This window comes from Ancylomarina sp. YFZ004, from assembly GCF_054254355.1.
Genome location: NZ_JBTCHQ010000001.1, coordinates 1 through 57,671, shown reverse-complemented (window position 1 = coordinate 57,671; position 57,671 = coordinate 1). Strand labels below are relative to the sequence as shown.

The following is a 57,671-nucleotide window of genomic DNA, read 5'->3' as shown; positions in this document are numbered from 1 at the left end:
GACTGTCGGGAGAAATAAATGATTCCATAAAGTGTGTTTAAAAATTGGGCTGCAATTTAGCTAATTTGTGTCTTAAAAAAAGCAGGAGTTAATTGATTTAGTAAAATAGACTTCTAATTGAAACACTTAGAAATGATTAACTGTATTTTCATTTAGCATTAATGGGCTTAGATATCCGTTTTTTACCAAAAAGGTGATGTAATAATCCTCTGATCAAGTCGAAAAAAGGCATAGGTTTAATTCCTAAAGCTATATTAGCTTGGCTAATTCTGTAAACCAAATTCATATGTTTGATGACTTCCTTATAAGCATTAAACAGGGAGAAGTCTGGATCGTAAATATGGGCAGGTTCAGAATTGGTGCCATTAATTTCCAAAATCTTAATATTTTCACCTTCATATAAATCTTGAATACTATTGACTTTAATGTCGAAACGACCATAAAAGAACCCATCCAAAGGCCTAGCAATTTCTCTAAAGACTCTTACTAGATCTTCATTTATTAAATGTGTGCCATCTAGAAATTTTGTCCCACGACTATGGTTACCTATGGGTTCCACTTTAAATGTGATGCCCTCTGGAACGATGATGTTCCATTTATTAGGGTATCTTTTCTTAAAATATTTTAAACGAGATCTTGCTCTGAATTTCTTAGATAATAATTTCCCAAAGCTATCTCGTCCATTCCCAGTAATGCTAAGAAATTCCTTCATAACGACAGAACTGATGCCATCTTGTGTGCTGTTTGGGAAACGATGATAGAAGATTCCCAATTCGATTGAATGGGCAACAAATTCTTGAATAATAAGATCTTCATTGATAATTTTCAGATAGTTTTCCAGGTCCTTTTCATTATCAATCTTTTCAACACCACGGCCTCGCTCTCCGACATTAGGTTTTGCAATGATAGGAAACGGAATCTCATTTTCATTCATGAGTTTAGTAATATCTACTTTAGATTTTTCTTTTGCAACGAAAAAATCTTTGGTATGATATTCTGAAGACAGTAAATTGAGTAATTTAGTTTTATCTGTTCCGTAGGCACCACCATATGCCATCTGGGGATTAGCAGCTGTGAAATAGGCAAATGATCTGCTTTTTATGGCTAAAACAAAACCATATAAAAACATGGGTGCATAGAATAACCAGGATGGCCAAAATTCAAAATTGATCCATTTGATTATAAATTGAGGGTAATAATATTTCTTTCGGGTCATAGTTTAGGTTTAGGTTTTTAAATATATAAGAAATATTAATCTATAAGTATAGTCTCAATAAAAAAGATCTGAAAATCTTAAATATAGAACCAAGTGAAATTCATCATTAAAGAATTATATAATACGGCTAGTTTTTAATATCTTGTTTTTGAAAAAATCTAACTCTATGCAAATCATAAATGCTTCTAAAGAAATATGCAAACAGTTATTTCAGCTGTGCGATAAATTAGACAATAAGGAATACGCCCATTGCTCTTCTCTTTTAATGGGAAGTTCAATTGGAAAGCATATGCGCCATATCATTGAATTCTATGATTTATTAAGAGAAGGCTCAGAGATTGGAGAAGTTAATTATGACACTCGTGTTCGTAATGTTCAGATTGAGACTGAATTTGAAGCTGCAAAGGATAGACTGGCTTCTATTTTGTCTTGGTTAGATGAATTAACAGTGAATAAAAATATGAGTGTTTACTTCCAATTTAATATGGAGAATGATACTTTGAAGCAAGTTAGGTCTAATTTAATGCGTGAGTTAGCCTATAATTTGGAGCATGCAATTCATCATATGGCCCTGATGCGTATTGCTCTCGATCAACAATTTTCTCATATAAATATTGATCCCAATTTTGGTTTAGCCTATTCTACAATTCGTTATAATAAAAACCAATGTGCACGTTAAGCTATATTCCTATTTCAGATAAGGATTTCATTTTAACAACCAATAGAGATGAAAACCCTAGACGTATTGCTTTAAGTCCAAAGAAATACCTCCACAAGGGGCTTGAACTTCTTTATCCTAAAGATTCAAAAGCCAATGGGAGTTGGATAATTAGTAATTGTATTGATACGACGCTCTGCTTACTTAATGGTGCTTTTGAAAGACATCAGCGCCGAACAGATTATAGACAAAGTAGAGGATTGATGCTTCTAGATTTTTTTCAATATCCAAGTATCAGAAGATTTATCGACAATTATCAGTTTGAAGGTATTGAAGCATTTACACTCGTTATTCTAGAAAGCAAGTGTGGACTGCAATTAACAGAGCTTGTTTGGGATGAGCAAAAATTACATGTGAGAGAACTACTAAGCAATGAAACTAATTTTTGGTCATCAACAACTTTATATACCAACGATATGAAATTGGAACGTGAACAATGGTTTAGGAATTGGTTGGATAATGAAACTCATTTAGATGAAAATACTATTCTTAAGTTCCATAAAACGGGTGGAGTTGGTAATATGGAGTATGGTTTATTTATGAATAGAAGAGGCCTTGTAAGAACGGTTAGTATCACTCAGATAGTTGGAAGTGAGAAAGGACATTTGATGAAATATCTCAATTTGTTAGAAGAGGAGGATTGCAATACAATATAAATGATCGAAAATATTTCGAGGATAAAATAAAAAATGGCTATCAAATTAAATTGATAGCCATTTTTTTATGCTTGGTTTCTGACTAAATCAGAGTATCTATTATTTACCAGGACATTGAGCAATGATATTAGCCTCGATGTCTTGCTTGCTATAAGCCTTGTCGTAATTTGCAGAGAATTTAAGTGCTAAGTTTTCGGCAGTTATCTTATAAGCATTTTTGTCTTCCCATGTATTGATAGGAATTAACATTTCTGTAGGAACGTTAGGGCAAGTTGTAGGAATATTCACGTGGAATAATTCATCTTTAACATACTCAACATTGTCAAGGTCACCATTAAGAGCAGCATCAACCATTGCTCTGGTATACTTCAACTTGATACGAGATCCCGTTCCGTATGAGCCACCGCTCCATCCTGTATTAATAAGGAATACATTGGTGTTATGCTCATCCATTTTTTCACCTAACATATCTGCATAGATATTTGGATTACATGGCATAAATGGCTGTCCAAAGAAACGAGAGAAAGTAGCCTGTGGTTCAGTTACTCCGGTTTCTGTACCAGCTAACTTTGATGTATATCCCATTAAGAACCAAAGCATCGCTTGTTCTTTCGATAATTTTGATACTGGAGGCAATACGCCATAAGCATCAGCAGTTAGGAAAAGAATTGTATTTGGATGACCAGCTGTTGACTCTGGTTTAATATTGCTTAAGAACTCAAGAGGGTATGAGGCACGAGAGTTTGGCGTGTATCTGGTATCGAAGAAATCGATATTCCCATCAGGATACATCATTGCATTCTCAATAATAGCACCATGTTTTTTATAATCGGCATTGTGCATGACTGCATCCCAAATCTCTGGCTCATTTTTTCGCTCCATGTCGATCATCTTCGCATAACAACCATTTTCAAAATTGAAAATACCCTTATCGCTCCAACCATGCTCATCGTCACCTAGAAGTGCACGATTAGGATCAGCAGAAAGTGTTGTTTTACCAGTACCTGAAAGGCCTAATAATAATGCTGAATCTTTTCCTTTCCCTTCGTTTGCAGAGCAATGTAATGGTAATACACCATTAAAAGGAAGTAGGTAGTTCATCACAGTAAACATCAATTTCTTCATGCTACCCTGATATTGAGAGCCATATACAATACCAATTCTTCTATCAACATCAACAACGACACAAAGTCCAGATGTTTCACCATTAGGCAAGTCGCGTACTAAGCCTTTATAACGATCTTTGTCAAGCTCGTCGTTTGGAAGTGCAATAAGTTGGAATTCTTGACCAGCAAAAACCGAATTCTGAATATCTTCTGGTACAGGTCGGAACATATTGTCAATGAAAACCTGATTTAGAGCTTTGTCAGAAGTTGTTTTAACTGGAAGAGCATATTTTGAATCAGCCCCAATTACTCTGGTTGTTGTAAATACAGTCTTTTTGCTTTGAATAGTCTTTAATGCATCTTCATAGATGAGTGCAAACGTTTGCGGACTAAGACCGATATTATTAGGTGAAGTCCAGTCAATATTTGATTCACTTTCTGGGTTTCTAACAATATATGTGTCTTTAGGGCTACGACCTGTTGAGTTAGATGGTGTCCAAGTTGCAAGAGCTCCATTGGGTGTTACTATGGCATCTTTGTTATCAACTGCCTTTGTAATTAAATCTTCTCTAGAAAGATTTTCTCTAACATCTTGATGCGCTTCTAAAACTTTTTGTAGTTCTTCAATCATGCTTATTTGAATTGTACTCATCATATTATTTTTAGGTTTGGAACCCCAAAACTATGATGAGATATTTAACTATCCTAATATGTACATCTATTTTTTCTGTTTATTTATTATCTATTCTCATTGATGTTTTGTAGGTTTACCGTGGGAAAGAAGTTGTATATCTACCTGATATATTAGCATTTCCACTTTTTTCTATTTTACAATCTCTCCTTAGGTCTTTATTATCAATTGTTTCAGACTGTCTTGTCTTTTTATATCACTCTATTAGAGAAAAAAAGTGTTAATCATATTTCATGCAAACGATTCCGTAAAAATGAAGATTTAAATGAATTCTGTGATGTTTTTCTTTTAATACAAGAAAAAAAACAACTAAAAAGGGCGTTTAATTATCTCATATCGGAATTCATAATTTACTTAAAAGGAGGGAGTTTTCCAAACAATAAAATCTACCTTAATATGAGAGTGAATATTCTGGCCTTTTTATTTTTGAAGAATATATCGGTTTAAAAATTAGTTTAAGAATTGAGTTGAATAATTTTTGCAAAAAAAATGCCCACGTCTTAGGGGGACATGGGCAAATACTCTAAAGGACTAATTAACCTACTAACCAAGCTTTCGCTTGTAATCATTTTGTTTGCAAATCCTATATTTCTATAATAGAATCTCCGAACTAAAGATATAAATATAATTGATTTATAAATCTAATTTTAATCATATTTTTCTTGTTTATAACGATTTTATTAAGGACATAAGAAATCTACTACTCATTTTTAATCGTGAAAAAGCGTTGCTTTATCGAGTGGGAAATATGTTTAACCTGCTGATGGTTAGTTGTAAATATGTGGATGTCTGTATTTGTTAATTTAATTATTGTTTACTCTATAGACGGTTTAAAAAGCGTTCAAATAAATTTTGATTAAACCAATTTTGATTTAAACTTTGATCCGCAATTTTCTCAAAACGAGTTGAGTATTCTTTCATTAGACCATTATCAGATGTGTAATTTATAGCTTCCTCGTATGATTTTAATATGCTTTTACAAAAAGCTTCTTTGATAATCTCTTTTTCTGCCGAATAGGTTTGTGCAATTTCAATATTATAAAGCATGATGTCGGAAATTAGAGATGGATCAACACCGAGTCGTTTAAAATGACGTATATAGCTTTGTGCAACAGAGCGTCTACATTTAGCTTTTCTCTTAGTATGAGGGAAGTATTCTTTTGAAATTTTAAACTTACATTCTTCAATCAGTTTATTCTCTTTAGGATTAAAAGCAAAATCATAGTATTCTTTTACCTCTTTAAACCGAGTGTAGAGTTCTAATATTTGATCTTGTAATTGTTCTTTGTTAAGATCATGTGTGTATCGTTTTAAATCGCGCTTGCTCATGGAATATAGTTTAAGTCAATTGCTAATTAGTTTATTTACACTTAACAATTGTTTATTGGTCGCTCAAAAATAAGTAATATTGTATTAGTAATATTAAGATGTAGAATCGATGGAGCAAGAAAGTATCTCACGATTGGAGATTTTAGAAAATATAATGGAATTTTATAAAGTTCAACCAGGAATGAATAAAGACGGAAATTTGGAGAAAATAGAAGAGTATTTATTATTAATGCATGCTTTATATACTGATTCTTCACAAGAACTAGATGAATTGGATATTAATGATGTAGATTTTATTGAAAATCTTTTTGATTGTTTTAATGGTTATCTGAATGCAGTTGGGGAGGAGATGGATAAGATATTTGATGAAAACACAATGGACTTGACTCTAATTCCAATTTATGGCTTTTCAATTATTTTACCTATTCATGCTATAGAAATGATCAAGAGCTGGAATAAATCAGAACAGGATATATGGCAAATTGGAGATGAATTGTCAAAACTGGAAGGATTGGTTGAGGAAGATTTATTCTTTGAGAATTTCTTAGATTTAATTGAGAAGTTAATGTTGCGTATAAATGCAAAGCTGGTGATTGCAGTTGAGAACCTAATTTAATTAGATGCATGATTGAAATGTTATAATTCTAACAAAAAACAAATAAACTGTGTTATATTTGCTCGATTTTCGAATTGAGTTGATCTTTTAACAATATGTGGTGATTGTTTGAATTAAATGGATAATTCTTTTCAATATGTAAATATGTTTCATCCTGATACATTCGGGGCTTAAAAATAATAGTATGCATTTTAGTTTTATTGAGATTCTTTCTGCTTTTATGGTTTTGTTTGCTGTAATTGATATTATTGGAACTATTCCAATTCTTGTTGACCTGAAGAAAAAAGGTGGTGAGATAAAAGCCTTAAAAGCTAGTTTAGTGGCACTTGCTGTGTTAATTGGCTTTACTTTTTTGGGAGAGAAGCTTTTAGGATTATTCGGTGTTGATATTTCAAGCTTTGCAATAGCAGGTTCTTTTATTCTATTTATAATGGGAGTGGAGATGGCGCTTGGTCTTGAAATTATAAAGTATGATGGTCCTTCTGGTGTTTCAATTGTTCCAATTGCATTTCCATTAGTTGCAGGAGCAGGTTCTTTTACTTCAGTAGTAGCACTTCGTGCTGAATATGCACTTGAAAATATAATTGTGGCCTTAGTTTTGAATTTATTTATCGTTTATATGGTACTAAGATCGACCTCAATTGTTGAACGTTTTTTAGGTGAAGGTGGGATACATATATTACGAAAAGTGTTCGGAATCATTCTGTTGGCAATATCGGTAAAACTCTTCATGACCAACGTTGCTATCTCTATAAAATCCTTAATTCCGATGATTAAGGATGTCTTATAGAAAATAAGCTTGAAATAATTTCGAATTTTGGCTTATAAATAGGGATTTATGCTAACTTTGCCCCTTCAAATAATTTGAAGAAAAAGCTGTGTGCTACTTTATTATTAGGCTTTCTTGATGCTACATGTCAGTCAGAAAATAAAATTTGCGATTTCACTGTAAAAAACTTACAAATAGATTTGAATAATTCGAAAATTATTGCGTATTTTGCGCACTGTTTGAAAAGCATTTAAGGAAAAAAAATAATCTGGACTATGTCAAGAGTTTGTCAAATTACTGGAAAGAGCGTAATGGTGGGAAATAACGTTTCTCACTCAAAAAGAAGAACTAAAAGAAAATTTTATCCGAATCTATTCGATAAAAAGTTCTATCTTCCTTTGGAAGATCGCTGGATTGAATTAAGAATTTCTGCTGCCGGAGTACGTCTAATTAACAAATTAGGTGTTGAAGGTGCTTTGAAAAAAGCTCAAGAAAAAGGATTTATTAAAAAATATTAAAAGGCATATAAGATGGCTAAAAAAGGTAATAGAGTACAAGTGATTCTTGAGTGTACTGAGCATAAAGATAGTGGAATGCCTGGAACTTCAAGATACATTTCTACTAAGAACAAAAAGAATACTCCTGATCGTATGGAGTTGAAGAAGTATAATAGAATTTTGAAAAAAGTTACTCTTCACAGAGAAATTAAATAATATTAAGTTATGGCTAAGAAAGTAGTAGCATCCCTACAAAAAGGTGAAGGTCGTGGTTACGCAAAAGTAATCAAGATGGTTAAGTCGCCTAAGACAGGAGCATATTCTTTTAAAGAAGAGATCGTTCCTAACGCTAATGTTAAAGATTTCTTTGCTAAATAGTAAAGAGTTTCTATATCGATTTAAAGCTCCTCAATCTTGAGGAGCTTTTTTTATGCCTTTTTCTTTGTTATTATAGGCTTAATAAGGAGTTCAGTTAAGTTTAGTTTTGATTATAAGCCTAAATGATGACTGCTATCAAATAAAAAATTAATTATAAATCCAAAGCAGTATATTTTTTTGTAATTTAGCCGACCTAAACTGTATTATATACTATGGGATTATTTGGCATTTTTTCAAAATCGAAAAAAGAAAATCTAGATAAAGGACTTGCAAAGACTAAGGATAGCGTATTTAAAAAGTTATCCAGAGCTGTAGTCGGAAAATCGAAAGTTGATGAAGAGGTATTGGATGAATTAGAAGAAATTCTAATTTCGTCTGATGTGGGAGTTGATACAACTGTTCGAATCATTGATAGAATTGAAAAACGCGTTGAAGAAGATAAATTTCTAGGTACATCAGAGTTGAATCGTATTCTTAAAGAAGAGATTTCTTCTCTTTTGCAAGAGAACAGTCAAGGTGACTATGAGGCTTGGCAATTACCAAAATCAGATCACCCTTATGTGATTATGGTTGTTGGTGTTAATGGTGTTGGTAAAACAACGACTATTGGTAAGTTGGCTCATCAATTTAAACAATCAGGACGCAAAGTGATGTTAGGTGCTGCTGATACTTTTCGTGCAGCAGCTGTAGAACAGTTACATATTTGGGCAGATAGAGTTCAGGTTCCTATTGTAGATCAAGGCATGGGAGCTGATCCAGCTTCGGTTGCATTTGAAACACTTACAAAAGCTAAGAGAGATGGTATTGATGTGGTAATTATCGATACAGCAGGACGATTGCACAATAAGATCAACTTGATGAATGAGTTGAGTAAGATAAAACGTGTCATGGATCGTGTGATTCCTGAAGCTCCACATGAGATTCTTTTGGTTTTAGATGGATCTACAGGACAGAATGCTTTTGAGCAAGCTAAGCAATTCACTTTGGCTACCGATGTAAATGCTTTAGCCATTACCAAACTGGATGGTACTGCCAAAGGTGGTGTTGTTATTGGTGTTTCCGATCAATTTAAAATTCCTGTAAAGTATATTGGAATTGGTGAGGCCATGACGGATTTGCAGGTTTTCAACCGGGACGAATTTGTTGATTCTCTATTTAGTTAAGCAGATGGATTCAGATTAGTAATTACTTATAATTACTGGCGTATTTTAAACCAAAATTATAAAGGATTTCGTATAATTAATTGAAAAGAATTATATGTGTTTTAAATAACTTTGATTTAAGATTTCATATAAAAACTTAAAACGAAAGGCAGTTGGTAAAAATCTACCAACTGCCTTTTTTTTTAGTTTGTTATTTAGCTTACCCCGAAAGCCTATTCATATATTTTAATCAGTTTTTCTTTGAATTCTTTCATTAACTTGCTCGTTTCATTATAATTAGCAGTTGATTCAAGTTTTCCCTTTGAGACAGGAACAATCTTTTTCTTTTGCAGTAGTTTTTTATCCGATTTCCAAATAATTTGTTCATTACCCACTACTTCTTTTCGTTTTTGCACATCGCTAATGTTTCCCGATTTGCTGATAGAGCTAATGGTTTCACCCGTTTTAGTATTGCGCAAATTTATGCTTATGACATAATCGCAACTTGAGCTTAGTTCGTAAGTGTTTATCTCAGAGGTTAAAATGCTATAGTCATTGGTTTTCATCTTTTTCTTTTCAGAAATTATGAGTCCATAAGCTACACGCTCAAAAGTTGAAGGTCCTTTTACGGATACATTTGTAATCTTTTTCTTGTCGCTAGTTTCGTACTGTACTAAAGCTTCACGGGTTTCGGTATTTACCTTTTTCTCTGCCTGCACTTTATAGTTCGAGAACTTTGCATCGATATATGCAGCTGCCTTATATCCATCCTTCAGCAAATCGGCTTTGCTAGAGTCAAATTCTCGTTTGTATAATGAATTCTTTCCATCAATAAATATCTGATTTTCAACATCCCAATCGCGAACAGCTCCCAAGTCGGGCATATATATATGTATTTCTGTTTCTTGTCCAAGCTTTTTAAATAACTTATATCTTTTGTTGTTTTCAGCCTCAGGACAATAGCCTCTAGTTTCGTTCAGTATAAGCGATGCTCTGTATTTATCTAAACGCTTACCACTATTAATCAAACTGTTTGCTTTATTCATAGCCTCCTTAGCAATATATTGCTTGTAGTCGTTATAATCTTTTATAAACTCCCCGCACTTGTCAAACTGATCGCAAGCCTTTTTTACGATTTTTATATCGTTTGACTTAAATAAGTCTTTCCCTTTATTGTAATGATCTTCAGCTGCATTTTTCTTACTTGCTTCGAACTCTTTGCTATATTCTTTTATCTCGAATTTTAGTTCTACTTGTTTCTTGTTGTATAGGGTAGGCATTTTAGCAAGTGAAGCATACATATCAACCAAATCGGAATAAATATCAACCAATTTATCGTTTACAAATTCACCTCCAGTACTTTTTGCGGTAGATTCGATTTTTGATTCCGATTTCAGTGACTTTTTATAATATTTACTAACAAAATTCACAATAGTTTTGTTCGTCGGCTCCAAGACTGCAGCTTGTGCTCCATAATTTACAGCCTCGTAATAATTTTTTTCACTTTTGGCATTTTTAGCTTTACGATACAGTGCTTTAAATTCTTTTGAACTTTTTGTTTTAGCACTTAAATTGATATTGCTTGCACCTAAACTAATTAGTAAGCACAAGATGATTCTTAGAAACATAATTTTAGTTTTAATTTTTATATTATTGCTGTCTACAGAGTTATGCTTTTTGTAGGTTTTACAAATAACTCGTTTCAAGTAAATTTTAATAGTTCTAATCTGATTTAGGTGACTAAACACCTGAAGCGGTTAACTTGGTATAATCAACAACTTTCAGGGACTCTCTACAATCATTTTTCTTTTTCATACTTACGAATTTGAATTTATTACTATTGGGTTTAATAATTTCTTCTCTCAGAATCCAATTTGGGCTGATAGGCGATTAATTATGTGTTGACATTTGTTGAAATAATATAATACAGGGATGATTTTTCGCGTTTACAAAATGGATGACTTCGTGTTTATTTTACTGGGTTTTCATTTATGGTGATAATATGTCTTGATTGATCAAAATTGATTGATTGAAATCAATGATTAATTCATTTATATTATGTTAATGTGTGGTTTTTGTTTTTTTCTTTGAGTTTTAAGCCCAAATATTTCATTAGCTAAATAATGATTTTTAAGCTTTAAAAGCTATTCTTTACGATAGACAAAGGAATAGACAAAATGATGTATGATCTCTAAGTGTCACGTTATGAAAGGAGTGTGATATGATGTTGTATTTTGGTTTTGTAGTTGCGTGCTATTGTAATATATAATGATTATGTTTGCAGTTTTGGGAATATTAGCTGATTATTGACAAATAGAAAGTGCTTATTATGACTAGGATTATTTTTTTATGTATATATATGCTTTTAGCTTCCACAGTTTCAAAAGCCAATCTCCAAACGGACTCTTTAACTCTGGTATCCAAAAATCAAAAGGGCGAGAAATTATTAAGTACAATGCTTAAGCTCACCGAAGAATTCTCATACGAATCGGATGGTGATACGACAATTTATTATGCAAAAAAAACGTTTGTTTTAGCCAAGAAATATAAGGATACATATGCCTTGGTTTCTTCTCAACTTTTTATTTCAGCTGGATACTTTTCCAAAAAGGAATATGAACAGTCACGTGAGGTAGTTTTATCGGCTTTGAATATGGCAAGTATTAAAAATTATCCGAAAAGGCATGTGATGTTATTGTATATGATTGCGCGTTGCTATCAAAAAGAACTGAAGTACGAACAGGCAATTGACTGGTATAAAAAAATGTATGAAGTTTCTTCGAAATTGGCCATTGAAGCATCGAGCGACAATCAGGCTAGAGCCTATTGCAAGGGAGGTTTGCAACAACTGTCCTATACCTATTATTATGCAGGCAAATCTGATGAAGGCATTTCTTATTTTAAATCAATAGAAAAGAAGGCCAAGACTTTACCTAAGGATGTGGAACGAAGTGTTTATTCTAATACTTCATTTCTCATGTTGCAAGGGCAAGATTATCAGGCGGCTGAGAAATATCTACTGGGCGCCTTGGCTATTAGTGAAAAAGAGGGGAGTCTTGATGATAAGTACCAGGACAATGCCTATTTGGGCTCCAATTATGAAAACAGTAAAAGAAGTCTCCTTGCAATAAAATATTTTCGTAAGGCATTGGAAATTGCCCAAGAGCAAAAGTCAGATCTGAAAATAGCCTGGATTATGATGAGCCTATCCAAATCTTATGAATCAATTGGTAACTTAAAGGATTGTTTCGGAATGAGGTTTGGGAGTATGAAACTTTATAAGAAAATAAATGATTCTATTGGAATGGCATATGTGCATAACCAGATTGGAAGCTTGTTTTCCAGGTGGCATAATTTTAAGGATGCTGAATTACATCTTAAAACTGCAGAAGGAATATATACACGCCAACATAGAGTAGATAATATGGGAGCAGCTCATATTAACTTAGCCAGCTTGTATGCCAAACAGAAAAAATATGATTTACTTCAATATCATGTCGATGAAGTTGAAAAAATTATCAATAAGACGCACAGTAATCACCAAACATCCCAATTTTATTATTGGAAAGGAATACTTGCCTTGGAGAAAGACAATGATGTTAAAGCAGCAATCGACTGGTTTAACAAGATTGGTGCCATGCTTCATAAATATCAGTACAATGGTGTGCTTGTCTTGGGTAACTTCAGTCTTGCAAAAGCTTATATGCGTTTGGGTGATGAAAATAAGGCATTGGCTTGTAGTGTGAAGGCTTATGCCTTTATGGAGTCGTTAAAGGATGTTTATCAGAAAAAACTGATAGCTGAGCAATTGTCAGGTATATATGACAATAAGCAACAGTCAGACAGTGCTTTTAAGTACCTAAAAGTATCGAAGTATATTAATGATAAGATTTTTAAACAAGAAAATACAATTGCTCTTTATCAAAATGAAAGAGATTTTAGGCTGTCGGAAGCCAAAGATGAAAAACAAGCTCTACTTAAAGAGAAAAAAAACTTATTTCAAGTGCTTCATAAGAATCGATTGGGTTTTATTATAGCTGCAACAATTGCTTTCTTGTTGGTTTTATCAATTTATCTTTATAGGAATATTCGTTTTAAGAGAGTGATTGAAGTGAAAGAGGAAGAAAAGAACCAAGTTGCAAATCGTTTTGTGGAAAGTGAGACAAAGTTAAGTGATGCTCAAAATGAAATAAGTGATCAGAATCTGATTATTAATAAATTGAATGAAGATCTTCGCAGTAAGATGGATGAAAATGGTGTGACTGTGTCGGATGATATTGGTGTTTTGCTTAATTCCAATTTGGCTACTGATGATGAGTGGGCGAGTTTTCTGAAAACCTTTAATAAGGTGCTGCCAGGCTTCTTTTATAATATGAGGATTAAATACCCAAAGCTAACACAGAATGAAGAACGAATATTTGCCCTTTTAAAACTGAACTTAAGCACTCAAGATATGTCTCAAATATTGGCAGTTTCCAAGGCAAGTGTAAATACAGCTCGCTACCGCTTGCGAAAAAAACTAGGATTAAGTCAAGATGAAAAGCTTGAAGATATCGTAAATATGTTTTAATTCGCTGAGAGCAAATAATTGCTGATCAAATATTTGTTTAGATATCTAAAATTTATCTTATTTTTGTGCGCTAAAATAGAGCTGAGTAAGAATTGCTTACTTAGTATTTATTCAAATCTGATAATAATTAATCATGAGCCAAAATAAAATCAATATAATTAGTCTTGGTTGTTCTAAAAACTTGGTAGATACTGAACTTCTGATGAAGCAGTTGGATGCGAACCAATTTGAGGTGAGCTGTGACGAAGACAATAGCGATGCCCGAACTGTTATTATTAATACTTGCGGATTTATCGGTGATGCTAAGGAAGAATCTATTGATATGATTTTGCAGTTTGCAGATGCTAAGAAAGAAGGCCTTATCGATACACTTTTTGTGATGGGTTGTCTGTCGGAGCGTTACCGCGACGAATTGGCTATCGAAATGCCTGAAGTTGATAAGTTTTTCGGCAAATTTGAATGGAAATCGATCGTAAAAGAGCTTCATAAAGAGTACAAACCCGATTTCTCGAACATGAGAATGATTACAACACCTAAGCACTTCGCTTATTTGAAAATTTCAGAAGGTTGTAATCGTGGCTGTTCATATTGTGCTATTCCTATTATTACAGGAAAACATATTTCTCGACCCGTCGAAGAAATTGTTGAAGAAGCTACTAATTTGGCTGCTTTAGGAGTTAAAGAATTTTTAGTGATTGCTCAAGATTTATCATACTATGGTCACGATTTGTATGGCAAATCGATGTTGGCAGAACTTATAGAGAAGCTTTCAGAGGTTAAAGGTTTGGAGTGGATTAAGTTGCACTATGCTTACCCAACTCAATTCCCTTATGATATTCTTAAGGTGATGCGCGAAAACCCGAAGGTTTGTCGCTATTTGGATATTGCCCTTCAGCATTCGAGCGATAATGTGCTTGGTTTGATGCGTCGTGGTATCAATCGTGAGAAAACTGTTGAGCTGATTAATAGAATTAGAGAAGAGGTTCCAGGTATTACTTTGCGTACCACCATGTTGGTTGGACATCCAGGTGAGACAGAGGCTGATATGGAAGACTTAAAAGCCTTTGTTAAAGAAATGAAATTTGAGCGTTTAGGTGTTTTTCCGTATTCAAACGAGGAGGATACTTATGCAGCTATTAATTATATCGACGATATTCCTCAGGAAGTTAAAGAGGCTCGTAAGGACGAGATTATGGAGCTTCAGCAAGAAATATCTCGTGAATCTAATCAGTCTCGAATAGGGGAGAAAATGAAAGTCATCATCGATCGTAAAGATGAAGACTTTTATTACGGACGTACAGAATTTGATTCTTATGAAGTTGATCCTGAAGTTTTAATTTCTAGCCAAAATTTCAATCTCAATATTGGACAGATGTGTGATGTTGAAGTAACTGATGTAGAAGATTACGATTTGTTCGCCATTGTAGTGGACTAAAAAGCAAATACTGCTAGTATTACACTTGCTGATAGCGATTGTAAGACAGATATACAACTCCAATTGGGTTTCTTGTAAGAAACTCGATTGGAGTTTTTTTATTTTCACCATTCAGAAGCTTAAGGTTTTTTGAAACTGATTAAAGGGAATATAAAAGTTGATAAGGGGAATGCGTTAATTGACAAAAGGAATACGTAAAACTACTGTTGGAGGATGTGAAATATTTAGGGGAATGCAGAAATTCATCGGGGGAATGTGAAAGTTGACTAAGGGAATGCGTAAAACTATATGGGGAGTGCATAAAACGTCTAATAGAATGTATGAAATGAACTTTTCAATCGAATTTTAAAACCATATTTTCATGCAATAACCCTAAATATAGGCATTCGATACGAGTTGGTATTTTAATTGAGAATGGGATTTTCCTCAATTTACCTATTTGATATGATTCTAATTGTAGCTACTCTTATTCAAACAAAAAAAATAAACGCTCAATCTTATACCGGATTGAGCGTTTTCTAAAATTTGCTTATTCTCTAGTTTGACCATCGCTAGATACCAACCATTTGTATGAGCATAACTCCTGTAATCCCATAGGTCCACGTGCATGTAATTTTTGAGTACTAATGCCAATCTCAGCACCTAAACCAAATTGTGCTCCATCTGTAAAAGCAGTTGACGTATTTGAATACACCACAGCTGCATCAACGGCCGTAAAAAACCTCTTGATGCTATCCTTATTCTCACTAACGATTGCTTCGCTGTGTTTTGAACTGTATTGATGAATATGATCCAGAGCAGCTTGAAAACTGTCAACCGTTTTGATAGACAGCTTGTGACTTAGAAATTCTGTTCCAAATGAATCCTCATTAGCTAAATGAAGCAGATTGGCTGAGTATTCACCTTTAATTTCATTGTAGGCTCTTTCATCAGCATAAATTTGAACTTCTTTACTTTCTAATGTCCTTATTAGTTCAGGTAAATCGGACAATCTATCCTGGTGTACAATCAAGCAATCGAGAGCATTACAAACACTAACGCGTCGTGTTTTTGCATTAAATACGATTTGTTTCCCTTTTTCAATGTCACCGTCTTTGTCGAAATAGGTATGTACAATGCCTGCTCCGGTTTCTATTACAGGAACTGTAGAATTATTTCTTACCGAATTAATCAGGTTTTGTGAACCTCTTGGAATCAATACATCAACATAATCTTCTGCATGCATCAAGTCTATAGCTGCCTGTCGGTCAGAAGGCAAAAGCTGAATGATATCGGAATTAAGCCCCGATTGTTCGAGAGAATCTCTTATGATTTGAACAAGACATTGGTTTGATTTTTCAGCATCTGATCCTCCTTTTAAAATGCAGGTATTGCCAGATTTAAGGCATAGTGCAAATACATCGATCGTAACATTTGGTCTCGCTTCATAAATAACACCAACTGTTCCCAGTGGCACACTTACTTTTTCTAAGTCAAGACCATTGTCCAGCGTTTTTCTATCGAGAACCTTAACTAAAGGAGAAGCTTGGTCAACTATGTTTTCGATATCAGAAGCCATACTCTCAATTCGATTATCATCCAAAAGAAGGCGATCGTAATTGGGATGACTTGGATCCATTTTATCTAAATCTTTTTGGTTTTCAGAAATGATAAGATCACTCGATAACCTTAAATTATTAGCCAATGAAAGAAGCGCTTTGTTAATTTGTATGTTTTCAAGAAAAGCCATTTCTCTGGTTACTTTCTTTATTTTTTCTAATTGTCTTCTAATATTCATCTTGATATTCTTTAATAATTTATTTGAAAATTATTTCGCATCAATATTTAAATGGAAAGTTATACTCTAATATAGGAATAGGTAATCGTAATGCACCAATGGTTTTACTCCAATTTTACCCATATAGCTTTCTCCCTTTAACTTGCCATATTGCGCTTTGCCTAAGCCAATTGTTTTACCTCTTGAGTTGATGATTTTAACGATATCACCTTTTTCAAAAACGCCCTGCATAGCTACAATTCCAATTGGTAGCAGGCTACTTGCCTTCTGTGAGAGCAGTGCTTCTTCAGCACCTTGATTAATCATGATTCTTGCTTTCTCGAAACCATCAGAACCGGCTAGCCATTGTTTTACGTTAGATGATTTTCGACTAGGTATGAATTGAGTATGTTCGATTTTTTCAGGGCAATTGATCAGATTAGTAATAATGTTATTTTCCGTTCCATTGGCAATATGAACCGGAATGCCAGACTTGGCAATTCTTCCAGCAATATTACATTTGGTAAGCATGCCACCTCTTCCAAAATTTGATTTTTTTGTCGTAATGAACTTTTTCAACTGGTTAATATCTCCATTGATTGTTTGAATAAGAGTGGATGAAGCTCTATTAGGATCGCCATTATAAATACCATTGATATTGCTTAAAATATACAAGCCATCAACGTTCATCATCGATGCGATTAAACCTGATAATTCATCGTTATCGGTAAACATGAGTGCCGTTACCGAAACAGTATCATTTTCGTTTATAATTGGTAGTATGTTGTTCGATAATAAGGAGTTTAAGCAATTTTTTATATTTAAATAATGCTCTCGTGTACTGAAATCCTGTTTCGCTACTAATACTTGAGCACATTGGATATCATACTTTGAAAGAAATTTGGAGTAGATATTTAACAGCTCTACTTGCCCAATCGATGCCCAAACTTGACGAGCAGAGACTGTATCCGTTTTATCGCTCAATTTTATTTTGCTACGGCCAATTGCCACGGCTCCCGAGGAGACTAAAAGACATTCGTAGCCCTGTTTTCGTAATTCAGAAATCTGATAAACGATATTTTCAATTCTTTTTTTATCAAGTTCGCCATTGTTCTTAGTTAGAACATTAGATCCTATTTTAATGCAAATTCTTTTCATATGTTTTTAGGGTATAAGCACCAATATGGTACGTCGATAACTTATGGCGACCGCATACATTTATGGTGGTAGAAATGCAGGATGCCAAAAAGGATACAACAATTATTATCGGCGACAGTAAATTGTGATTTACTGTCGTGTGATAAATACGTGTTGCACAATAAATGGGCTAGTTCTGAACAAGCTCTAATATTAGTTAATGTGTGGGAAATATTATCTTACCCAAGGGGATTATGAAGGGCAAAAAGAGGCATTAATAAGCAAGATGTATTAAATTTTAATACATCTTTATTCGTCTTATCGATAAGAGTTTTGAATCTTTTCATAACAATATCTGTTGGTATAAGGCTAAGCGCTTAAATAATCGACATTAAATATAGTAATTTTTCTGAGACCGAGTTTTCTGCTTGAAATTTAATCAAATAAAACCTCGTGGCTTGCCACGGGGTTTTATTATTGTCTCCCCTGAATTAAAGTGGAGATGTCAGTCGGATGACTGATAGAGGGTTGAAATAAGGAAAATTTGTTTTTCAACTTTTAAGTTGAAAAAAGGTTGACGAAATGCTCCTTGGCTTGCCAAGGGGATAGTCAGCTTTAAGAATTTTTTTTTTAAATTAAAAAGTGTAATCTATCACTTTTCTATCCATCATCATTTCCTTTAAGACTGATAAGGCTTTAAGATGTTCAGGATGGTTTGCATAATCCGATAGATTTTCGAGCTTTTCGATCACTACATTAACAATGAAATCAAAGGATGCTTCAGACTTAAGCTCGTCAAATCCGATTTGCAGGAATTTGATTTCGGGAACTTTTTTATCAAGTCCATCAAAGGCTTTTCTTAGTCTTTCGTAATATTTTTCCTTTTCTTCTTCAGACTCAAAAGCCTTAAACTTAAACATGGCTATATGCTTGATCATTGCGGTGTTTTTTATAAATGAGTAATTCTACCGCCTAATATAGGCGTTTTTAAGGAATTATTCTCTCATTCTATGACTATAGATAAGCTGATACTGACATGTTATATGACTATATCTTGAATAATTTAAATAGTTCCAAATTATTATTAAATAGGTAAGCAAAACAGAATAGGTGAATAAAAGTTAAATAAGTGAGATTGAAATTGTCCACTCTAATTTTGGGTCACTAAGAATCAGATAATTCTTATATTTGTTATTCTTTGAGAATTGGATCTAATAACTTATTCTCAATATACATCCTAAAAGAAATAGAATCATGACTAAAAATATAAATCCTTTATTGAGCAAGTTCAGCACGGCTCATCATACAGCACCATTCAGTCAAATAAAGATGGAGCATTACATGCCTGCTTTTCTTGAAGGAATAAAGCTAGCCAAAGAGGAGATTGAGCTTATTGCCCATAATAGTGAAGATGCGAGTTTTGAAAATACCATAGAAGCGATGGACTATATAGGAGAACTGCTTGATCAAGTGTCTTCTGTGTTTTTCAATTTGAATCATGCTGATACCAGTGATGAGATGCAAGCTTTAGCTAGAGAAGTGTCGCCATTATTAAGTGAATTCTCCAATGATATTGTAATGAATGAGCCTCTTTTTGCAAGAGTAAAATTGGTTCATGATAATAAACAAGCTTTGGACTTATCTGCTGAACAAGCTATGCTTTTGGATAAGCGTTATAAATCCTTTGTACGTTCCGGTGCTAATTTGGTAGGAGATAAAAAGGCTAGAATAAGAGAGATTTCTAAGGAGCTTTCTCAACTAACCCTTCAGTTTGGTGAAAACGTATTGGCTGCAACTAATAATTTTGAGTTAAATATTACAGATGAAAAGGAGCTAGCAGGTTTGCCTGATGGTGTAATGGAAGCGGCCGCTTCTATTGCAAAAGCTAAGGATAAGCAAGGTTGGGTATTTACCCTCCAATTCCCTTCTTATGTACCTTTTATGCAGTATGCCGATAATCGTGAACTGCGCGAAAAAATGTTTAAAGTGTATACGTCTCGTTGTTTTAATGACGAATTTGATAATCAGGTAATCATTAAAAAAATTGTAGCCTTACGTTTGGAGAAAGTGCAACTTTTTGATTATCCAAGCTATGCACAATTCGTATTAGAGGAGCGCATGGCAGAGAATCCTGATAAAGTTATCGGTTTCCTTAACGAATTGCTTGAAGCGTCGATGCCTAAAGCTAAAGAAGAGTTTGCTGAGCTTCAGGTTTATGCAAAAAGGATAGGTGCTGACTTTGAATTGCAACGCTGGGATTGGGCTTATTATGCTGAGAAATTGAAAACAGAAAAGTATCAGGTTAATGATGAACTAACACGTCCTTACTTCGAGTTGGAACGTGTTAAGCAAGGCATTTTCGATTTGGCTACTGAATTGTATGGCTTGAGTTTTAAGCTAAACACTGAGATTGATAAGTACCATGAGGAAGTTGATGTTTACGAAGTTTTTGATAAAAAAGGCGATTTTCTTTCAATTTTTTATGCAGATTTCCATCCTCGCGATAGCAAACAAGGTGGTGCCTGGATGACTTCTTACAGTGAGCAATTTCTGCAATCGGGTAAAGATCATCGCCCACATATTTCTATTGTATGTAATTTCACACGTCCAACTGAAACCAAGCCTTCATTATTAAGTTTTGGTGAGGTCACAACTTTCTTGCACGAGTTTGGCCATGCTTTGCATGGTATGCTATCACAATGTTCGTATCCAAGTTTATCAGGCACTAGCGTTTACCGCGATTTTGTTGAATTGCCATCTCAGTTCATGGAAAACTATGCATTCGAAAAGCAATGGCTGGATAAGGTTGCTAAACACTACGAAACAGGAGCAAAGATACCTGCTGATTTGGTTCAGAAGATTATTGACAGTGGTAATTTCCATTCAGGATATGCCTTTATTCGTCAAATCAGTTTTGGCTTGAACGATATGGCTTGGCATTCTATTGAAAAACCAATTGAAGGAACGGTAGCTGAATTTGAAACAGGAGCTATGCAGGCTACTGAGCTTTTCCCAAGACTGGAAACATCGTGTATGAGTCCTGCATTCTCTCATATTTTTGCAGGAGGATATGCAGCAGGTTACTATGGCTATAAATGGGCTGAGGTACTAGATGCCGATGCTTTTGATGCCTTTAAACAAAATGGAATATATGATAGTGAAACAGCTGATTCATTTAGAATGAATGTCCTTGAAAAAGGAGGAAGTGAACATCCAATGGTTCTTTACAAACGCTTTCGTGGTCAGGAGCCATCTATCGCACCATTATTGAAGCGTAGTGGATTGAATTAAGTTGCTATTATTAAAGATTTTCGACCTCAGTTCTTCAACTGGGGTCTTTTTTTTGCTTAATTCTTTCAATCTAGCATTTTTACTGTAAAAGATATAAATTTTATGGTTCATAGAAATACTGTAAACGCTCTATTCATGAGTATGTATTGAGCTATTTATACGATGAAAAGAAGATTTTGTATTTACAAGAGGAATAGGCTAATAAAATGCTGTTTTTCGACATGAATTTTTCTTTGTTAAAGTGCTTGTTATTGTGGCTAAGCCGATTATTTTTGTCGCCGATTTCAAACACTAATTGACTGTTTGGTATTTGTTTTACAGTAAATTTTATAAGCATAAAAAAGCGGTAGGATAAATTCAAGCAGTTTTAACACTAACACTAATTTTATAATGGCTTTTATCACAAAAGAAAAGTTTTTGTCTAATGAATGGCTTTCTACCTACGCTTACCTGATTCTAGGTAGTATTATTTTTGCTGTTTCAGACATTTTGTTTGTAGTACCTTACAAATTAGCACCAGGTGGCGTTTATGGTATTGCCACAGTTTTAAACACCATGTTTAGCTGGAAAATTAGTTATTGTACTTTCGCAATGGAGGTTCCATTGGTAATTCTTGGTACAATTATTCTTGGGCCTCGATTTGGGGTTAAGACAATTGTAAGTATTGCAATAATTCTAACGACTGTATGGATTATGGAAACTTATGTTTCTGTTGGTTTCCCAAAGGTAATTCTTGATCCGATGTTGAATAGTATTGTAGCCGGAGTATTCTATGGTATTTCAATAGGATTAGTCTTTAAGTCACGTGCTACTTCTGGAGGATCTGATATCATTGCCATGATTTTGGCTAAGTTTACTAAATTATCTCTTGGTAAGTTAGTTATGATTGTTGATGGTATTATTGTTCTATTTACCCTTGTTCAGCCTACTGAAACAGGTGCGATTGGATGGGAATTTGCAATTTATTCTTTAATCATTATCTATATTGAAGGTAAGATCATCGATATGGTGGTAAGTGGAGCTAGTTATCACAAAACGGTAATGATTGTTTCTGATCATTATGAGTCTATTGCTGCTAAAATTAAGAATGATTTGATGCGTGGTGCTACTATTCTTACTGGAACAGGGGCATATTCAGGACAAGATAGAAAAATGATTTATTCGGTAATGAGTCGTAGAGAACTTGAGATTCTTAAGTTACATATTAAAGAGGTCGATCCTAATGCATTCGTTAATGTTACAGAAGCTAACGAAATCATTGGTAAAGGATTTCAATCTTTGAATGAAGAAGAAGCAGGTCACTAGACTGTGTATAATATATCAGAAAATGGCGACCATATGGTCGCCATTTTTGTTATCAGCTTAAGTTGCCTAATCTCTATCTTCGGGTAAACCATAGGTGTCAATCACAAAATCAAGATCTTTATCACCGCGTCCACTCAAGTTCACAAGAATAGATTGTTTCGGATTAGCTTTAGCTAATTTAATAGCATAAGCAATTGCATGTGCTGACTCAAGTGCAGGAATAATCCCTTCCAATCGACTTAACTCAAAGAATGCATCTATACATTCCTTATCATCGATGTGATGATATTCAGCTCTTTGAAGATCTTTAAGCATGGAATGCTCAGGTCCCACACCAGGGTAATCTAATCCACTTGCAACGGAATAAACTGGTGCTGGTTCTCCAGCTTCATTCTGCAGCATATAACATTTGAAACCATGAATAACACCAGGCTTTCCAAGAGTTAGAGTTGCCGCATGTTGTCCTTCCTTGTCTACCCCACGTCCAGCTGGTTCAACCCCATGTAGTTTGATGTTTTTGTCATCTAAGAAAGCTGAGAATATACCCATAGCATTACTACCACCTCCCACACAAGCAATAATATTGTCAGGTAATTCGCCGGTCATTTCTTGATATTGATCGCGAGCTTCGATACCAACAACACGTTGGAATTCGCGTACCATCATGGGGAATGGGTGAGGACCAACGACAGAGCCAATACAATAAATGGTGTTGATAGGATCTTTTAAATAGGCTTGAAATGCAGAATCTACAGCCTCCTTTAAGGTTTTTAAACCATGAGTAACTGGAATAACTGTTGCACCTAGTATTTTCATACGTACAACGTTGGGATGTTCTTTAGCGATATCAACTTCGCCCATATGAATCTCGCATTCAAGACCGAAATAAGCAGCAGCTGTAGCTAAAGCAACACCATGCTGCCCCGCACCTGTTTCAGCAATTAGCTTCTTCTTTCCCATATACTTTGCAAGTAAAGCCTCGCCCATGCAGTGGTTAAGTTTATGGGCGCCTGTGTGATTTAAGTCTTCACGCTTTAGGTAAATACGTCCGCCGTACTTCTCTGATAAACGATTACAATAATACACAGGCGTTGGACGTCCTTGAAAGTGTTTGCGGATGCTTCTTAATTCAGAAATAAACTCATGAGATTTACTGATAGAGTAGTAAGCTTCATTGATGCGTTTCATTTCTTCTTCCAGTGCAGGGGGAATGAAGCTTCCGCCAAATTCACCGAAATAGCCTTCTTCGTTCGGGTAATTTTTAAAATAGTCTTTGAATGTCATGGTATTTTGATTTTATAGTTAGAATTCTACGATTTAGTGCAAAAAAAAAAGACCTGCGAGAAGCAGGTCTTTTAGTATATGAATTAAGTGCATATGGCTATCCCTTCTCGATATGATTTATTGAGAAGTTCCACCAAAATTTATTTTGTGTCATATTTGTTTGCATGCCGTAATGTTATTGCAATTTTCGTTCATAAACAAATTCTAGTTAAAAAAAATGAAATTAGAATTGATTCTTTGCTCTATGATTCGTAACTTATAGGGTTGTATTTTTAAACGTTGAAATTGTATTTAAATCATTGAAATTAAACGAGTCAGGCAAACTGACATTAGTTGAGATTTGGTATCGAAAACAAGTGCGGAAAATGATAAGAAAATATAAAAACAGTGATATAGAAGAAATTTTAGAGGTTTGGTATCAAGCTTCAAGAATGGCTCATCCTTTTTTAGATGCTGATTTTATGGGCATGGAGAAGAGGAATATTCGCGATATTTATATTCCCAACACATCGACTTGGGTATTTGAAAAAGAGGAGCTTGTTCTGGGTTTTATCTCGATGATGGGTAACGAGGTTGGGGCCATTTTTGTTCGTCCTGATTATCATGGAAAAGGTATTGGTAGGCAATTAATGGATTTTGTTTCTGATTTTCATGATGAGATGGAGGTCGAAGTTTTTGAACGAAACAGTGTAGGGAGAACTTTCTACGATAAATATGGTTTTGAATTACTTGAAGAACTGGTGCATAAGGAGACGAATAACAAAGTGTTACGCTTGAGGTTTAGAAAGAGATTTTGATTTAAATAAAGTTATACTAATTAGACTAAATAAAAATAGTGATTATAGATAATATTTACTATTTTTATTTATCAAATCCAGATAGATACTGTTTTTATCCAGGATTAATTGTTTAATGTGAATTTTTGAAATTATATTTTTTTTTATGAGAAATTTGAAATCGTATTTATACATAATACTTGTAGTTTTCATTGTGAGTTGTTCAAAAAGTGATGGTCCAATTGAGACTGGAATCGAGGGTGATGCGACTTATACAGTCACTTTTACGATGCATTGGAGTGCTGCTGATTTTGAAACTGATTATCCATCAAATGCACATTTTTCACCACTTATTGGATGGAGTCATAAGACAACAAGTGACTTTTTTGAACTTGAAACATCTGCATCAGCAGGAATTAAAGAGATGGCTGAAACAGGTGGTACAGGAACTTTAAAAACAGAACTAGAGGCTAAGATTGCTGCCGGTGAAGGTTTGGATTTTGTTCTAGGAAGTGGTTTGGGAAGTGGAACGGGTGATATTACAGTTGAAGTGACAGTTGATGCAGCAAATCCTGCAGTAACTTTGGTTTCAATGGTAGCTCCAAGTCCTGATTGGTATGTTGCAGCTCTAAATGTAAATCTGTATGATGGTAGTAATTTTGTTGATACTAAAACGGTCACTGCAGCTGTTTACGATGCTGGTACCGATAGTGGAATAACATTTGCTTCGGATAATTCTGTTACCACACCACAAGCTCCTATATCTTTATTTGTAGACAGTCCTTTAGGAGACGGAACAGATCTGTCAGCAGATTTTGCTACTGTAACCTTTACTAAGAAATAAGTTTGTTATTCACAATTTATATCATGAGATCTTGGATTTGACATCTAAGGTCTTTTTTTGTGAGAGTTTATTTGGTAAATTACAGAGGAATACAACTTCACCTTTGAAAATCTTTAATTAGATTTAATCTTGAAACATATGAATCAGCATGCAGACATAAAAAAAACAATTTCAGAGTTAATTTTAGAGGATGATTATGTATTTGATTTTATTAAAAATCATTCTATTGATGAACTTTGGTTTTGGGATATAACGCAGCTAAAGAAACATTTGCTTACGTCTACGATACTCTCTCTCTTAGGATATTCTATAGAAGATTCTTATCCCGATGATATATTGGAGAATAAAGACTTGGAATCTGTTTTATCCAGCTTTCATATTTTTTTTGATGGCGATGGGGAATATTGGGAACACCAGCTAAGTTATACGGATATTAATGGTGAGCCGATTTGCTTAAAGTTTTATGCTATCAAAATTAAGTCGGTTAAATCTCTTGGAGTTTTGGGAGCCTATAAAAATATCACTGATTTAAAGAAAATTGAAGAAAATCTAGCTAAGGAACAGGCAAAAGGACTTGAAAGTAAAATTAAATTTGAAGCCTTTACAATTCAATCTCCAATAGGAATTTACACGACCAATATAGAGGGTGATTGTATTTATGCCAATAAAAAGTGGCTTGATATGGCGGGTATGCAGTTGGAAGAAGCTTTGGGTATGGGCTGGATAACAGCGCTTCATCCTGATGATAGAGAACAAGTAAGTATAAACTGGTACAAATCTGTTCAACTTAACGGAGAGTGGTCGTATGAGTATCGCTTTGTGAACAAGGAAAATGAAATTATATGGGTTGAAGGGAATGCTAAAGGTCTATATAATCTCAATGGAGAATTGTATGGCTATTTAGGGACTAATATTGATATTACATCAAGGAAGCTTTCCGAGAAATTGAAACGTGAGAATGAGATCCTTTTGAAGCAACAAAATGACGATTACATTGCTTTAAATGAAGAATTGAGAGTCTCGAATGATCATTTGATTCAAGCTAGAGAAAGAGCGGAGGAGAGTGATAATTTAAAATCGGCCTTTTTAGCCAATATGTCTCATGAAATACGCACACCTCTGAATGCGATTATGGGTTTTTCTTCTCTTTTAGCTGACTCAAACTTAGAACAAAATTTGCGAGAGGAGTACATACAATTAATTGATTCTGGAGGAAAGAGATTACTTTCTTTAATTCGGGATATTGTAGATGTTTCCAAAATCGATGCTAAGCAATTGGTTTTAAATTTGGAGATATGTAATTTGAATGTCATTATCGATAATTTACAAAGCGAATTCGCTTTAACATCTTCCAATCCGGACGTGATTCTGACATCAAGTAAAGGTTTGCCAGATCTAGAAGGTTTTATTGAAACAGATCAAACCAGATTAATCCAAATTGTATCTAATTTATTGGAAAATGCTCAGAAATTCACAAAGAAAGGGAGCATCGAATTTGGGTATTCTGTTCAACAAGATATGCTTAAGTTTTATGTGAAGGATACAGGAATTGGTTTAAACTCTTCGGAGCAAGCTATTATTTTTGAGCGATTCAGACAGGTTTCTAATGAATATTCTAAATCTGGTGCAGGAACAGGTCTAGGTCTATCTATTGTAAAAGGATTGGTGAATTTGTTTGGGGGACAGATTTGGGTGTCTTCTCAGCCAGAAATCGGAAGTGCATTTTACTTCACGATTCCATTTGTTTCTAGATTGAATACTGAGATTGATAATATGAAACAACCTTTGAATATCTTAAAATCTAAAACTCAATATACCATTCTACTTGCCGAAGATGAGTTATCTAATTTCTTGTATATGGAGGAATTATTGAAGAGTTATAATCATAAAATAATCCATGCTAAAGATGGTAGGGAAGCAGTTGAAATGTTTAAACAGAATGATAAAATCAATTTAATATTGATGGATATAAAAATGCCTGTTTTAAATGGTTTGGATGCTGTAAAGGAAATTAGAAAAATGAATACCACCGTTCCAATAATTGCGCAAACGGCTTATGTTATGTCTGAAGATAAACAGAAAGCTATTGATGCCGGCTGCGATGATTATATTACAAAACCAATTTCACAAGAGGTATTATCGACTTATCTGAAAAAACATTTAAAAACAATTGTCGTGTAATCTTGAATTTTATGAACTTTAAATTTATATAGTATGAGCTATTACTTTAATAAAGTACTAAAAACGAAAAACTTTGACCAAGCAATTGAGCAGGCAACACTTGAATTGAAAAAAGAAGGCTTTGGTGTTTTAACACAAATTGATGTTAAGGCGACTCTGAAAATGAAAATTGATGCAGACTTTAAAAAGTATGTGATTTTAGGTGCCTGTAATCCACATTATGCTTATAAAGCCTTGCAAAGAGAAGATAAAATAGGTGTTTTCCTTCCTTGTAATGTTATTGTTGAGGAACACGATAATGGGGATATCGAGGTATCTGCAGTTGATCCCATCGCATCAATGGCTAAAGTTGAAAATGATACATTAGGTGAAATTGCAATTGAGATTCAAAATAAGTTGATAATTGTAATTAGCAATCTGAATTAATACCAACAGTAATTAGATATTAAAAAGTGTTTCAGATATAAAATCTATAAAAGACAAATCCCAGCCAATAGGCTGGGATTTGTTTTTGTTAGCTCATTAATGAGAAAATGGCTAAAGCGTATAAATAGAAACGTAAGAACCTGAAAAGTCCATACATTAAATATCTTTTGAAACTAAAACTAATGATTCCTGCAGCAATACTAACCATAGAAAATGGAATAGGCAGTAGTGCTCCCACAATGATAAGAAAACCACCCCATTTTCGGATATTGATAATGTGTTTTGCCATTTTGGATTCAAGGTAATGACTAACCTTAGGTATTGACAGTATGCTTCTGCCAATGAAATATGATACACTACCTCCTAAATAGGACAGTAAAGCCAAAAGGGATAGATTTAAAAATGGGGTAGGTAAGGTATTAACCCATGCAATGAATAACTCTGGAGGAATTAAGCCTAGTAGAGATTCTGAAGTGAAAAACAGAGAGAAAATACTTATGGCAGAATAGTTTTCTGTAATGTATGCAAAGAAGGAATTAAAGTCGATTACAAATCGATCAATTAAAATAAGCCCACCTATAATTAGAATAAATGGTATAATCGACTTCTTAATATTCTCCCATATAAAATTATAAAATCCTGTATAAGAATAATATTGATGTATAAGTTGAAGTTTGGATTTTCGATTTTTTGGTGCTGATTGTGATCTCATTATTTTCTCTTTTCTAATGGTATAAAGTGAAGAGCAGATCCTGAGAAAGGATTTGCTGTTGCTAGTTTGATCTTAAGCGCACATATGCTTATGAATTGATAACTGACCAATACATATTTATGTAGAGCAGTGATGAAAATGTCTAATTCTCGAAGCTTTGCTTAAGAAGAACGGGGAAATTCCGTTTTACGATTAAAATTGAGGTGGGGGTAAAACGATCGTGTCAGCTAGACTAATGCATAGAAGTGAAGTCTGAAAAGAGAATTGAAGCGGTAATTTTAAATGCTTAAAATACTTAAAAAATGAGCAGATAAACTGACCTTCAGATTCCTCAAATTCGTTTTCGAACTTAGATTCTTCAACATCAGAAATTGACGCACTAAGATGATCTTTTTGTTGTGTCCCTATTATCCTTTTTTGGATTGTAGGGCCTACAACAACTAGTAAAATAAGTAGTATGAAACGGATGCTAAAGTTTTTCATTTTCTTTTCTGATCATGTAAATGTATATAAAAAAAGGAGGGGTAATACGGCTTATTATCTTCTCAACAATTTCTACGATCATTAAACCGATCTTAATCATGCTTAATATCCTACTAATGAGGCTGTAAACGTTAGTTTTGATGATTGTTAAATTATTATAATTGAATGAAATGTAGGGTTTTCCCCCATTAGGTTTAGGACCTGCCCTGTTTCCTCGATTCAATAGACCTCATACATTTGTCCAATAAAAATTGAGACATGCAAACAATGGAAATTGATACATCTATAAAGGGAAAATCGAATATTCTGATTTTAGCTGACTATTCAGAAGGGAATGGGGCAGCCATTCATTTTGCCATGCGATACCTTTATCGTCCTGGCTCATTGATTCATATTATTCAAACTTGGCAAAAACCCAATTTTGGATCTTCTATGGTACGTGACTTATCACCTATACTTGAGGGTATTGCCAATAGTGAATTGGGTGGTTTAAAATCACACTTGCAAACTCGCTATTCAATGCCCGATGATCAGATTCGTTTAATCCCTTTTGAAGGTGATTTACCTGCTTACTTCAAAACGGAGTCGTACAAATCTCAAGAGTGGCAGATTGTAATGGGCTCAAGAAATTATGAGAGTCTTTTTCCTAGTATGAGTAGAATGAATGAACTCATAGATCAGGTCTCACAAGATCTATTTGTTTTAGTTGGATTTGAAGACAATAATTCGATATCGGATATTTTTATGCTTGCTGATACATCAGAGACTGCTACTTCCAACTTATCTGTATTGAAGAAAATAGCCATTAGTGAAAAACCAAATATCAATGTTTGTTTGTCTCGCTCATTTGAAACATCTGAAGAGAGAAAGAACAGAGTGTTACCATTAATAGAAAATTGCAAGGGTGCATATCTAACTGTTACCCAAATCGAAAAAGGAGAAGGACAAAACGAGATTCATAAATTCACAAGAAAAGGGTTTAGTCAACTGCTTATGTTTGAGAAGAACTCGCAACGCAAATTTCATAGTGGTATGAAAGCCTGTTTGAATTCTTGGTTATTGAAAAGTAAAGGTATTTGTGTTTAAAAATATAAGGTAGATTGATATGAAAGATATTAAATTGGAACGTGTTCTTGTACCCGTTAGTCTCAATGGAGATGGAGAAGATGCTTTAAAACAAGCTGTTTTTTTTAAGAAGAAAATGAATTCTAAAATTACTCTTATTCATGTGACACCTGCTGCATCAAATTTAAAGAGTTTGGTAGAAACAGCACTTAATAAAAGGTTGCAAGCAAGAGCGATGATTCGATTGATTCGATTTGCTAAACTTCAGTTTAAGGGAAGGATCCCGGAATATGTAGATCTCCGTGTTGAAATTGGTCAGCATGTTCCTACAATTATCGAAGTGGCAAATAATGAGAATTACAACTTGGTTATTATTCGTAAGAATGAAAGAATAGAAGGCTTAGTCGGGAAGCTTAAAAAGCATAGTGTCGATAAGTTTGTTCAAGATATTAATTGCCCGGTATTGTCGGTGAAAGATAGATGGACATATAGGGGTGTTAGAAATATATTGGTACCTGTTGATATTAGACAACAGTCGAGAGATCTATTGAACTGGTCAATTTATCTCGCAAAGCAATTAAATACTCGCATTACATTAATTTCAGTTTTGAATGTAAAGATTGATTTAGAAAAGAGTTTAGCTTATAAAAAAGCAAAATTACTTGAACGTTCAATAAGAGATGAAGGGATTGCTTGTGAGGTTAAAATATTTGAGAATACGGGTGAAGATAAGATTGAAACGATCTTGCAATATGTCAAGCATGAAAAAGCTGATTTAGTTTTAGCTCAGGGAGCACAAGATGTTTTCTTTGGTGATTCTCAATCAGAGAATTTTATTTCAAGATTATTGCATGATTCAATAAAACCCGTATTAAGGTTAGGCACCGATAAGGCTACTTACTTCAAAAACTTATTAGGTGTTCAGGTACCCATTAGCATAAAAACTGAGGAAATAGTTTTGAAAGAAGTTGTGATGAACCCATAAAGTGATGACAGTAATCATAAAAAGGTCAATTAAGCGTATACGACACTCGCTGATGCTTAGGGGCAAGTCGCTGTAGTAAGTGTTTGGGGAAGTTTCCTTGGTTTGTGGTAGGAAGCTTTCCCTTTTTGACTTGAAAAAGTATTTAAATATGTTTAGAGCTCGTTATTAATTGTAATTTTGTTTGGTCCTGTGTGATAAAACAGATTTAAGATCCTTTAATTATGCTTACAAAAAAGAGTTTTCGTATAAAGCAAAAAGTTATTTCAGTATTGCTCCTATTCAGTATTTTTGCTTTTGGTGGAATTATCTACACATTTCGAACCAGCTCAATAATTGATGCGAGACATATTAAGTTAGTTGAATACTCTGAACAGGTAGAGGTAGAGGTTTTTAATGGACGAATTGAAATGGACAACTTCCTTATGCAAAGGGATAGCATGTCTCTTGATGGAATCGCAAAGAGTTTTAATGAGGCAGACTTATATTTAATTCGATTAGAGGGAATTCTAACTGAAACTAAAAATGCAGTTCCTGAAAGCACTGAACTATTTCAGCAGAAGTTGTTTGAAACTAAAGCTTCTGTTGCGCATTTGGATCAGTTGATAAAATCTGGAAATTATCTTAAGAAACAGACTGTGGATAGTACAATGTTACAATCCTATCTGAACTTTAATCGAATATTTACTGAATACGAAAAAGCCCTTCAGGATTATATTAATGAAAGTAATTCAAGACTTAAAAAAGAGATTTTCTTTCTATTAGTAGCTATCTTTTTTATTCTGCTTGTGAGTTTGACTTTGACCGCTCGATTAATGGATTCACTTATAAAAGCAGAACGTCAAATTCTCAAAAATACGATGGATGTTGAACAGAGAGAAAGACGAAGAATTGCCATGGATTTACACGATGGTTTGGGTGCCATTTTATCGAGTGTGGGGATGTATAGTAAGATTCTAGAAAAAGAACTTGTGGAAAATAAGCCCGCTGCTGAAAAGTTGAAACATATCACAAATCTATCCAATCAGGCTTTGGCAGCTGTTGGTGAGGTTATCAATAATTTGAATCCTTCTATTTTGAATCGCTATAATATTGTAGAATCTCTTGAACGCTTGTGTACCAAGATCAATAGTATAGGTGAGATGAAACTTGAATTTGATAGCAGTAAATTTAGTGGGGAAATGACCAAGAGTACTGAAGTCATGCTATATCGAATTTCCGGTGAATTAATGAATAATAGTTTGAAGCATGCTAAGGCAGATAAAGCAAGTATTCATTTGTCTCGACAAAAGGGACGTATCATTCTCTCTTATCAGGATAATGGTGTTGGATTTGATATGAGTAAGTTAGCCATGCACGAAAATGACAAGATGGGACTTTCTAATATTGTAGAGAGAGTTGAATCCATAGGGGGACATTGTGAGCTGAAAACATCGCCAGGAGAGGGCTTTGTAATGAATATCGAGTTTAATTAAGCGAACGAATTAATAGCTGTAAGATGGAAAAGATAAAGATAGTTTTAGTTGACGACCATAAGATTTTTAGAGATGGTTTTCGTCTTTTGTTGCAGAGTTTTCCTTATGTTGAAATTATAGGTGAGGCTTCGAATGGACAAGAATTCCTTGATCAACTGCAAACTAAAGTTCCTGAAATTGTCTTTATGGATATTAATATGCCTCATGTTGATGGGGTTGAGGCTAGTAGACGAGCTGTTGAGCAATTTCCGAATATCAAAATTATTGCCCTCACAACCTTTCTCGATGAGGATTATCTGGAAAAAATGCTGATGGCAGGTGTTGAGGCTTATATGCTAAAGAATTCGGAGTTAGATGAGTTCGAAAAGGCCATTATGAAAGTGCATAATGGAGGGAATTATTTTTCCGACGAGATCGTTAGTTTATTATCAGATAAGTTAAATCGTTTTAGGAAGCGTAAAAAGGAGCAAGCCACATTGCCTGTATTTACTGTGAGAGAAAAGGAAATAATTGATCTTATTTGTAAAGGATACGGGAATAAGGAGATTGCTGAGAAAACTTTTTTAAGTCCTAAAACCGTTGAAAAGCATAAGAGTAACCTCTTTCAAAAAACCAACACCTTCAATACCGTAAACTTGGTGATTTATGCTTTTAAGAACCAAATTGTAAACTTCTAGATTTATCATTAAATTAAAGCTTAAAGAAAACTAAAAGGGATTAATCCGAATTGGATTTTTAGTTTGAAAATTCCTTTCGAAGTAGGGATTTCCCCCTTTCTAAAACTCGTAGAGCCTACTATTTTTGCAGCATACAGAATGGAATGAATCGACCTTCGTTCCAAAGACCTGACTTGGTTATTTTACTATGTCAGGTCTGTATATAAGACTGACATGTAATAAAAGAATTAATATGATACAATTTATAAAGAGAAAACGACTACTAGAACGCATAAAAGATCCCTTAGTAGAATTTGTAAGGTTAGAAGCATTTGGTGGGATTGTTCTTATGGGATTTACTTTATTGGCATTGGGTATTGCAAATTCGACAATGGGAGAGGAATTCCTAGCACATTGGGAGAAATACTTTGGCTTTAATTTCGGGGATTGGGAGCTGAGTAAAACTCTTATTCATTGGATTAATGATGGCTTAATGGCAATCTTCTTTTTTGTTGTTGGCCTAGAGATAAAAAGAGAAATGCTGACGGGAGGTTTGTCATCTTTTAAAAATGCGACCCTTCCTATCTTTGCTGCTATAGGTGGTATGTTGGTGCCAGCTTTAATCTATGTGTATTTTAACCAAACGGGTGCAGGAACACATGGTTGGGGAGTGCCTATGGCGACAGATATTGCCTTTGCTTTGGGAATACTTATCCTTTTAGGAAACAAGATACCTGTTTCGTTAAAACTTCTGTTAACTTCTATTGCCATTGTGGATGATATCGGTGCCGTTATTGTAATAGCTCTTTTTTATACCTCAGAAATCGATTGGATGTATCTGATTTATGGAGGTGGTATTTATGCTTTGCTTTGGTGTTTAAATCTTATGAAAGTAAGAAGTATACCTGTCTATTTACTTTTAGGACTGCTCCTTTGGTATGTCATGTTAAAATCTGGCGTACATGCTACACTGGCAGGTATTCTTTTAGCATTGACTATTCCTGCCCGTGCAAATCGTGAGGTTTTTGAATTCATTAAGTCTGGTACATCGCTATTGACTCAAATGGGAAAAATCCCTGCAGAATCAACAATTGCAGAGAAGGATAAACACACTCAGTCATCAGTCGAAACGATTGAGGAAAATTGTAAGGAAGTTATTTCTCCATTGCAGCGATTAGAGCATGCTTTGCATCCATGGGTAGCCTATCTTATTGTGCCTCTTTTTGCTTTTGCCAATGCAGGTATTATTATAGACCATCAATTACTGGGGCAGGTATTCGAGCCCATATCCTTAGGAATTATATTGGGTCTTTTTCTAGGAAAGCCCCTAGGTATATATCTTTTTGCACTAGCAGGCGTGCGTTTGGGTTTTGCTCAAAAGCCTATTGATGTCTGTTGGGCACAAATTATTGGAATTGGTTTCCTTGGAGGAATCGGTTTTACCATGTCTTTCTTTGTGTCTCAGTTGGCATTTAATGATCCTGCTGTTTTAAGTCTGGCGAAGATTGCTGTTCTGATTGCATCTGTATTTTCTGGCTTGATAGGTTTTTTAATTTTAAAAAACTTTAGTCAGGAACCTAAATAATCAATTTTAGATCAAGTTTAGTTTTTCAAGTTTAGTTTGTGGGCCGAGACGTAAGTTTCGGCCTATTTTATAAGACTAGATTATGATCATCTTGGATTAAACAATGACTGTATCAAGTGAGAATTTAAAAGTAGATCCAACTTTTTCAGTACTATCTACCCAAATCTGTCCGTCATTTTTCTGTACAAATTCCTGACATAAAATAAGACCTAAGCCTGTTCCTTTTTCATTATTAGTACCCAAAGTTGAATAGCCTTGATCTATTTTGAAAAGGTGGTCAATTTGTTCCTGAGTCATTCCTATACCATGATCTAAAACAGAGACTATCGTTTTGGAACCCCTTTTTTCTGTTGATAAAATGATCACACCTCCTTCATGGGTGAATTTAATCGCATTATTGATCAGGTTTAGAATAACTGTTTTAATTGAAAATCTATCAATTGATACAATTGGTTCTTCTGTTTCAGAATATTCAATAGAAATATTCTTGAGTTTTGCTGTTGCCTCATGCGGAAGAATACATTCATGAATTAGTTCTGAGATGTTTTCTTCATTCTTCTGGATAATAATACTCCCTTGTTGAATCCTTGACCAGGTTAATAAATTATCAAGCAGGCCATACGCATTTTCTGAAGCCGTATTTAAATCATTGATGAAATCTTTTCGATCTTCATCGCTAAGATTATCATACGATGAATGTAATATACTACTTAAGCCAATTAAAGCATTAAAGGGTGATCTAAGATCGTGAGCAATAATTGAAAAGAATTTGTCTTTTGTTTTATTGAGTATCTCCAGTTCTGACTTTTGATTCTGTATAATCAAATGAGATTTTTTCTTGATTCTAGCTCTATTTAGTAGGATTATAATTAATACAATGACGATGAATGAGAGTAGGATTAGATAATTGTTATTTTGATTTTGTTTTTCTATTTGTAGCTTATTAAGAGAAATATCTTTTCGGAGAGACTCATTCTCAATTAACTTTTGTTTGGTCTTAAATTTGGTCTCTAACTCTGATATCTGTTGTTGACGTGTTACATCGAAGATACTATCTTTTATGTTTAATTCTCTCTGTTTGTATTCAAGCGCTTCTCTGAATTGTTTTGTTTTTGTATAATAAGAGCTATAAGTTCGATATAAATCAGTTTTGTTATAGTTTATATTGAACTTATTTGTGAGTTCTAAGGCTTCATCCAAGTGGAATTTTGCCTGGCTGATTTTTTTTTGTGAGATATCTAGCCTTGCAAAGAGTATTAAATTAACAATCAGTTGATTTTGTGATTGGTTTTTTCTGTTTAGCCTGATGGCGTTTTGTAAATGTTTTGATGCAAGTTCGCTATTGTTTAAAAAGAAATGTGATTGTCCTAAGTTTGTATAAACTTGAGCAAGTTGAAGTTTGTTATTAATTTTAAGATAAGCAGGTAGTGCTTTTTCAAAATACTCAAGAGCTTTTTCATGTTTTGCCATTCGACTATAGCAAGATCCCATATTATTTAGTGCTGATGCATAGGCAATTGTAATACTTGAAGTGTCTGACTGAGCGATTACCTTTTCAAAATATTCAATGGCTTTATCAAGCTCTTCGTTGTATAAAAAAGTTGTCCCAATATTCAATGACAGATTAATGAGTTTATCGTAGAGTTTTAGACTATCAGCTAATTGGTAAGCTGATGTGAATTTATCAAGTGCATCTTTATATTGACCCTGATTTAGATAATTAGCAGCAATGGTATTAAGGCATTGCAATTGAATTTTCAGTTCTTTGCTAGTTAAAGCCGCCTCATATGCACCGTTTAATACATTTATTGAACTGTCAGACTGTCCAGTAGCATAGAGAATATAACCTTTGAAAAATTGAGATGAAATTTTTTCTTTCTTTAGATGTTTCGATTCTGATATATCCAATGCATTCTTATTATAAGCAATGGCATCATCAAGTTTTCCTGTGTGTATGGAAGCATATGATAAAAGATTGAGAGCATTGACTTTAATGCTGTCAATTTGATGTTTCTCGGCTAGAGAATCTGCTTTTTTTGAATAGGAAATGAGCTGATAGGTATCTTTATAAAAAACTTCTTTGGCTAATAAGTAGTAGATATAAGCTTTATCTTTTTCTTCAGAGTTGTTTAGATCCTGCTTTAGGCTATCAATTTTGTCTTGTCCATAGCTAAATTGGCTAAGCAAAAGGATTAGAATAACTATTGGAAGATATCTCATGAGTTTGCTTTGTCTATTTGGGTACTTGATATATTATTGAGTCAAAATAGTGAAAAAATGTAACATCCATTGATATTGTGAGATAGAATTAAATTCTTTAGATATATAATTTACCAATTGCGCCCTAAACGCTAAAAAAAGAGAACGAATTTAAGTATCTCTTTACAGATCAAGTTTAGTTTGTGGGCCGAGACGTTAGTTTCGGCCCTTATTGTGCTTTGGAACTCTTATTCATTTTCAAGAATTATTGAAGAAGTCATTATCTTTAGAAAAAATAAAATTATAGAACTGAAAATGAAAATAAAAGGGGTCAATTTGATTTACTTTTCTCCAACAGGAACTAGTAAAAAAATCGTAAACGCTATTGGGCAGGAATTGGGTGTAGAACAAATTAAGACGTTTGATATGACGTCAGCTTCTTTTGTAGATTCTGAAAATATATGCATTGAGAATGAGTTAACGATTATAGGTATTCCAGTTTATAGAGGACGATTACCATACGAGGCCATTAATCGATTGAATAAATTCAAAGCTAAAAATGCACCTGTGATTCTTGTGGTGGTGTATGGAAACAGAGCATTTGAAGATGCGCTTATCGAATTAAAGAATTTTGCGTTAAACTTAGGTTTTACACCTCTGGGAGCTTCAGCTTTTATAGGTGAGCATTCATATTCTACCGATAATAAAGCAATTGCCAAAGATCGTCCAGATGAAGCTGATTTATTAAATGTTAAACGATTTGTCGGGGGAATATTAAAGAAGATTGAGAATATTAATAGTGTCGATGGTATTCAAGACTTAAAGGTTCCTGGTGACATACCTTATAAAAAACTAGGAAAGTTTCCTATAATTAGTCCCACTACGCTTGTTGAAAATTGCAATTTATGTGGGATTTGTTCTAGTGTATGCCCTACAGGCTGTATTGAGGTAAATTTTGACGTTAAAACACAGGCGGCGGATTGTACTTGGTGCTGTGCCTGCGTGAAAGCCTGCCCACAAAATGCACGTATATTCGATCACCCAGTCATTACCAATATCTCAAACCTACTTGTAAGCAACTGCTCAGCCCGCAAGGAACCTGAATTCTTCATGTAAATTTTTATTTTCCCGTTAAAAAGAGGAGAATCTGATTATAATTGCAACTATACGATTAGGCTTTCCTAATCATGTATGAAGCATAGTTGATTCTTGCATCACAAAAGAATGAGTAAACCCATTTACAGCAATGTTGGTGGGTTTTTTGTTCCTGTATAATAAAGAATACTATATTTTATTGAATGCACTATTTTAAGCCGTATTCTGTTTTTATTTAAAATAAAAATGAACGTTCATTCACTTTGTGAATAATTTATCTATATTTGTATCATCAGTATGAGTAAAATGATTGAATACTGATGGCATCTTAAGAATTAATTAAAAACAAAATAATGAGTCTAATAAGTAAGATATGGGTAGGAGTTAGAATTCTCTTTGCACTTTTCATGATAATGGGAGGGGTGCAACATTTTCTAAAACCAGATTTTTATTTGCCCTTTGTACCCAACTTTTTACCTTTCCCAATGACGATTATTTATTTGTCGGGCTTTGTTGAAATTGCTTTGGGTTTGCTTCTTTTATTTAGGAAGTATGCAAAAATAGCTGCTGTAGGTATCTTTATGCTGCTGTTATTATTTTTACCCGTTCATGTTTGGGATATCATCACCGATACACCAGCAATCGGGTCACATAAAGCGGCATTGATTCGATTACCATTTCAATTCTTATTTCTGGCAATAGCCTGGAAAATAAAGCAAGTAACATCACCTTCAAGTAAGTAAACTATGGCAACACGAGTAAAAAGTCCAGATAAACGCAAGGCATTACTAAAAGCGACTCTTAGTTTGGTCAATAATAATGGTTTTCATGCGGCACCCATGTCTAAGATTGCCAAGTTGGCTAAAGTGTCACCTGCGACTATATACATCTATTTTGAGAATAAGCAAGACTTAATCAATCAGCTTTACCTTGAAGTGAAAGCGGCTTTTAGTGAACATTCTTTTCAGAACTATACCGAAGGATTACCCGTAAAAAAAGGTTTTGAAATCATTTGGAATAATATGGCAAGCTATAAAATTAATCAGCCAGAAGAATCTAATTTCTTATCTCAGTGTGATAACACACCCATGATTGATGAGAAAAGTAGACAAGAAGGTTTAAAGAATATTGAGCCCTTATTAAACCTTTGGGAGAGGGGAAAGAGCGAAGGTATAATCAAAGACATTTGCCCCTACATTCTTTATGCTTTTACCATATATCCTTTGGCGTTTTTGATGACATCGCAGCAAAGAGGAGATTTTGAATTAAAAGATGATCTTAAGACAATTGCTTTTCAAGCGGCTTGGGATAGTATTAGAATTTAATAGAGTTGACATGAAAAAAACAGCATTAATTCTTGGAGCAACAGGTTTGACAGGTAAATTACTTTTAAATCGATTGTTAGCTGATGAAGCTTATGAGTGTGTCAAAGTCTTTTCTCGTAGAGATTTAGGCTTAACGCATCCAAAGTTGGAAGTATTCATTGGTGATCTTTTAAAATTAGAACAGTTTGAATCTGATTTTAAGGGGGATGAGGTGTTTTGTTGTATAGGAACAACAGCCAGCAAAACAAAGGATAGGGATAAATACAAGCAGATTGATTTTGGTATACCTGTCTCTGCTGCTAAATTATGTAAGAGGAATGGGATTGAGAGCTTTCTGGTTGTTTCTGCATTAGGTGCCAATGCTGAGAGTCATGTTTTTTATAACCGAACCAAAGGGGAAATGGAACAGGCTGTTTTAATGCAGGATATCCCCAATACATATATTATAAGGCCTTCACTAATTAAAGGATTTAGGGAAGAGCAACGAATAGGGGAAGCTATCGGAGCTATTGTAATGAGCATTGCTCAAGCATTTCTAATAGGAAAGTATAAGAAATATAGAGCCATTGAAGCGGGTACCATTGCGAAAGTGATGCATCGTTTGGCACAATCTAAACCGAATTTAAGGATTATAGAGTCGGATAAGATAGAAGAACTGGGAAGTTTGACATAAGGATTCAGTTCTTTTATCCTTTTTTTATCCAAAAAAATGAATGAACGTTCATTAATAATTAAGATGAAGAGTGAATAAGGAAATGTTTTAGGTTTTAAGAACATTTACCAGATGCTAACGTATACTAAGAATAAATTAAAAATAAATATATGAAAACAATACAATTAAATAAAAGACCAGTAGGTACACCTCAACTGTCAGATTTCAAACTGGTGACTGAGGAGCAGCCACAAACGAATGAGGGAGAAGTGCTTTTAAAAGCTGCATATCTTTCAGTTGATCCTTATTTGAGAGGAAGAATGAGTGAGGGCAAGTCATATATCGAGCCCTTTGAATTGAATCAAGCGATGAGTTCAGGTATGGTGGCTGAGGTTGTTGAGTCTGAACTTGAGGGCTTCAGCAAAGGAGAATTTGTTACGGGTATGTTAGAATGGAAAGAATATCAGGCTCACAATGGTAAAGACTTGATGAAGCTTGATCCCAATATGGGACCTTTATCAGCTTATTTAGGTGTACTAGGTATGACAGGTTTGACAGCTTACTTAGGTTTGACAGAAATTGGTAAACCTAAAGCAGGTGAGACTGTTGTAGTTTCGGGAGCTGCCGGTGCAGTTGGTAGCGTTGTAGGTCAAATTGCTAAACTATTAGGCTGTCGTGTGGTTGGAATTGCGGGGACTGACGAAAAGGTTGAGCTATTGAAGTCGGAATATGGTTTTGATGAAGCAATTAATTACAAAACAACTACAGATATGAGCCAGGCAATTGCAGAAGCTTGTCCCAATGGTGTTGATGTTTATTTCGATAATGTGGGCGGCGAGGTTTCTGATGGTGTGATGGTGAATGTGAACAAGTTTGCAAGGGTTATAGTTTGTGGAGCTATTTCATTGTATAACGCGACATCCATGCCAATGGGACCTAGAGTCCAGCCTATTTTAATCAAGAATTCAGTATTGATGCAAGGCTTTATTGTATTCAATTATCAAGACAAATATGCTGAAGCAATTCCTCAATTGGCTCAATGGTTAATGGAAGGTAAGCTAATTTCTACTGAAACAATTGTAGAAGGTTTCGAGAATACACCTCAAGCTTTCATCGATCTTTTCGAAGGAAAAAATAAAGGGAAAATGATTGTGAAAATTTAATTCAGATCATTAATTACCAATTGTTAAACACTTATTATCAATCATTAATTGTAAAAAATGAATAATTTCGAATATAAAAATCCAACCAAAATCATTTTTGGTCAAAACAAGATTGCTGAACTGGCAAAAGAGATTCCTGCAAAGGAAAAGGTCCTGATTCTTTATGGAGGAGGGAGTATTAAAAATAATGGCATTTACGATCAAGTTAAAACAGCACTGGCTGATTTTGACGTATTGGAATTCGGCGGGATTCCTCCAAACCCTGAATATTCTGTCTTGATGAATGCATTGGACTTCATCAAGTCGAATGAGATTACCTTCCTTTTAGCAGTTGGAGGAGGATCGGTTATCGATGGGACTAAATTCTTAGCGGCTGCAGCTTTCTATGAAGGCGAAACGGCTTGGGATATTCTAACAAGTAGAAAGCCTGTATTGAAAGCTATGCCTTTCGCTTCTGTGTTGACCTTACCGGCAACGGGGTCGGAAATGAACTCTGGAGCTGTTGTGACTCGCAGAGAGACAAAAGAAAAGTTAGCCATGGGCGGACCTGCTTTGTTTCCTCAGTTTTCCATTCTCGATCCTCAGGTGATCAAATCGATTCCTGAGAGACAAATTGCAAATGGTTTGGCCGATGCCTTTACTCATGTATTGGAGCAATACCTAACTTATCCGACGGATGCTTTATTGCAAGATCGATTTGCTGAGAGCATTCTGCAAACCGTGATTGAGGTGTCTCCAAAGATTCTGAAGGATCCAAGCGATTATAAGGCAGCAGCCAACTTTATGTGGAGCTGTACCATGGCCTTAAATGGGTTGATTTCACAGGGTGTACCTTCTGACTGGGCTGTACACGCCATGGGACACGAATTGACGGCTCTGTTTGGTATAGATCATGCTCGTACCCTAGCTGTTATCGCGCCAAGCCATTATAAGTACAATATGGCAAGTAAAAAAGAGAAGTTGGCACAATATGCCGAGCGTATTTTTAATATCACCGAAGGTAATATTGAAGAGAAAGCACTTGCTGGGATTGATGCTACTGAAGCTTTCTTCCAGACTTTGGGAATACAAACAAAGCTATCTGCATATACCAAAGACTATGCGGGTACAGCCGAAGAGATCTCAAAACGATTTACTGATCGTGGCTGGATGGGCATTGGTGAGCGAGGTAGCTTAAGTCCAACAGATGTGGCAAATATTGTTGAGATGACATATTAATGCTTAACTTTCTTATTAATAATTTATTATTAACCATTAAATACAAATACCATGTTAATTAAAACTGGCGTTATAAATATCTTATTTGTCCTGACCTCTCACTCTCAGATGGGGGACACGGGACATAAAACAGGCTTTTGGGTTGAGGAATTTGCCAATCCTTATTACACACTTGTAGATGCAGGTGTACAAATTACTATAGCGACACCAAAGGGTGGAGCAGCACCAATCGATCCAACTTCGAATCTGCCTCAGAATGCAACGGAAGATACCGAGCGTTTTAATAAAGATGAGGCCGTTCAGAAAATGATTAATGAAACAGTTGCGCTTGCTGATATTAATTTTGAAGACTACGATGCTGTCTTTTATCCAGGTGGGCACGGTCCGCTTTGGGATTTGGCTGAGGATGCCACTTCAGCTAAATTGATTCAAGATTTTGATGCCGCCAATAAACCAATAGCTTTTGTTTGTCATGCTCCTGCAGCTTTACGCCATGTGAAGAATGCTCAAGGAGAATTCCTTGTTAAAGGTAAAAAAGTGACTGGCTTTACCAACGAAGAGGAGGAAGCTGTTCAGTTGACCAATGTTGTGCCTTTTTTGGTGGAAGATATGCTAAAAGAGAATGGGGGATTGTATAGTCGAGGTAAAACCTGGGAGGCTTATGCTGTTCAGGATGGCAATCTAATTACTGGACAAAATCCTGCATCATCGGCTCTTGTAGCTGAAATATTATTGAAAATGTTGCAGAGAGAGTAGCTTGTCACCCGTATTAAAATAAACAAAAGCCATTGTCTAAGTCAAACTTATGCAATGGCTTTTATCTCTATAGATTTCTAGGGTTTTATTCAGAACCAAAATACAGGATCTTAATTGACCTAATTGTCGTTTAAAGCACTTTGTTCTATTTGAAAGTTTGGATGGGTAAAATAAAAAGTTGAACCTTCGTTCAGTTTTGATTCCACTGATATTTCACCACCAAGAAGTTCTACTAATTTTTTTGAAATAGATAAACCAATGCCCATACCATCATATTCTCTAGAGCTACTCTCGTTGGCCTGTCTAAACATTTCAAAGATACTCTCCTGAATTTCATCAGAAATTCCAATGCCTGTATCTTTTACGTAGAACTGAACGACTGATGTCGATTCCTTTTGATCTTTATGAAAACCAAATTCAACTTTGCCTTTTTCTGTAAATTTCAAGGCATTTTTTAAGAGATTTAAAAATATCTGTTTAAAGCGCTTAGGATCTGTATTGATCATGTACTTTGACGCGTCAGTAGAAAGATTCAGTTTGAGTTCAATATGGCTTTTGTTTAATGCATATTGCTCAGCTTTGATTAGATCTTCAATTTCGTATAGAATAGTTGCAAGAGGGTAATTGTTACAATCAATCTTTATAATACCAGATTTGATTGAAGAAATATCAAATAGATCTTCTACAATACCTAGAAGTTGATTACCGCTCTGATTAATGGTTTTACAGAAATCAACAGCAGTTTCAATGGGTGTATCAAGGTCTACTAAGTTTGAGAATCCAAGAACAGCATTTAGTGGCGTACGCAATTCATGTGACATAGTAGCTAAAAATGCAGATTTTAATCGATCAGACTCCGTTGCATCATGTAAGGCTTTACGTAAATCGTCTTCGTTTCTTTTTCTCTCGATAGAAACACTAATTTGATGTGAAACTAACTCTAAGACTTCTTTGTCCTTTTCGGTAACCACATGTTCGTCTTCGTAACTTTGAATGACTAGTACACCCATAATTTTATCGTGTCCTTTTAAAGGCATTCCGAGCCAAATTTTTGAAGCTATACCTTGTAATCTTACTTCACCTCTCGAAGCCATCTCCTTTAGGGTTTGTGCGTTTGCTAACAACGCTTTTTTATTGTCGACGACCCAACTAGAAATAGTACCTTCTTTTGGAAATGATTCAATAGAATCTAATTCATCTTTATGATAGGGTAAGTGAAATGTTTCATTTTGGTCATCATATAGGGCTACAAAAAAGTTAGTTGTGTTAATCAACCTTCCTAACTCGAGACGTATGTATTCAATAAACTCAAACAAGCTGTTGTGTGTAAAAACAGCGTTAGATATGTTGAGGATAATTTGTTGAATCGTTTGCTGACGCTTTTGTTCGGTAATATCTTCTTTAACAGCGATAAAGTGAGTAATCTCTCCTTGGCTATTTTTTAAGGCCGCAATACTGGCAAATTCCCAAAATAATTCACCATTTTTTTTCTTATTCTGTAATTCACCTCTCCATTCATTGCCTGCTTTAACTGTTTCCCATAAATTTTGGTAAGTATCCTTAGAATTGTTTCCAGAACTTAATACTCTTGGATTTTCTCCCTTTACTTCATGTAAAGAATAGCCTGTCAACTTTAAAAATTTAGGGTTTACAAATTCGATTTTTCCATCGTAATCTGTCACAACAACCGAAACCGGACTTTGAATGATAGACTGAGATAGAATTCTCAGCTCTGTTTCGGTTTGTTTTAAACGAGTAATATCATTAATAGAGAGTAGTGTTACTATTTTGCCATTAAAAATGGAATTCTTAACATTTACAATAATATTTATCTTGGCACCATCTCTTTTTACACCAATAGTCTCAAAGTGATATTTGGTTTCTCCTTCCAACTGTTTACTCCAGTTTTCTTTAGGAATAAAATCATAGATCGATATCTGACTTAACTCAAGATCTGAATAGCCAGTCATCTTTGAAGTTCTTTGATTGGCTTCTATTATTTTATCCCCATCGATGATACAAACAGCTTCATAACTAGCATCTGCCAATGTTTTGAATTTGTTTTTACTTTCTTCCAGCTGAGTAATCATTCTATATCTATCTAGAACAATTGCGGTAAGATCAGCTAAGTTGGAAATCAACTCTAGATCTGAAGCATTGGGTGAATTAATAGATTTGTGATAAATGGCAAATGTACCGAGTATTCTTCCTGAAGGATCTATTATGGGTTCAGACCAACAAGAAGCTAAATTCGCTTTTTTTGCCAGTTCTTTAATATCCTCCCAGTATGGGTGAGTGTTTATATCTTCTACAATGACTCTTTCACCCGTATAGGCTGCTGTTCCACATGATCCTTCCCCAAAACCGATTGGAAAACCATGTATTGCTTTATTATAAAAATCAGGAAGACTAGGGCCTGCGCCATGCAGTAGGAGTTTTCCTTCTTCATCAATATATAAAATAGAACATATAGATTCAGGAGAATATTTCTCTGCATTTTCAATAATTTTATTTAATAAAATTATTTCTGATGTACCCTTATATAGTAATTCGAGTATGTTTGATCTTAGAGTAGAGAGTCCTTTCATAGGACTAAAATATCATTTTTTTATTAAAATATTGTTTCCCTTCTATTCAAAGTTTATTTATGTAAGACTTAAATGATTGGTTGTAGTTCTTTAATGATTAGTAATGAGTTTATTCTGTTGTTCAGAGATGAGGAGGTTCTGTGAATGGAAACTAATATTGTTTACCCCGGATGTATAATTCATTTTCCCCTACGACTTAATCTAACCACCAAATTTCATTAGGAATATGCTGATTGTTGAGATAAAGGCTTTCTCCAATATTAAGCTTTTCATTACCCACTTCAATTTCGACACGACCATCTTGCACCATATATAAAACCGAGGTGTGGAACTAGGCACCTTTAAAATTGTTCATTTCACTACAGGAAGCCGATATAGCCAGTTTGATACTGCCTAGATTTTAGTGGTTGAATTGTATGCCGTCGGGTTTAATATGCATGTCTTTTGAGATTGTATATACGAACTAAAGTTAGCTTATAATTAGGCTTTAAACTTCTCCCTCGATTCTAGAATATCCTCCATATTCTCATCTGCCCAATATACGAGCTTATTAATGTGGATTAATAGAGATCGACCTCTATCAGTAATTTCATATTCAACCCTAGGTGGAATTTCAGGAAAGATTGTACGTTTAACCAAACCATCAGCTTCAAGAGTACGCAGGGTAACTGTTAGCATCTTTTGCGATATATCGCCAATTGTTTTATGCAATTTATTAAAACGCATATTGTCTACTTCACCTAAAACCATAAGAACCAATGTAGACCACTTATCGCCAAATCTATTTAATATTTTTCTTACTGGGCATTCCTCAAAATGAGAAAATATTTCCAAATTATTTTCCATTATATCGTCTTGATTATCACTATTAGTTACTTCGAAGTAAGTCTAGCACCTTGCGGTACCTTCTTGTATGTCTATTACTCTCCATTTACCTTTGACTTACCAAAAGTAAGTTAATTACGAATGGGAATCAAAAAAGATGAAGCTCTAATACGAGTAGCCTATTAGAGATTTAGAACATAAACAAATCAAAATATAAAACAATAACAAAATGGATACAAATAGTATTAAAGAAGCAATCAAAACAAACGTATATCATATTCATCCAGATCTAAAAGTTCCTTATCATGAACACGGAACTCAAGATGAAATTTTTTACTGCATAAAGGGTTCTGGACTTGGCATAGTAGATGGCAAAGAAGTAGAGCTAAACGTAGGCGATGTATTAGTTGCTCCTGCTGGTTCGATGCATACCCTTAAAACTGATGGCGATCTATATGTAACGGCTTTTCTTATACCTGTAAATCGAATTATTTGCCACTGCAAACAAGTGAGTTACGGTGACATTAGGAGAGCAATGGTTGGTGGTGCCCGTACTGTAGAGGATATACAAGAAATTACAGGAGCTGGTACTGAATGTGGGAATTGTATTGGAGATATAAAAAAAATATTAGCATTAGCCTGTAGCTGCAAAATGGTCACTATGGAAACTGTTGTTGATGCAGTTAATGGTGGGGCATGTACAGTAGATGAGATTGGAGAACTAACAGGAGCGGGTACCGATTGTGGAAATTGTAAATTTCTATTACAGAATATGATTGATACAAATAGGTAATTTAATAGAAGGCTTATAGTGAATGTTATGTGTTTTATAAGATAGATTTTACTATCAATTCTAATTGATGTACGCAAAGTGATTTATAAGTGATCGCATTTCTGGTTTTTGTTATTGATCGAAACTAATCTGTTTCTTCTGAATTCGATTTTATAAGCTCCTATTTATTAGGGGCTTTTTTTATTGGGATAAATGCAGGGTATTGATCAAAATTATGAGTTTGAGGCATCGTATTCGTTTTATTTCGCACTTCAAATAAATAGATATCTCAACTGATGAAATTCCCGTTTATTAATTTAATAAACAGCATATGATTAAACCTAAGTTGATAAGTATTTTTATTCTAATGTGTGATCTTTTTCACACGGCTTGTGAACTCGATGAGGATGAATTTGATTGTTACGAAAAAATGGAAGTACTTGGATTTAGAGATGGTACTATTTTTATCGATCCGGATATAATCACGGACGAGGATGTCAGTGCTTTTAATGGCATTTTATATGAAAGTCGTTTTTGATTGCTATATGCTTGACTGTAGAATTGATGCCCCATGAACACTAAAGTGTATTGCATGAATTTGAGCCACGACCAGAGAAATGTTGACTTTTGGCTCTCATTAAATTCTTTAATTCAAGTTGTAAATCCAATCCTTAAGTTTTTATAAACTCTAAACTACCAGATAATAATACTAGATTAAGCTATACCAAATCTTTATTAACCCGTGCCTAAGCCATCAGACAATTGAGTTCTTATTCTCTATTTATACTGCTTTTACTTATTGCAAAATTCTCAATCTTCATAATAATGAGTATATTATACCATATGTATCGCAATTATTTTTAATCGCAAATAAATAGTATGGACATTTTTTTCAAATACACGACACCAATTATTTATTGGATTTTAGTATTAGTCTGGTCATATATTCTTGTATTTTATGTTAGGAAAATAAGAATTCTTAAAAAGTCAGATAAATTATTGAAATTACTTCTTGTTGTTTTGTCGATAGATGCTTTTCGAACACTTTTTGAAAGTGTCTATTTTGGCGCTTGGTATACATCTCTTTCAGAAATAATTCCCATTGAGACATTCAATTATTTGGCACAACCTAAGATTGTATTTTATCCAAAGCTATTGAATTTGATAGTAGCCATTTTAATTTTAACTATTCTTTTAAAAAAATGGCTGTCAGCAGAAATAAGCTCAAAGCAAAAAACTAAAGCATTAATTGAAGAACAATCGAAAGAATTAAAAGAAAAATACAAGGAAATCGTTCGATCTAAGGAACAAGCCATACAAAGTGAAAAGTTCACTCAAATGCTTTTTGATGAGTCTCCAATTGGTTTAGCTCTAACCAAACTTACCGGTGAATTAGTTGATGTTAATGAAGCTTTCACAAATATTATAGGCTACCCTTCAGAAGAAGCACTAAAACTATCATATTGGGATATTACCCCAGAAAAATATGCCAAACTAGAAGACGTTCAATTGGCTTCGTTAAATAAAACAGGGGGCTATGGCCCGTACGAAAAAGAATACATTCACAAATCGGGAAAATTAATTCCCGTAAGGTTGTATGGGAAAATTATAAAAAAAGATAATCAAGACCTTATCTGGTCAAGTGTTGAAGATATCACCGATAAGAAAGCAGCTGAGATAAGTCTTCAACAACAAAATGAAGAATACATAGCTCTTAACGAAGAATATCAAACTCAGAATGAAGAATTATTATTTGCTATAGAAAAAGCAGAGAAAAGCGAAAAAAGATTTAAAGTTCTCCACAATGCTTCGTTTGGTGGTATTGCCATTCATGATAAAGGTTATATTTTAGATTGCAATCAAGGTTTGGCAGCTATATCGGGGTATTCCGTTGAGGAATTAATTGGAATGAATGGATTGTTGCTTATCGCAGAACATTCGCGAGAATTAGTTGTGGGAAATATTTCAAATGCTTATGAAAAGCCATATGAAGGTGTAGGCTTGCGTAAAAATGGAGAAGAATATCCTATTAGATTAGAAGCTCGCCAAATTCCATACTTTGATAAGAATGTACGGGTGGTTGAATTTCGAGATATTACAGATCAGAAAAAAACAGAACAAGAACTTAAAACTGCAAAAGAAAAAGCAGAAGAAAGCAACCAACTAAAATCAGAATTCATAAATAACATGTCCCATGAAATTAGGACTCCAATGAATGGAATTCTTGGTTTTTCAGATTTACTAAATGAGAAAAATATTACTGAGACAAAGCGACAACATTACCTCAAGATTATTCAAAATAGCGGAAATCAATTATTACATATAATCGATGATATTCTTGAAATATCAAGGCTTGGAACAAAACAAGTTAAATCTCAGATAGAAGAAACATGTTTAAATGATTTGCTATTAGAATTGTTCTCTATATTCGATATAAAGGCAAAAGAAAATAAGACACCATTGTATCTGAAAAAGAGTCTTTCAGATAAAGCTAGTACGATACTGACCGATACTCACAAACTAAATAAAATATTAAGCAATTTATTGGAAAACGCCTTGAAATTTACAAATGATGGGTTTATTGAATTGGGATATAAGCTAGAAAATGACAGCATCGTAATTCATGTGAAAGATACTGGTGTTGGGATCTATCCGGAAAACCAAGAATTGATTTTTGAACGATTTTCAAGAGGGGGGAAAGAAATCTCTCATAATGTAACTGGATTAGGATTAGGCTTATCAATCGCGAGAGAAAATGCTGAACTTATTGGGGGCAAAATTACTTTAATATCCCAAAAAGGGAAAGGTTCAACCTTTTATCTTAGCATTCCTTTCAAGCCAGTAAACCCTAGATATACTGATAAATATAATGGTGATGTTCAAATACCAAATTCAAACAAAGCAAAGCAACAAACAATTTTAGTGGTGGAAGACGAAGAAGTGAACTTCATGTATTTAGATATTCTACTTACTGGCTTTGATGAAAAAATAACAATTATTCATGCAAAAAATGGAAAAGATGCGGTTAATATCTATAAGACCAATCAAAACATCAATTTAATTCTTATGGATATTAAGATGCCTGTTATGAACGGTATTGATGCCACCAAACAAATTAGGGAATTCAATCAGTTTGTACCAATTATTGCCCAAACTGCATTCACTACCGAGGAAGACATGGAAGAAGCTATGGCAGCAGGTTGTAGCGATTTTATCTCGAAACCAATAAAAAAAGAAATATTAGAAAAAATAACGCGTAGCTATTTAGTTCAATAAGAAACACACAACCGCCTCGATAAAATTTTGCGGCTAGAGTTTTATCAAACAAGAACCAACAGGTATTTACACTAAATACTTCCTCTCGGCTTTTCCAAAAAAAGATAAGAGGTTTTGGTGCCTGTTATTAATCAAAACTGATTTTTTTTGAATTTGATTCAATTTCATAAGCTCTTATTTATTAGGAGCTTATTTTTTTGTATTGATATAAATGCTGGGTACTGATCAGAATTATGAGTTTTAGGCATAGTATTTGTTTATTTCGAAACTCAAGTGATGATACGGTCCCTGTTGAATTGGTATCATTTAAAATATTAAAAAATAGCATATGATTAAGCCTAAGTTGATAAGTATTTTTATTCTAATGTGTGGTCTTTTTCTTTCGAGTTGTGAACTGGAAGAGGATGAATTTAATTGCTACAATGAAATGGAAGCACCTGGATTTAGAGAGGGGACCATTTTCATCGAACCGGATATTATTACGTACGAGGATGCCAGTGCTTTTAATGGCATTTTGTATGAAGGCCGTTTTGATCGATATCTGTTTGATCGTAGATACGATGATGACATTAGAGTACTTGCTTATGTTTTTAGTGTTAGTTTCGACGATGGTTTATCCTGTGAGTTTCGATTGAATCCTGAATTTGGTTCGATGGATGAGGCAATGAGCCAGGCTATTCGATATGCCACTGTTATTGGTCAAATGCCTAATTGCTTGCGTCGGGATATAAGAACAGTGACCATTCATAAAGGTGATCAGTTATTTGGTGGAGGAGATGGTGATATTCTTATTCATACCGAGCAAGCCTATTGGTACGATAAAGAAGGAATTCTTGAAGAAAGCATTTTTCACGAAGCTTGCCATGTGAGTCTGGATCCTTATCATTATAATGCGGAATATAGAGAGGCCATGTGTGCAGATAAGGCTTTTATTTCGGAATACGCTGAGGAGCATCCCGATCGTGAGGATATCGCTGAGAGTTTTTTGACCTATTTTGCAGTAGCATACAGGTCAGATAGAATCAGTTGGAAAGTGAGAGACATTATAGAATATGTGAATGATAATCGACTGTCCTATTTCGACAGACAGAGGTTTGATATGTATCCAGCAGACTAATTTACTTAGCCTTTTAGATTTAAAGAGTGATATCTATTAATTAGATATCACTCTTTTTGTTTTATTGATTGTGTAGAAGTGTTGGTTTCTCCATTAAAAGAATGAACCGTAGATTAACACAAATTTCCCCTTTGGGTCCACAGTGAATACCTTTGTGGTGACAAAAGCTTTAGCCCATATAGCTCTGCCATTTGATTAATACAAATTTATCGCGTGCATTTTCCTGGCGTTTTATAAATCCAAATTCGTAAACAAATAGATAAACATCACCTTTTTTATTTTTCCAATAATGTGTGAAAAACTTAGGGTTGAAGCCCTGATTTAATAACATATCGGCCCGAACTGTCGATTTACCAGCTTTATTGTACTCTCTTAAAAGCTTGCGATTGGTTTTTAGTTGCTTATCGACTTTAGCATAAAAATCGGGAGCCATATCTTTTTTCTGTTGATACTGATATGATGATTTACAATATACATCACAAAATTTTTTGCCTTTTCGACCTCTGATAGTTTCCCCGCAGCTGAGGCATTTTATATCTGTATCCATAATTTTATCTGTTTGACACTCTCCTTTATTATTGATATAGTCACTACATTATCAATGCAATAAGGCCTAAGCGTTCGGCTCTGACCGTGTTACTGCCATGAATATTGATAAAAACTAAAGACAAATGCACAGTTTTTCTCATAAAGATATATTATTCGTATAATATACGCATATTATACCTTTAAGTCAGATATTTATGTTTATTTATATAATATAAATACGAAAGTAGATATTAGCAAAATGAGATGAACAAATAATTTCACTATCATGATTAAGAAATACATTACACTAAAGCATTTATTAATCAATAATACGAAATGTATAGGCTTGCAATTTTATCCTGACAAGGTGATACAAGCACTCATAAAATCTCTTCCAAATCCGCGATGGAGCAATATATATAATATGGTTTATATTCTCAACACAAAAGAGAATTTATCTATCATTTTCGATACGTTTAAAGGTGTCGCTTGGATCAATTGCGAACATTTTTTAGAAAAAAAGAGGAATGTAAATTCCGAGAATTCAGCACTTGATATAGAATCATATCGTAGGAGAGAAACCCCAAAAACTTATAGGCGATGCCCCGAAGATTTTCTTTTAAAATTGGAATTGAGAAAATATGCACTGAACACAGCTAGGGTGTATATCAGCTGTTTCGAAGCATTTATCAACACTTATAAAGAGGTTGACTTGCTTGATATTGACGAAGAAAACATTCAAGCATATTTACAATTACTGATTCGTCATGAAAAATCAGATTCCTATATTAATCAGAGTATCAATGCTATAAAATTTTATTTCGAAGTTGTACTTGGTATGCCCAATCGTTTTTATAGTATAGAAAGACCTCGAAAAAGTCAGGCCCTACCCAAAGTATTATCGAAAGAAGAAATTGGCTTAATGATTAAATGCACTAAGAATATTAAACACAGATGTATTATTAGCCTGCTGTATTCGGCTGGGCTAAGACGAGGCGAAGTGTTAAATTTAAAAATGGCGGATATAGATAGTAAACGCATGGTGATAAATGTATTAAAAGGCAAGGGGCTTAAAGACCGCAACAGCTTATTAAGCCAAAGTGTTTTGGTCGATTTGCGAAAATATTTCGAAGAATATAAACCCAAAAAATATCTTTTCGAAGGACCATTGGGGCAGCAATATTCACCGACCAGCATTGCCAAAATTGTGACCGAAGCTGCACATAAAGCTGGCATTAAAAAGAGAGTTACACCACATATGTTACGACACAGTTTTGCCACCCATTTGCTCGAAAATGGTACCGATTTGCGTTATATACAAGTGCTGTTAGGACACTCGAGTACAAGCACAACGGAGATTTATACTGAGGTTGCAATTAGTAACATAAAAAACATCGTTAGTCCAATAGATTCATTAGATTTGTCGTAATACTCGCAATAAAGACATAGTCTGTATATAACACACTCTCTTTAGCGAATTGTTGTGCTTCATGCAGGGAAACGTCAGATAATGATTATGCTTGATTATTTAGAGTGAATTCTAAACAAGAAAAATTCATAAACAAAACCATAAATAGAATTAAACTATGAGAAAATTTAGGATTGGATTAATAACTTTTGCTGTTGTTATCATAATAGGACAACTTGGTGTTGTTGAATACACCGATTTAAGTTGGTCAGAAAATGCTGGAAGTTATTTAGGTATAATATCGATGATTTTAATAATAATGAGTATGATTTACTCAAACCGATACGACGAGAAAAATCAGACTAAATAAAAATGCCAGAATTTAGTAGCATACAGACTTTTGAAAAAACTATCAGATGATAACTATAAATGACACTTGATAAGTTTGCTAAAAATTTAAAGCGAGTTGAAAATTGGAACAAGTAGATTGAATTTGCATTAAAATTGTTTGAATGGAAAATAGAAGGTAACCTCTTTAATTCACAAGGAATTAAAGAGGTTGATAATTATTACGAGTCATGGACTAAAAAGCCATGGACAGAAAAATAATGAAGCACGAAAGCACAACAAAAGCTAAATTTCATGGGCGCTGATGTGTTGTTTGAAAGTTTAGTGCAATTAACAAACACCAGCAAGCCAAATAAATGGGTTTGCATAAAATATAAATTTATTCGGCTTGCTTACTTGGCAGTTTGAAAGGATAATTCTTTGAAATCGCCCACGAAACTTAGCAATACCGTTATGCCCAAGTGTAAATAAAGATACTAACTGAATGATAGAAGAATTAAAAACATTAGGACTACTTACTCCAATATTTACAATAATTGGTGTTTTTATTGGAACAATTTTAACGTTTACTACATCATTAGTTCTTAAGAAAAGAGAAACTAAACTTAAAATTTCGAGCCAATTAATAGAGAAACGAATTGCCGCGCATGAGAAAATCCTAACTCTTGCTAAAACAATGAGAGCCACACACTCTATAGATAAAGTCAATGTTGAAAATGTGTACATTACTTATCCTATTATCTTTAGTTCAAAGCAAAGTTTTCAAGAATGGCGGAGCGCTTTCTTTTTAAACACAAATGAGTATTCTCATTGGCTCGGATTAAAAGTAACGAGAGAATTATATTTTATTCAAGACTATATTGTAAATCTGGATAAAAGGCTTGAAAAGGCTCCTTCTGAAAACTACCTTCAGATAGGAATTATTTTACGAAACGATTTCATTGAAATGGCTGCGAATATTGAGAAGACTGTTATTTCTTATTTTGGTAGTGGATGGAAGAATTTAAAAATTGAAAGTAGTAATGACCATCATAAATTACCCAAAAAAGTTTCTTTAAAAAGGTTACAAGAAACGAACCTATACAAAAGACATCTTGAAATTCATAAATACTTATTAAAGGAAGAAAAGTCAATTCCAAGAGATGATATCAAAAAGTTAACAGAATTATATAACATAGCTCCCAATGGTTCAAAAGTTGACACAATTACTTTAAGTGAAGTTCCAAACATTGATAATTCTGGTGTAGAATATGAAATGATCTATAAAGAATCTGAAGACTTTGGCGAAAAAACGAAATTTGGACATTGCGAACTGATAGGCGGTCGCATAATGTTTGATAAAGTAGATAAAGATGCAAAGTTGTTAGGAATAGATTATAAAGCAATGAAACTACTCGTCAATTGGGTTGAGGAAAATATTGTGGACATTGAATATTTAAACGAGACTATTGAATATGAATAAACACCAGGGCATAACAAAAGCTAAATTTCATGGGCGCTGATAAGCAACTTGAAAGTTTAGTTCAATTAAGAAACACCAGCAAGCCAATTTAATTGGATTGTTCAAAAATATAAGCAAATTTAATCGGCTTGCTTCCGCGCGGTTTGAAAAGTAAATTCTTTTAAATCGCCCACGCAACTTAGCAAGACCGTTAGCAGCAATTAGGAATCGAAAACTGCTTATTAGAGAAACTTTTCCACTCGATTTTGGAAAAGTAATTTTGTAATAAAATTGAGTATAAATCAATTCATTGAAAACTATACGAAAGCAGTTTCGATGTCATAAATGCATGAAGATCTAGACTCGTAAAACTAGACTATAATCAAACGAATATTGAATTTTAAATATCTAAATATGAATAAAAAAACAACAAATTCTGATGCAAAAAGCATGAAATCAAATTTTTCTAACAAAGGCCTTACAATGGGTATTATAATAGGAATGATTGTTGGAACGGGAATTGGTGTCGGAATTGATAATATAGCAGCAGGAATTGGATTAGGAGTGGCTGTATGTTCTACAATTGGTGGAATTATTAATTATTATTATCTGAAAAAAAAATAAATTTATAGTCGAAAAAAAATTCCTGAAACTAGAAGTTTAATCTCTATTAAGTTAAATTCTTTGAGGCTTGGCTCGTAATTCGGATTTTGTGACTCGATATTTTGAAATATTAAGACGTTTTCTAACAAAGAATTAAAAAAAGCTGCTAACAAAAGCTAAATTTCATAGGCGTTGACGCTCAATTTGAAACCTTAGTTCAATTAAGAAACACCAGCAAGCCAATTAAATAGGTTTGCTTAAAAATATAAATTTAATCGGCTTGCTTACTTGGCGGTTTGATAAGATTATTCTTTGAAATCGCCCACGAAACTTAGCAAGACCGTTAGCTTTCAGTTAAAAATAGACCCACGAACCAAAATCTTATGACACTTAAAATACACGAAAAAGAAGATGTTTTATACGACAAGTATATAACTCATTACAAGGATTTAGGATTGGCTGATAATCTTTGTTTTGATGGTCTCTGTTATAATGGAGAAATTTACAACGAAGGATTCAATTGCAAGAAAGGCAATGAGGAAGAACTATGGAATTCAATGAATCAAAAGATTGTCTTTTTAATGAAAGACACTAACGGTAATCCAGACGATGATTATAGAGAATGGCCTTGGCATAATATTACACGGAAATTTTTTAAGGTTATTTTTTGGTGGTTAAATGGGTTGTATGAAATAAAACAAAATGAATACCCTAAAACGAATGGTCAATATAACAAAAAGTATCCTCTTGCAATTGTCAACATAAAAAAGAAAGCTGGAGGAAGTTATGTTACTGATAGAGAATTATGGGAATTTGCAAACCAAGACAAACATTTATTAAGAGAACAAATTCTGGGTATTTTACAACCAAACATTGTTGTATGCGGAGGTGGAGGAAATAGTGCCGTTTTTAATATTGCCAAAGACATAGTTTATCCTAATCTTGATTTTAAAAAGATAAACAACTGGTGTTATTATAATCAAGACGAAGATTTATTGCTTATAAATAGCTATCACCCTAGTGACCGTATTTCTGATGAAGAAAAATATGATGGTTTTTTTGAAGCTGTAACTGAATTTTTAAAAGAACATAAGTTGCCATCAAAATAAAAACCGAAAAGCTAACAATGTATAAAAATAATAGCCGAGATATTAGTAAACTCAAAGGTTGTTGCCCGCTTTAACTTTCTTGTAAATTGACAGGAAAGAGCTCCGAAATCGGCTACTATTCTTATACGAGCCGTTACAAGTAATTGGTTCGATAATGGCACTCGCTG

Annotated in this window: 51 protein-coding genes (1 of these 51 running past the window's edge); 37 read left to right on the top strand and 14 right to left on the bottom strand. The window is 34.1% G+C overall.

Translation table 11 applies throughout. The features are described 5' to 3' along the window. Together ACXR6G_RS00255 and ACXR6G_RS00250 are read right to left on the bottom strand one after the other, a co-directional pair. Positions 1 to 28: the 5' portion of a DUF819 family protein gene (locus tag ACXR6G_RS00255; protein WP_458359385.1), read on the bottom strand. The gene continues 1,142 nt to the left of window position 1, outside the view; only the first 28 of its 1,170 coding nucleotides appear in the window; it begins with the start codon at positions 26 to 28; its stop codon lies off the left edge, out of view. Between the two features lie 120 nt (positions 29 to 148). Then, entirely contained in the window at positions 149 to 1,216 is a 1,068-nt protein-coding gene (locus ACXR6G_RS00250; protein WP_458359384.1) for a hypothetical protein, read from the bottom strand. A gap of 166 nt (positions 1,217 to 1,382) precedes the next feature. Here ACXR6G_RS00250 and ACXR6G_RS00245 point away from each other — a divergent pair, with 166 nt between their 5' ends. Continuing rightward, the gene (locus tag ACXR6G_RS00245) at positions 1,383 to 1,895 is read left to right on the top strand and encodes a DinB family protein (protein ID WP_458359383.1); all 513 of its coding nucleotides are present in this window, start codon (positions 1,383 to 1,385) and stop codon (positions 1,893 to 1,895) included. After that, a complete protein-coding gene (locus ACXR6G_RS00240) occupies positions 1,883 to 2,590 on the top strand; it encodes an NRDE family protein (protein ID WP_458359382.1) in 708 nt (235 codons plus the stop codon). The genes ACXR6G_RS00245 and ACXR6G_RS00240 overlap by 13 nt, the downstream gene beginning before the upstream one ends. 99 nt (positions 2,591 to 2,689) lie before the next feature. Here ACXR6G_RS00240 and ACXR6G_RS00235 read toward each other — a convergent pair whose 3' ends face one another. Next, positions 2,690 to 4,351, bottom strand: a complete 1,662-nt coding sequence (locus ACXR6G_RS00235; RefSeq protein ID WP_458359381.1) for a phosphoenolpyruvate carboxykinase — start codon at positions 4,349 to 4,351, stop codon at positions 2,690 to 2,692. A gap of 855 nt (positions 4,352 to 5,206) precedes the next feature. Continuing rightward, positions 5,207 to 5,716 (bottom strand): DUF6155 family protein, encoded by a 510-nt coding sequence (locus tag ACXR6G_RS00230; protein ID WP_458359380.1) that lies wholly within the window; start codon positions 5,714 to 5,716, stop codon positions 5,207 to 5,209. 109 nt (positions 5,717 to 5,825) lie between these two features. On the opposite strand from ACXR6G_RS00230, the gene ACXR6G_RS00225 reads away from it, so the two are divergent. From ACXR6G_RS00225 to ftsY, 6 genes are all read left to right on the top strand, one after another. Continuing rightward, positions 5,826 to 6,332, top strand: a complete 507-nt coding sequence (locus ACXR6G_RS00225; protein ID WP_458359379.1) for a hypothetical protein — start codon at positions 5,826 to 5,828, stop codon at positions 6,330 to 6,332. Positions 6,333 to 6,516: 184 nt separating this feature from the next. Beyond that, on the top strand, positions 6,517 to 7,122 hold the full coding sequence (locus ACXR6G_RS00220) for a MarC family protein (protein ID WP_458359378.1): 606 nt from the start codon (positions 6,517 to 6,519) through the stop codon (positions 7,120 to 7,122). 254 nt (positions 7,123 to 7,376) lie between these two features. Next, entirely contained in the window at positions 7,377 to 7,619 is a 243-nt protein-coding gene (gene rpmB / locus ACXR6G_RS00215; protein WP_458359377.1) for a 50S ribosomal protein L28, read from the top strand. A gap of 12 nt (positions 7,620 to 7,631) precedes the next feature. Continuing rightward, complete coding sequence (rpmG, locus tag ACXR6G_RS00210; protein WP_458359376.1) at positions 7,632 to 7,814, top strand: 50S ribosomal protein L33; 183 nt, start codon at positions 7,632 to 7,634, stop codon at positions 7,812 to 7,814. Between the two features lie 9 nt (positions 7,815 to 7,823). Next, positions 7,824 to 7,976 (top strand): DUF4295 domain-containing protein, encoded by a 153-nt coding sequence (locus tag ACXR6G_RS00205; protein WP_125032073.1) that lies wholly within the window; start codon positions 7,824 to 7,826, stop codon positions 7,974 to 7,976. A 212-nt stretch (positions 7,977 to 8,188) separates the two neighbouring features. Further along, positions 8,189 to 9,139 carry a signal recognition particle-docking protein FtsY gene (gene ftsY, locus ACXR6G_RS00200; protein ID WP_458359375.1) on the top strand — a complete coding sequence of 317 codons (951 nt, stop codon included), beginning with the start codon at positions 8,189 to 8,191 and terminating at the stop codon, positions 9,137 to 9,139. A gap of 212 nt (positions 9,140 to 9,351) precedes the next feature. On the opposite strand, the gene ACXR6G_RS00195 is transcribed toward ftsY, so the two are convergent. Then, on the bottom strand, positions 9,352 to 10,746 hold the full coding sequence (locus tag ACXR6G_RS00195) for a hypothetical protein (RefSeq protein ID WP_458359374.1): 1,395 nt from the start codon (positions 10,744 to 10,746) through the stop codon (positions 9,352 to 9,354). Between the two features lie 701 nt (positions 10,747 to 11,447). Between ACXR6G_RS00195 and ACXR6G_RS00190 the strand changes: the two genes are divergently transcribed. Continuing rightward, positions 11,448 to 13,688 (top strand): tetratricopeptide repeat protein, encoded by a 2,241-nt coding sequence (locus ACXR6G_RS00190; RefSeq protein WP_458359373.1) that lies wholly within the window; start codon positions 11,448 to 11,450, stop codon positions 13,686 to 13,688. A gap of 133 nt (positions 13,689 to 13,821) precedes the next feature. Then, positions 13,822 to 15,123, top strand: a complete 1,302-nt coding sequence (gene rimO, locus ACXR6G_RS00185) for a 30S ribosomal protein S12 methylthiotransferase RimO (protein ID WP_458359372.1) — start codon at positions 13,822 to 13,824, stop codon at positions 15,121 to 15,123. Positions 15,124 to 15,652: 529 nt separating this feature from the next. On the opposite strand, the gene ACXR6G_RS00180 is transcribed toward rimO, so the two are convergent. From ACXR6G_RS00180 to ACXR6G_RS00170, 3 genes are all read right to left on the bottom strand, one after another. After that, the gene (locus ACXR6G_RS00180; protein ID WP_458359371.1) at positions 15,653 to 16,900 is read right to left on the bottom strand and encodes a glutamate-5-semialdehyde dehydrogenase; all 1,248 of its coding nucleotides are present in this window, start codon (positions 16,898 to 16,900) and stop codon (positions 15,653 to 15,655) included. A gap of 66 nt (positions 16,901 to 16,966) precedes the next feature. Then, positions 16,967 to 18,037: a glutamate 5-kinase gene (proB, locus tag ACXR6G_RS00175; RefSeq protein WP_458359370.1), complete on the bottom strand. Its 1,071-nt coding sequence runs from the start codon at positions 18,035 to 18,037 to the stop codon at positions 16,967 to 16,969. A 614-nt stretch (positions 18,038 to 18,651) separates the two neighbouring features. Continuing rightward, the gene (locus ACXR6G_RS00170; protein ID WP_458359369.1) at positions 18,652 to 18,954 is read right to left on the bottom strand and encodes a Dabb family protein; all 303 of its coding nucleotides are present in this window, start codon (positions 18,952 to 18,954) and stop codon (positions 18,652 to 18,654) included. A gap of 316 nt (positions 18,955 to 19,270) precedes the next feature. Here ACXR6G_RS00170 and ACXR6G_RS00165 point away from each other — a divergent pair, with 316 nt between their 5' ends. Next, positions 19,271 to 21,307 carry a M3 family metallopeptidase gene (locus ACXR6G_RS00165; protein WP_458359368.1) on the top strand — a complete coding sequence of 679 codons (2,037 nt, stop codon included), beginning with the start codon at positions 19,271 to 19,273 and terminating at the stop codon, positions 21,305 to 21,307. A gap of 390 nt (positions 21,308 to 21,697) precedes the next feature. Further along, on the top strand, positions 21,698 to 22,612 hold the full coding sequence (locus ACXR6G_RS00160; RefSeq protein ID WP_458359367.1) for a YitT family protein: 915 nt from the start codon (positions 21,698 to 21,700) through the stop codon (positions 22,610 to 22,612). Between the two features lie 66 nt (positions 22,613 to 22,678). Here the strand turns inward: ACXR6G_RS00160 and trpB are convergent, their stop codons facing one another. Further along, complete coding sequence (gene trpB, locus ACXR6G_RS00155; protein WP_458359366.1) at positions 22,679 to 23,896, bottom strand: tryptophan synthase subunit beta; 1,218 nt, start codon at positions 23,894 to 23,896, stop codon at positions 22,679 to 22,681. A gap of 365 nt (positions 23,897 to 24,261) precedes the next feature. On the opposite strand from trpB, the gene ACXR6G_RS00150 reads away from it, so the two are divergent. The 4 genes from ACXR6G_RS00150 to ACXR6G_RS00135 all read left to right on the top strand — a co-directional run bounded on the left by ACXR6G_RS00150 (position 24,262) and on the right by ACXR6G_RS00135 (position 28,123). Further along, positions 24,262 to 24,693 carry an N-acetyltransferase gene (locus ACXR6G_RS00150; RefSeq protein ID WP_458359365.1) on the top strand — a complete coding sequence of 144 codons (432 nt, stop codon included), beginning with the start codon at positions 24,262 to 24,264 and terminating at the stop codon, positions 24,691 to 24,693. 145 nt (positions 24,694 to 24,838) lie between these two features. Beyond that, positions 24,839 to 25,516 carry a spondin domain-containing protein gene (locus tag ACXR6G_RS00145; protein ID WP_458359364.1) on the top strand — a complete coding sequence of 226 codons (678 nt, stop codon included), beginning with the start codon at positions 24,839 to 24,841 and terminating at the stop codon, positions 25,514 to 25,516. Between the two features lie 138 nt (positions 25,517 to 25,654). Next, positions 25,655 to 27,697 (top strand): ATP-binding protein, encoded by a 2,043-nt coding sequence (locus ACXR6G_RS00140; protein ID WP_458359363.1) that lies wholly within the window; start codon positions 25,655 to 25,657, stop codon positions 27,695 to 27,697. Between the two features lie 33 nt (positions 27,698 to 27,730). Further along, the gene (locus tag ACXR6G_RS00135; RefSeq protein WP_458359362.1) at positions 27,731 to 28,123 is read left to right on the top strand and encodes a DUF302 domain-containing protein; all 393 of its coding nucleotides are present in this window, start codon (positions 27,731 to 27,733) and stop codon (positions 28,121 to 28,123) included. A gap of 88 nt (positions 28,124 to 28,211) precedes the next feature. Here the strand turns inward: ACXR6G_RS00135 and ACXR6G_RS00130 are convergent, their stop codons facing one another. Beyond that, entirely contained in the window at positions 28,212 to 28,835 is a 624-nt protein-coding gene (locus ACXR6G_RS00130; RefSeq protein ID WP_458359361.1) for a YqaA family protein, read from the bottom strand. 741 nt (positions 28,836 to 29,576) lie between these two features. Between ACXR6G_RS00130 and ACXR6G_RS00125 the strand changes: the two genes are divergently transcribed. The 5 genes from ACXR6G_RS00125 to nhaA all read left to right on the top strand — a co-directional run bounded on the left by ACXR6G_RS00125 (position 29,577) and on the right by nhaA (position 35,081). Further along, positions 29,577 to 30,404, top strand: a complete 828-nt coding sequence (locus ACXR6G_RS00125) for a hypothetical protein (RefSeq protein WP_458359360.1) — start codon at positions 29,577 to 29,579, stop codon at positions 30,402 to 30,404. Between the two features lie 19 nt (positions 30,405 to 30,423). Continuing rightward, positions 30,424 to 31,368, top strand: coding sequence for a universal stress protein (locus ACXR6G_RS00120; RefSeq protein ID WP_458359359.1), 945 nt, complete (start codon positions 30,424 to 30,426; stop codon positions 31,366 to 31,368). 221 nt (positions 31,369 to 31,589) lie between these two features. Next, a complete protein-coding gene (locus ACXR6G_RS00115; protein ID WP_458359358.1) occupies positions 31,590 to 32,840 on the top strand; it encodes a sensor histidine kinase in 1,251 nt (416 codons plus the stop codon). Positions 32,841 to 32,863: 23 nt separating this feature from the next. Continuing rightward, the gene (locus tag ACXR6G_RS00110) at positions 32,864 to 33,517 is read left to right on the top strand and encodes a response regulator transcription factor (protein WP_458359357.1); all 654 of its coding nucleotides are present in this window, start codon (positions 32,864 to 32,866) and stop codon (positions 33,515 to 33,517) included. A gap of 232 nt (positions 33,518 to 33,749) precedes the next feature. Further along, a complete protein-coding gene (nhaA, locus tag ACXR6G_RS00105; protein WP_458359356.1) occupies positions 33,750 to 35,081 on the top strand; it encodes a Na+/H+ antiporter NhaA in 1,332 nt (443 codons plus the stop codon). A gap of 96 nt (positions 35,082 to 35,177) precedes the next feature. On the opposite strand, the gene ACXR6G_RS00100 is transcribed toward nhaA, so the two are convergent. Further along, positions 35,178 to 37,301 (bottom strand): tetratricopeptide repeat-containing sensor histidine kinase, encoded by a 2,124-nt coding sequence (locus ACXR6G_RS00100; protein WP_458359355.1) that lies wholly within the window; start codon positions 37,299 to 37,301, stop codon positions 35,178 to 35,180. Positions 37,302 to 37,595: 294 nt separating this feature from the next. On the opposite strand from ACXR6G_RS00100, the gene ACXR6G_RS00095 reads away from it, so the two are divergent. The 7 genes from ACXR6G_RS00095 to ACXR6G_RS00065 all read left to right on the top strand — a co-directional run bounded on the left by ACXR6G_RS00095 (position 37,596) and on the right by ACXR6G_RS00065 (position 43,489). Further along, a complete protein-coding gene (locus tag ACXR6G_RS00095; protein WP_458359354.1) occupies positions 37,596 to 38,396 on the top strand; it encodes a 4Fe-4S binding protein in 801 nt (266 codons plus the stop codon). 332 nt (positions 38,397 to 38,728) lie between these two features. After that, positions 38,729 to 39,118, top strand: a complete 390-nt coding sequence (locus ACXR6G_RS00090) for a DoxX family protein (RefSeq protein WP_458359353.1) — start codon at positions 38,729 to 38,731, stop codon at positions 39,116 to 39,118. Positions 39,119 to 39,121: 3 nt separating this feature from the next. Continuing rightward, positions 39,122 to 39,700 (top strand): TetR/AcrR family transcriptional regulator, encoded by a 579-nt coding sequence (locus ACXR6G_RS00085; RefSeq protein WP_458359352.1) that lies wholly within the window; start codon positions 39,122 to 39,124, stop codon positions 39,698 to 39,700. Between the two features lie 10 nt (positions 39,701 to 39,710). Beyond that, positions 39,711 to 40,373, top strand: a complete 663-nt coding sequence (locus ACXR6G_RS00080) for an NAD(P)H-binding protein (RefSeq protein WP_458359351.1) — start codon at positions 39,711 to 39,713, stop codon at positions 40,371 to 40,373. Between the two features lie 149 nt (positions 40,374 to 40,522). Then, positions 40,523 to 41,515 (top strand): NADP-dependent oxidoreductase, encoded by a 993-nt coding sequence (locus tag ACXR6G_RS00075; RefSeq protein WP_458359350.1) that lies wholly within the window; start codon positions 40,523 to 40,525, stop codon positions 41,513 to 41,515. 57 nt (positions 41,516 to 41,572) lie between these two features. Next, positions 41,573 to 42,733, top strand: a complete 1,161-nt coding sequence (locus ACXR6G_RS00070) for an iron-containing alcohol dehydrogenase (protein WP_458359349.1) — start codon at positions 41,573 to 41,575, stop codon at positions 42,731 to 42,733. A gap of 51 nt (positions 42,734 to 42,784) precedes the next feature. Further along, positions 42,785 to 43,489, top strand: a complete 705-nt coding sequence (locus ACXR6G_RS00065) for a type 1 glutamine amidotransferase domain-containing protein (protein WP_458359348.1) — start codon at positions 42,785 to 42,787, stop codon at positions 43,487 to 43,489. 119 nt (positions 43,490 to 43,608) lie between these two features. Here the strand turns inward: ACXR6G_RS00065 and ACXR6G_RS00060 are convergent, their stop codons facing one another. Both ACXR6G_RS00060 and ACXR6G_RS00055 read right to left on the bottom strand, forming a co-directional pair. Further along, positions 43,609 to 46,077 carry a GAF domain-containing protein gene (locus ACXR6G_RS00060; protein WP_458359347.1) on the bottom strand — a complete coding sequence of 823 codons (2,469 nt, stop codon included), beginning with the start codon at positions 46,075 to 46,077 and terminating at the stop codon, positions 43,609 to 43,611. A gap of 480 nt (positions 46,078 to 46,557) precedes the next feature. Further along, positions 46,558 to 46,923, bottom strand: coding sequence for a winged helix-turn-helix transcriptional regulator (locus tag ACXR6G_RS00055; protein ID WP_458359346.1), 366 nt, complete (start codon positions 46,921 to 46,923; stop codon positions 46,558 to 46,560). 208 nt (positions 46,924 to 47,131) lie between these two features. On the opposite strand from ACXR6G_RS00055, the gene ACXR6G_RS00050 reads away from it, so the two are divergent. From ACXR6G_RS00050 to ACXR6G_RS00035, 4 genes are all read left to right on the top strand, one after another. Then, entirely contained in the window at positions 47,132 to 47,695 is a 564-nt protein-coding gene (locus ACXR6G_RS00050) for a (2Fe-2S)-binding protein (RefSeq protein WP_458359345.1), read from the top strand. 310 nt (positions 47,696 to 48,005) lie between these two features. Beyond that, positions 48,006 to 48,212 carry a hypothetical protein gene (locus tag ACXR6G_RS00045; RefSeq protein ID WP_458359344.1) on the top strand — a complete coding sequence of 69 codons (207 nt, stop codon included), beginning with the start codon at positions 48,006 to 48,008 and terminating at the stop codon, positions 48,210 to 48,212. 461 nt (positions 48,213 to 48,673) lie between these two features. Next, positions 48,674 to 50,950, top strand: coding sequence for a PAS domain-containing hybrid sensor histidine kinase/response regulator (locus ACXR6G_RS00040; protein WP_458359343.1), 2,277 nt, complete (start codon positions 48,674 to 48,676; stop codon positions 50,948 to 50,950). 328 nt (positions 50,951 to 51,278) lie between these two features. Then, positions 51,279 to 52,067 (top strand): hypothetical protein, encoded by a 789-nt coding sequence (locus tag ACXR6G_RS00035; RefSeq protein ID WP_458359342.1) that lies wholly within the window; start codon positions 51,279 to 51,281, stop codon positions 52,065 to 52,067. A gap of 169 nt (positions 52,068 to 52,236) precedes the next feature. Here the strand turns inward: ACXR6G_RS00035 and ACXR6G_RS00030 are convergent, their stop codons facing one another. Continuing rightward, positions 52,237 to 52,614: a hypothetical protein gene (locus tag ACXR6G_RS00030; RefSeq protein WP_458359341.1), complete on the bottom strand. Its 378-nt coding sequence runs from the start codon at positions 52,612 to 52,614 to the stop codon at positions 52,237 to 52,239. A gap of 267 nt (positions 52,615 to 52,881) precedes the next feature. On the opposite strand from ACXR6G_RS00030, the gene xerA reads away from it, so the two are divergent. From xerA to ACXR6G_RS00005, 5 genes are all read left to right on the top strand, one after another. Continuing rightward, positions 52,882 to 54,024, top strand: coding sequence for a site-specific tyrosine recombinase/integron integrase (gene xerA, locus ACXR6G_RS00025; RefSeq protein WP_458359340.1), 1,143 nt, complete (start codon positions 52,882 to 52,884; stop codon positions 54,022 to 54,024). Between the two features lie 157 nt (positions 54,025 to 54,181). Beyond that, on the top strand, positions 54,182 to 54,373 hold the full coding sequence (locus ACXR6G_RS00020; RefSeq protein WP_458359339.1) for a hypothetical protein: 192 nt from the start codon (positions 54,182 to 54,184) through the stop codon (positions 54,371 to 54,373). Between the two features lie 462 nt (positions 54,374 to 54,835). Then, positions 54,836 to 55,813 (top strand): hypothetical protein, encoded by a 978-nt coding sequence (locus tag ACXR6G_RS00015; protein ID WP_458359338.1) that lies wholly within the window; start codon positions 54,836 to 54,838, stop codon positions 55,811 to 55,813. Positions 55,814 to 56,206: 393 nt separating this feature from the next. Then, positions 56,207 to 56,416, top strand: coding sequence for a hypothetical protein (locus ACXR6G_RS00010; RefSeq protein ID WP_458359337.1), 210 nt, complete (start codon positions 56,207 to 56,209; stop codon positions 56,414 to 56,416). A gap of 362 nt (positions 56,417 to 56,778) precedes the next feature. Beyond that, positions 56,779 to 57,504, top strand: coding sequence for a hypothetical protein (locus tag ACXR6G_RS00005; protein WP_458359336.1), 726 nt, complete (start codon positions 56,779 to 56,781; stop codon positions 57,502 to 57,504). Positions 57,505 to 57,671 lie beyond the last annotated feature (167 nt).

Coding starts and splice junctions, on each gene's coding strand:
- ACXR6G_RS00250 (WP_458359384.1), bottom strand. CDS start 1,216: ATGACCCGAAAGAAATATTATTACCCTCAATTTATAATCAAATGGATC.
- ACXR6G_RS00245 (WP_458359383.1), top strand. CDS start 1,383: ATGCAAATCATAAATGCTTCTAAAGAAATATGCAAACAGTTATTTCAG.
- ACXR6G_RS00240 (WP_458359382.1), top strand. CDS start 1,883: ATGTGCACGTTAAGCTATATTCCTATTTCAGATAAGGATTTCATTTTA.
- ACXR6G_RS00235 (WP_458359381.1), bottom strand. CDS start 4,351: ATGATGAGTACAATTCAAATAAGCATGATTGAAGAACTACAAAAAGTT.
- ACXR6G_RS00230 (WP_458359380.1), bottom strand. CDS start 5,716: ATGAGCAAGCGCGATTTAAAACGATACACACATGATCTTAACAAAGAA.
- ACXR6G_RS00225 (WP_458359379.1), top strand. CDS start 5,826: ATGGAGCAAGAAAGTATCTCACGATTGGAGATTTTAGAAAATATAATG.
- ACXR6G_RS00220 (WP_458359378.1), top strand. CDS start 6,517: ATGCATTTTAGTTTTATTGAGATTCTTTCTGCTTTTATGGTTTTGTTT.
- rpmB (WP_458359377.1), top strand. CDS start 7,377: ATGTCAAGAGTTTGTCAAATTACTGGAAAGAGCGTAATGGTGGGAAAT.
- rpmG (WP_458359376.1), top strand. CDS start 7,632: ATGGCTAAAAAAGGTAATAGAGTACAAGTGATTCTTGAGTGTACTGAG.
- ACXR6G_RS00205 (WP_125032073.1), top strand. CDS start 7,824: ATGGCTAAGAAAGTAGTAGCATCCCTACAAAAAGGTGAAGGTCGTGGT.
- ftsY (WP_458359375.1), top strand. CDS start 8,189: ATGGGATTATTTGGCATTTTTTCAAAATCGAAAAAAGAAAATCTAGAT.
- ACXR6G_RS00195 (WP_458359374.1), bottom strand. CDS start 10,746: ATGTTTCTAAGAATCATCTTGTGCTTACTAATTAGTTTAGGTGCAAGC.
- ACXR6G_RS00190 (WP_458359373.1), top strand. CDS start 11,448: ATGACTAGGATTATTTTTTTATGTATATATATGCTTTTAGCTTCCACA.
- rimO (WP_458359372.1), top strand. CDS start 13,822: ATGAGCCAAAATAAAATCAATATAATTAGTCTTGGTTGTTCTAAAAAC.
- ACXR6G_RS00180 (WP_458359371.1), bottom strand. CDS start 16,900: ATGAATATTAGAAGACAATTAGAAAAAATAAAGAAAGTAACCAGAGAA.
- proB (WP_458359370.1), bottom strand. CDS start 18,037: ATGAAAAGAATTTGCATTAAAATAGGATCTAATGTTCTAACTAAGAAC.
- ACXR6G_RS00170 (WP_458359369.1), bottom strand. CDS start 18,954: ATGATCAAGCATATAGCCATGTTTAAGTTTAAGGCTTTTGAGTCTGAA.
- ACXR6G_RS00165 (WP_458359368.1), top strand. CDS start 19,271: ATGACTAAAAATATAAATCCTTTATTGAGCAAGTTCAGCACGGCTCAT.
- ACXR6G_RS00160 (WP_458359367.1), top strand. CDS start 21,698: ATGGCTTTTATCACAAAAGAAAAGTTTTTGTCTAATGAATGGCTTTCT.
- trpB (WP_458359366.1), bottom strand. CDS start 23,896: ATGACATTCAAAGACTATTTTAAAAATTACCCGAACGAAGAAGGCTAT.
- ACXR6G_RS00150 (WP_458359365.1), top strand. CDS start 24,262: ATGATAAGAAAATATAAAAACAGTGATATAGAAGAAATTTTAGAGGTT.
- ACXR6G_RS00145 (WP_458359364.1), top strand. CDS start 24,839: ATGAGAAATTTGAAATCGTATTTATACATAATACTTGTAGTTTTCATT.
- ACXR6G_RS00140 (WP_458359363.1), top strand. CDS start 25,655: ATGAATCAGCATGCAGACATAAAAAAAACAATTTCAGAGTTAATTTTA.
- ACXR6G_RS00135 (WP_458359362.1), top strand. CDS start 27,731: ATGAGCTATTACTTTAATAAAGTACTAAAAACGAAAAACTTTGACCAA.
- ACXR6G_RS00130 (WP_458359361.1), bottom strand. CDS start 28,835: ATGAGATCACAATCAGCACCAAAAAATCGAAAATCCAAACTTCAACTT.
- ACXR6G_RS00125 (WP_458359360.1), top strand. CDS start 29,577: ATGCAAACAATGGAAATTGATACATCTATAAAGGGAAAATCGAATATT.
- ACXR6G_RS00120 (WP_458359359.1), top strand. CDS start 30,424: ATGAAAGATATTAAATTGGAACGTGTTCTTGTACCCGTTAGTCTCAAT.
- ACXR6G_RS00115 (WP_458359358.1), top strand. CDS start 31,590: ATGCTTACAAAAAAGAGTTTTCGTATAAAGCAAAAAGTTATTTCAGTA.
- ACXR6G_RS00110 (WP_458359357.1), top strand. CDS start 32,864: ATGGAAAAGATAAAGATAGTTTTAGTTGACGACCATAAGATTTTTAGA.
- nhaA (WP_458359356.1), top strand. CDS start 33,750: ATGATACAATTTATAAAGAGAAAACGACTACTAGAACGCATAAAAGAT.
- ACXR6G_RS00100 (WP_458359355.1), bottom strand. CDS start 37,301: ATGAGATATCTTCCAATAGTTATTCTAATCCTTTTGCTTAGCCAATTT.
- ACXR6G_RS00095 (WP_458359354.1), top strand. CDS start 37,596: ATGAAAATAAAAGGGGTCAATTTGATTTACTTTTCTCCAACAGGAACT.
- ACXR6G_RS00090 (WP_458359353.1), top strand. CDS start 38,729: ATGAGTCTAATAAGTAAGATATGGGTAGGAGTTAGAATTCTCTTTGCA.
- ACXR6G_RS00085 (WP_458359352.1), top strand. CDS start 39,122: ATGGCAACACGAGTAAAAAGTCCAGATAAACGCAAGGCATTACTAAAA.
- ACXR6G_RS00080 (WP_458359351.1), top strand. CDS start 39,711: ATGAAAAAAACAGCATTAATTCTTGGAGCAACAGGTTTGACAGGTAAA.
- ACXR6G_RS00075 (WP_458359350.1), top strand. CDS start 40,523: ATGAAAACAATACAATTAAATAAAAGACCAGTAGGTACACCTCAACTG.
- ACXR6G_RS00070 (WP_458359349.1), top strand. CDS start 41,573: ATGAATAATTTCGAATATAAAAATCCAACCAAAATCATTTTTGGTCAA.
- ACXR6G_RS00065 (WP_458359348.1), top strand. CDS start 42,785: ATGTTAATTAAAACTGGCGTTATAAATATCTTATTTGTCCTGACCTCT.
- ACXR6G_RS00060 (WP_458359347.1), bottom strand. CDS start 46,077: ATGAAAGGACTCTCTACTCTAAGATCAAACATACTCGAATTACTATAT.
- ACXR6G_RS00055 (WP_458359346.1), bottom strand. CDS start 46,923: ATGGAAAATAATTTGGAAATATTTTCTCATTTTGAGGAATGCCCAGTA.
- ACXR6G_RS00050 (WP_458359345.1), top strand. CDS start 47,132: ATGGATACAAATAGTATTAAAGAAGCAATCAAAACAAACGTATATCAT.
- ACXR6G_RS00045 (WP_458359344.1), top strand. CDS start 48,006: ATGATTAAACCTAAGTTGATAAGTATTTTTATTCTAATGTGTGATCTT.
- ACXR6G_RS00035 (WP_458359342.1), top strand. CDS start 51,279: ATGATTAAGCCTAAGTTGATAAGTATTTTTATTCTAATGTGTGGTCTT.
- ACXR6G_RS00030 (WP_458359341.1), bottom strand. CDS start 52,614: ATGGATACAGATATAAAATGCCTCAGCTGCGGGGAAACTATCAGAGGT.
- xerA (WP_458359340.1), top strand. CDS start 52,882: ATGATTAAGAAATACATTACACTAAAGCATTTATTAATCAATAATACG.
- ACXR6G_RS00020 (WP_458359339.1), top strand. CDS start 54,182: ATGAGAAAATTTAGGATTGGATTAATAACTTTTGCTGTTGTTATCATA.
- ACXR6G_RS00015 (WP_458359338.1), top strand. CDS start 54,836: ATGATAGAAGAATTAAAAACATTAGGACTACTTACTCCAATATTTACA.
- ACXR6G_RS00010 (WP_458359337.1), top strand. CDS start 56,207: ATGAATAAAAAAACAACAAATTCTGATGCAAAAAGCATGAAATCAAAT.
- ACXR6G_RS00005 (WP_458359336.1), top strand. CDS start 56,779: ATGACACTTAAAATACACGAAAAAGAAGATGTTTTATACGACAAGTAT.